The organism is Caballeronia sp. LZ019 (genome assembly GCF_031450825.1).
GTDB lineage: Bacteria > Pseudomonadota > Gammaproteobacteria > Burkholderiales > Burkholderiaceae > Caballeronia.
Map to the genome: position 1 here is coordinate 1 of NZ_JARTVZ010000003.1, position 55621 is coordinate 55621.

The 55621-nt window shown below is 63.0% G+C and carries 57 protein-coding genes and 1 pseudogene (1 of these 58 cut by a window edge); 35 read left to right on the forward strand and 23 right to left on the reverse strand.

Annotated features, from left to right (window positions below; all coding sequences use genetic code 11):
* A partial coding sequence (locus P9255_RS08455) for a glycosyltransferase family 2 protein (protein ID WP_309789358.1) occupies window positions 1-1065 on the forward strand: 1065 nt, incomplete at its 5' end.
* Between the two features lie 49 nt (window positions 1066-1114).
* On the forward strand, window positions 1115-1372 hold the full coding sequence (locus tag P9255_RS08460) for a hypothetical protein (protein WP_309789359.1): 258 nt from the start codon (window positions 1115-1117) through the stop codon (window positions 1370-1372).
* Between the two features lie 28 nt (window positions 1373-1400).
* On the opposite strand, the gene P9255_RS08465 is transcribed toward P9255_RS08460, so the two are convergent.
* The 3 genes from P9255_RS08465 to P9255_RS08475 form a co-directional block, all read right to left on the reverse strand.
* A complete protein-coding gene (locus P9255_RS08465; RefSeq protein ID WP_309767504.1) occupies window positions 1401-1745 on the reverse strand; it encodes a response regulator in 345 nt (114 codons plus the stop codon).
* Between the two features lie 84 nt (window positions 1746-1829).
* Window positions 1830-2624, reverse strand: a complete 795-nt coding sequence (locus P9255_RS08470) for an EAL domain-containing protein (RefSeq protein ID WP_309767502.1) — start codon at window positions 2622-2624, stop codon at window positions 1830-1832.
* Between the two features lie 81 nt (window positions 2625-2705).
* The gene (locus tag P9255_RS08475; protein ID WP_309767501.1) at window positions 2706-3278 is read right to left on the reverse strand and encodes a M48 family metalloprotease; all 573 of its coding nucleotides are present in this window, start codon (window positions 3276-3278) and stop codon (window positions 2706-2708) included.
* Window positions 3279-3739: 461 nt separating this feature from the next.
* On the opposite strand from P9255_RS08475, the gene P9255_RS08480 reads away from it, so the two are divergent.
* Together P9255_RS08480 and P9255_RS08485 are read left to right on the forward strand one after the other, a co-directional pair.
* Window positions 3740-3943 (forward strand): cold-shock protein, encoded by a 204-nt coding sequence (locus P9255_RS08480; RefSeq protein ID WP_008347993.1) that lies wholly within the window; start codon window positions 3740-3742, stop codon window positions 3941-3943.
* Between the two features lie 216 nt (window positions 3944-4159).
* Window positions 4160-4594 carry a hypothetical protein gene (locus tag P9255_RS08485; protein WP_309768227.1) on the forward strand — a complete coding sequence of 145 codons (435 nt, stop codon included), beginning with the start codon at window positions 4160-4162 and terminating at the stop codon, window positions 4592-4594.
* A gap of 186 nt (window positions 4595-4780) precedes the next feature.
* Here P9255_RS08485 and P9255_RS08490 read toward each other — a convergent pair whose 3' ends face one another.
* Complete coding sequence (locus P9255_RS08490; RefSeq protein WP_309767500.1) at window positions 4781-5548, reverse strand: sulfite exporter TauE/SafE family protein; 768 nt, start codon at window positions 5546-5548, stop codon at window positions 4781-4783.
* Window positions 5549-5629: 81 nt separating this feature from the next.
* Between P9255_RS08490 and P9255_RS08495 the strand changes: the two genes are divergently transcribed.
* Window positions 5630-6514 carry a LysR substrate-binding domain-containing protein gene (locus P9255_RS08495; protein ID WP_309767498.1) on the forward strand — a complete coding sequence of 295 codons (885 nt, stop codon included), beginning with the start codon at window positions 5630-5632 and terminating at the stop codon, window positions 6512-6514.
* A gap of 3 nt (window positions 6515-6517) precedes the next feature.
* On the opposite strand, the gene ppk2 is transcribed toward P9255_RS08495, so the two are convergent.
* Together ppk2 and P9255_RS08505 are read right to left on the reverse strand one after the other, a co-directional pair.
* Window positions 6518-7633: a polyphosphate kinase 2 gene (gene ppk2, locus P9255_RS08500; RefSeq protein ID WP_404980296.1), complete on the reverse strand. Its 1116-nt coding sequence runs from the start codon at window positions 7631-7633 to the stop codon at window positions 6518-6520.
* A gap of 24 nt (window positions 7634-7657) precedes the next feature.
* Window positions 7658-7879 carry a YdcH family protein gene (locus P9255_RS08505; RefSeq protein ID WP_309768222.1) on the reverse strand — a complete coding sequence of 74 codons (222 nt, stop codon included), beginning with the start codon at window positions 7877-7879 and terminating at the stop codon, window positions 7658-7660.
* A gap of 855 nt (window positions 7880-8734) precedes the next feature.
* On the opposite strand from P9255_RS08505, the gene P9255_RS08510 reads away from it, so the two are divergent.
* Both P9255_RS08510 and P9255_RS08515 read left to right on the forward strand, forming a co-directional pair.
* The gene (locus tag P9255_RS08510) at window positions 8735-10108 is read left to right on the forward strand and encodes a sigma 54-interacting transcriptional regulator (protein WP_309789360.1); all 1374 of its coding nucleotides are present in this window, start codon (window positions 8735-8737) and stop codon (window positions 10106-10108) included.
* Window positions 10109-10235: 127 nt separating this feature from the next.
* Window positions 10236-11117, forward strand: coding sequence for an oxaloacetate decarboxylase (locus P9255_RS08515; RefSeq protein WP_309767495.1), 882 nt, complete (start codon window positions 10236-10238; stop codon window positions 11115-11117).
* A gap of 9 nt (window positions 11118-11126) precedes the next feature.
* Here P9255_RS08515 and P9255_RS08520 read toward each other — a convergent pair.
* Window positions 11127-11427 (reverse strand): annotated as a pseudogene (locus P9255_RS08520) (DUF4148 domain-containing protein).
* Between the two features lie 225 nt (window positions 11428-11652).
* Here P9255_RS08520 and P9255_RS08525 point away from each other — a divergent pair.
* Window positions 11653-11946: a DUF1330 domain-containing protein gene (locus P9255_RS08525; protein ID WP_309767491.1), complete on the forward strand. Its 294-nt coding sequence runs from the start codon at window positions 11653-11655 to the stop codon at window positions 11944-11946.
* Between the two features lie 47 nt (window positions 11947-11993).
* Here the strand turns inward: P9255_RS08525 and treA are convergent, their stop codons facing one another.
* Window positions 11994-13610 (reverse strand): alpha,alpha-trehalase TreA, encoded by a 1617-nt coding sequence (gene treA / locus P9255_RS08530; protein ID WP_404980297.1) that lies wholly within the window; start codon window positions 13608-13610, stop codon window positions 11994-11996.
* 297 nt (window positions 13611-13907) lie between these two features.
* The gene (locus P9255_RS08535) at window positions 13908-15068 is read right to left on the reverse strand and encodes an aldose epimerase family protein (RefSeq protein ID WP_309789516.1); all 1161 of its coding nucleotides are present in this window, start codon (window positions 15066-15068) and stop codon (window positions 13908-13910) included.
* A gap of 143 nt (window positions 15069-15211) precedes the next feature.
* Here P9255_RS08535 and P9255_RS08540 point away from each other — a divergent pair, with 143 nt between their 5' ends.
* The 5 genes from P9255_RS08540 (at window position 15212) to P9255_RS08560 (ending at window position 19218) form a co-directional block, all read left to right on the forward strand.
* On the forward strand, window positions 15212-15388 hold the full coding sequence (locus tag P9255_RS08540) for a hypothetical protein (protein WP_309767488.1): 177 nt from the start codon (window positions 15212-15214) through the stop codon (window positions 15386-15388).
* Window positions 15389-15495: 107 nt separating this feature from the next.
* Complete coding sequence (locus P9255_RS08545; protein WP_309789361.1) at window positions 15496-18132, forward strand: PAS domain-containing protein; 2637 nt, start codon at window positions 15496-15498, stop codon at window positions 18130-18132.
* A 41-nt stretch (window positions 18133-18173) separates the two neighbouring features.
* A complete protein-coding gene (locus tag P9255_RS08550; RefSeq protein WP_309767485.1) occupies window positions 18174-18383 on the forward strand; it encodes a hypothetical protein in 210 nt (69 codons plus the stop codon).
* A gap of 52 nt (window positions 18384-18435) precedes the next feature.
* A complete protein-coding gene (locus P9255_RS08555) occupies window positions 18436-18693 on the forward strand; it encodes a hypothetical protein (RefSeq protein WP_309767484.1) in 258 nt (85 codons plus the stop codon).
* Between the two features lie 72 nt (window positions 18694-18765).
* The gene (locus P9255_RS08560; protein WP_309767482.1) at window positions 18766-19218 is read left to right on the forward strand and encodes a YaiI/YqxD family protein; all 453 of its coding nucleotides are present in this window, start codon (window positions 18766-18768) and stop codon (window positions 19216-19218) included.
* On the opposite strand, the gene P9255_RS08565 is transcribed toward P9255_RS08560, so the two are convergent.
* Window positions 19215-19526, reverse strand: coding sequence for a hypothetical protein (locus tag P9255_RS08565; RefSeq protein ID WP_309767481.1), 312 nt, complete (start codon window positions 19524-19526; stop codon window positions 19215-19217). The genes P9255_RS08560 and P9255_RS08565 overlap by 4 nt on opposite strands.
* Before the next feature lie 106 nt (window positions 19527-19632).
* On the opposite strand from P9255_RS08565, the gene P9255_RS08570 reads away from it, so the two are divergent.
* The 4 genes from P9255_RS08570 (at window position 19633) to P9255_RS08585 (ending at window position 21155) form a co-directional block, all read left to right on the forward strand.
* Entirely contained in the window at window positions 19633-19896 is a 264-nt protein-coding gene (locus tag P9255_RS08570; RefSeq protein ID WP_309767479.1) for a DUF6566 family protein, read from the forward strand.
* Window positions 19897-19963: 67 nt separating this feature from the next.
* Window positions 19964-20107: a hypothetical protein gene (locus tag P9255_RS08575; RefSeq protein ID WP_309767478.1), complete on the forward strand. Its 144-nt coding sequence runs from the start codon at window positions 19964-19966 to the stop codon at window positions 20105-20107.
* Window positions 20108-20200: 93 nt separating this feature from the next.
* A complete protein-coding gene (locus tag P9255_RS08580) occupies window positions 20201-20509 on the forward strand; it encodes a hypothetical protein (RefSeq protein WP_309767475.1) in 309 nt (102 codons plus the stop codon).
* 61 nt (window positions 20510-20570) lie between these two features.
* Window positions 20571-21155, forward strand: coding sequence for a peroxidase-related enzyme (locus P9255_RS08585; protein WP_309789362.1), 585 nt, complete (start codon window positions 20571-20573; stop codon window positions 21153-21155).
* Here P9255_RS08585 and P9255_RS08590 read toward each other — a convergent pair.
* Together P9255_RS08590 and P9255_RS08595 are read right to left on the reverse strand one after the other, a co-directional pair.
* On the reverse strand, window positions 21152-21967 hold the full coding sequence (locus P9255_RS08590; RefSeq protein WP_309767472.1) for a DUF2071 domain-containing protein: 816 nt from the start codon (window positions 21965-21967) through the stop codon (window positions 21152-21154). The genes P9255_RS08585 and P9255_RS08590 overlap by 4 nt on opposite strands.
* Window positions 21968-22022: 55 nt before the next feature.
* Window positions 22023-22742 (reverse strand): YdcF family protein, encoded by a 720-nt coding sequence (locus tag P9255_RS08595; protein ID WP_309789363.1) that lies wholly within the window; start codon window positions 22740-22742, stop codon window positions 22023-22025.
* Window positions 22743-22857: 115 nt separating this feature from the next.
* Here P9255_RS08595 and P9255_RS08600 point away from each other — a divergent pair, with 115 nt between their 5' ends.
* From P9255_RS08600 to P9255_RS08620, 5 genes are all read left to right on the forward strand, one after another.
* On the forward strand, window positions 22858-23757 hold the full coding sequence (locus P9255_RS08600; protein WP_309767468.1) for a LysR substrate-binding domain-containing protein: 900 nt from the start codon (window positions 22858-22860) through the stop codon (window positions 23755-23757).
* Between the two features lie 93 nt (window positions 23758-23850).
* Window positions 23851-24600, forward strand: coding sequence for an SDR family NAD(P)-dependent oxidoreductase (locus P9255_RS08605; protein ID WP_309767466.1), 750 nt, complete (start codon window positions 23851-23853; stop codon window positions 24598-24600).
* An 85-nt stretch (window positions 24601-24685) separates the two neighbouring features.
* The gene (locus P9255_RS08610) at window positions 24686-26014 is read left to right on the forward strand and encodes an MFS transporter (protein WP_309767465.1); all 1329 of its coding nucleotides are present in this window, start codon (window positions 24686-24688) and stop codon (window positions 26012-26014) included.
* A gap of 29 nt (window positions 26015-26043) precedes the next feature.
* Window positions 26044-26880, forward strand: coding sequence for a transketolase (locus tag P9255_RS08615; RefSeq protein ID WP_309767463.1), 837 nt, complete (start codon window positions 26044-26046; stop codon window positions 26878-26880).
* 45 nt (window positions 26881-26925) lie between these two features.
* On the forward strand, window positions 26926-27924 hold the full coding sequence (locus tag P9255_RS08620; RefSeq protein WP_309767462.1) for a transketolase family protein: 999 nt from the start codon (window positions 26926-26928) through the stop codon (window positions 27922-27924).
* Between the two features lie 12 nt (window positions 27925-27936).
* Here the strand turns inward: P9255_RS08620 and P9255_RS08625 are convergent, their stop codons facing one another.
* The 6 genes from P9255_RS08625 to P9255_RS08650 all read right to left on the reverse strand — a co-directional run bounded on the left by P9255_RS08625 (window position 27937) and on the right by P9255_RS08650 (window position 35667).
* Window positions 27937-28497, reverse strand: a complete 561-nt coding sequence (locus P9255_RS08625; RefSeq protein WP_309767460.1) for a DUF2894 domain-containing protein — start codon at window positions 28495-28497, stop codon at window positions 27937-27939.
* Window positions 28490-29137, reverse strand: coding sequence for an OmpA family protein (locus P9255_RS08630; protein WP_309767459.1), 648 nt, complete (start codon window positions 29135-29137; stop codon window positions 28490-28492). Before P9255_RS08630 ends, P9255_RS08625 begins: the two co-directional genes overlap by 8 nt.
* Window positions 29134-31686, reverse strand: coding sequence for a DUF802 domain-containing protein (locus P9255_RS08635; RefSeq protein ID WP_309789364.1), 2553 nt, complete (start codon window positions 31684-31686; stop codon window positions 29134-29136). Before P9255_RS08635 ends, P9255_RS08630 begins: the two co-directional genes overlap by 4 nt.
* 5 nt (window positions 31687-31691) lie before the next feature.
* Entirely contained in the window at window positions 31692-32387 is a 696-nt protein-coding gene (locus tag P9255_RS08640; protein ID WP_309767457.1) for a DUF3348 domain-containing protein, read from the reverse strand.
* Between the two features lie 585 nt (window positions 32388-32972).
* Complete coding sequence (locus P9255_RS08645) at window positions 32973-33911, reverse strand: Gfo/Idh/MocA family oxidoreductase (RefSeq protein WP_309767455.1); 939 nt, start codon at window positions 33909-33911, stop codon at window positions 32973-32975.
* 22 nt (window positions 33912-33933) lie between these two features.
* On the reverse strand, window positions 33934-35667 hold the full coding sequence (locus tag P9255_RS08650; protein WP_309789365.1) for an IlvD/Edd family dehydratase: 1734 nt from the start codon (window positions 35665-35667) through the stop codon (window positions 33934-33936).
* A gap of 122 nt (window positions 35668-35789) precedes the next feature.
* Between P9255_RS08650 and P9255_RS08655 the strand changes: the two genes are divergently transcribed.
* Entirely contained in the window at window positions 35790-36743 is a 954-nt protein-coding gene (locus P9255_RS08655) for a LysR substrate-binding domain-containing protein (RefSeq protein ID WP_309768216.1), read from the forward strand.
* Here P9255_RS08655 and ampC read toward each other — a convergent pair.
* Window positions 36722-37918: a class C beta-lactamase gene (gene ampC, locus P9255_RS08660; RefSeq protein WP_404980298.1), complete on the reverse strand. Its 1197-nt coding sequence runs from the start codon at window positions 37916-37918 to the stop codon at window positions 36722-36724. The genes P9255_RS08655 and ampC overlap by 22 nt on opposite strands.
* Before the next feature lie 82 nt (window positions 37919-38000).
* Window positions 38001-38756 carry a YoaK family protein gene (locus P9255_RS08665; RefSeq protein ID WP_309767452.1) on the reverse strand — a complete coding sequence of 252 codons (756 nt, stop codon included), beginning with the start codon at window positions 38754-38756 and terminating at the stop codon, window positions 38001-38003.
* A gap of 146 nt (window positions 38757-38902) precedes the next feature.
* Between P9255_RS08665 and P9255_RS08670 the strand changes: the two genes are divergently transcribed.
* From P9255_RS08670 to P9255_RS08690, 5 genes are read left to right on the forward strand one after another with little or no spacing between them, the layout of a single operon-like run.
* Complete coding sequence (locus P9255_RS08670; RefSeq protein WP_309767450.1) at window positions 38903-39370, forward strand: MarR family transcriptional regulator; 468 nt, start codon at window positions 38903-38905, stop codon at window positions 39368-39370.
* On the forward strand, window positions 39367-41484 hold the full coding sequence (locus P9255_RS08675; RefSeq protein WP_309767449.1) for an FUSC family protein: 2118 nt from the start codon (window positions 39367-39369) through the stop codon (window positions 41482-41484). Before P9255_RS08670 ends, P9255_RS08675 begins: the two co-directional genes overlap by 4 nt.
* 34 nt (window positions 41485-41518) lie before the next feature.
* Window positions 41519-41728, forward strand: a complete 210-nt coding sequence (locus P9255_RS08680) for a DUF1656 domain-containing protein (protein ID WP_309767448.1) — start codon at window positions 41519-41521, stop codon at window positions 41726-41728.
* Entirely contained in the window at window positions 41725-42708 is a 984-nt protein-coding gene (locus P9255_RS08685) for an HlyD family secretion protein (protein WP_309767447.1), read from the forward strand. Before P9255_RS08680 ends, P9255_RS08685 begins: the two co-directional genes overlap by 4 nt.
* A gap of 14 nt (window positions 42709-42722) precedes the next feature.
* Window positions 42723-44174, forward strand: coding sequence for an efflux transporter outer membrane subunit (locus P9255_RS08690; RefSeq protein WP_309767446.1), 1452 nt, complete (start codon window positions 42723-42725; stop codon window positions 44172-44174).
* Between the two features lie 5 nt (window positions 44175-44179).
* Here the strand turns inward: P9255_RS08690 and P9255_RS08695 are convergent, their stop codons facing one another.
* Window positions 44180-45037 (reverse strand): NmrA family NAD(P)-binding protein, encoded by an 858-nt coding sequence (locus tag P9255_RS08695; RefSeq protein ID WP_309767445.1) that lies wholly within the window; start codon window positions 45035-45037, stop codon window positions 44180-44182.
* A gap of 92 nt (window positions 45038-45129) precedes the next feature.
* Window positions 45130-46368, reverse strand: a complete 1239-nt coding sequence (locus P9255_RS08700; RefSeq protein ID WP_309789366.1) for a Zn-dependent hydrolase — start codon at window positions 46366-46368, stop codon at window positions 45130-45132.
* Window positions 46369-46702: 334 nt separating this feature from the next.
* On the opposite strand from P9255_RS08700, the gene P9255_RS08705 reads away from it, so the two are divergent.
* From P9255_RS08705 to P9255_RS08725, 5 genes are read left to right on the forward strand one after another with little or no spacing between them, the layout of a single operon-like run.
* Complete coding sequence (locus P9255_RS08705) at window positions 46703-49402, forward strand: type VI secretion system tip protein TssI/VgrG (RefSeq protein WP_309767442.1); 2700 nt, start codon at window positions 46703-46705, stop codon at window positions 49400-49402.
* Between the two features lie 2 nt (window positions 49403-49404).
* Window positions 49405-50100, forward strand: coding sequence for a hypothetical protein (locus P9255_RS08710; protein WP_309789367.1), 696 nt, complete (start codon window positions 49405-49407; stop codon window positions 50098-50100).
* On the forward strand, window positions 49998-50906 hold the full coding sequence (locus P9255_RS08715; RefSeq protein WP_309789517.1) for a hypothetical protein: 909 nt from the start codon (window positions 49998-50000) through the stop codon (window positions 50904-50906). The genes P9255_RS08710 and P9255_RS08715 overlap by 103 nt, the downstream gene beginning before the upstream one ends.
* Before the next feature lie 27 nt (window positions 50907-50933).
* Window positions 50934-51914: a PoNe immunity protein domain-containing protein gene (locus tag P9255_RS08720; RefSeq protein ID WP_309789368.1), complete on the forward strand. Its 981-nt coding sequence runs from the start codon at window positions 50934-50936 to the stop codon at window positions 51912-51914.
* Window positions 51915-51923: 9 nt separating this feature from the next.
* Window positions 51924-52175, forward strand: coding sequence for a PAAR domain-containing protein (locus P9255_RS08725; protein ID WP_309767439.1), 252 nt, complete (start codon window positions 51924-51926; stop codon window positions 52173-52175).
* A 64-nt stretch (window positions 52176-52239) separates the two neighbouring features.
* Here the strand turns inward: P9255_RS08725 and garD are convergent, their stop codons facing one another.
* The gene (garD, locus tag P9255_RS08730; RefSeq protein ID WP_309789369.1) at window positions 52240-53829 is read right to left on the reverse strand and encodes a galactarate dehydratase; all 1590 of its coding nucleotides are present in this window, start codon (window positions 53827-53829) and stop codon (window positions 52240-52242) included.
* A 194-nt stretch (window positions 53830-54023) separates the two neighbouring features.
* On the opposite strand from garD, the gene kdgD reads away from it, so the two are divergent.
* Together kdgD and P9255_RS08740 are read left to right on the forward strand one after the other, a co-directional pair.
* Window positions 54024-54941 carry a 5-dehydro-4-deoxyglucarate dehydratase gene (gene kdgD / locus P9255_RS08735; protein WP_309789370.1) on the forward strand — a complete coding sequence of 306 codons (918 nt, stop codon included), beginning with the start codon at window positions 54024-54026 and terminating at the stop codon, window positions 54939-54941.
* A gap of 114 nt (window positions 54942-55055) precedes the next feature.
* Window positions 55056-55621: the start of an MFS transporter gene (locus tag P9255_RS08740; protein ID WP_309789371.1), read on the forward strand. The gene runs 787 nt beyond the window's last position; 566 of the gene's 1353 nt are visible here — the first part of the coding sequence; the start codon lies at window positions 55056-55058; the stop codon falls past the right edge of the window.

Consider the following 55621-nt stretch of genomic DNA (forward strand, 5'->3'; position numbering starts at 1 on the left):
TTGCATGAGTCTGTGCGCGAAGCGAAACCGCTGCTGACCATCGTGGTGGCTGCCTATAACATCGAGGGATATATCGAGGAAGCACTCACGTCCCTTCTCTCTCAACCTCATATCGATGCGATGAAAATCATCGTTGTCGACGACGGCTCTACCGACGAGACTCACGCGGCGGCGCAGGCCGTGGCCGCACGCGACGGCGGCGTGCATATCGAAGTCATCAGGCAAAAGAACGGCGGCCTGAGTGCGGCCCGCAATACGGGACTCGCGGCAGTGCGTACGCCCTATGTCGGCTTCCTCGACGGCGACGACATCTATCTCGATGGCTTCACGCAAGCGGTCATCCCGCGCCTCGCCGAAGGTCAATACGACATCCTGGAATACAACGTCAAGATCATCGACGACGATGGACGCCATCTCGACGACCTCGAACTCGTGAGCGCGGGCAAGAGCGGTGCTCACCGGATGGATCATCACGCGCTAAGGGACTTTGCCAATACATTCCATACGTTTGCGTGGGCACGGGTCTATCGCACTGAGTTTTTCCGCGAGACGCAATTTCCTGTGGGCAGACATTACGAGGATATGGCGGTCATTCCGTCGATGTATCTGCGCGCGAGCCGCTATTACCGCGTGAGCGAGCCACTGATTGGCTATCGGCGCCGTTTCGGCAGCATCACCCAGAAAGCGACGCTACGCGATATGCGTGACCTGTGCATCAACGGTCAGGAAGCGCTCGCACGCTGCAATGGCGGCGACAGGGACGATTTCTGGCTGACTGTCTTCGACAAGGTATTCGAGCGCGCCTGTCATGTGTGTGCGCGAGTTGACCGGGCGTCGTTCAAGCAAGCGTCGCAAACGCTGTCGCAGATGGCGGAGATGCATCGCAATACGCGGGCGAAACTCACTGGGCGCAGCGGGCGTGAAATCGTCGGGCTAAAGCCATTCGATCTCAACGTGCGCGCAGACCGCTCGGTTCACTTCCTCAAAGGGCTCGTCAAGAAAGTCTTGCGACGCAGTCTCGATCATCGACAGCGGGCGCGCCGGCCGAGCCCCTCGATCGGTTGATCGGCAGAGCGCGCGGGCGCACGCCCCGCGTTCGCAGTAAACTGGATGAATGGAAAAGTGCCCCTACTGCGATAGAATCCGCGACGAATGGGACTGTCACGGACAAACATGCCGTACCGCCATCGCCCGTGCGCTACGAAGACAGCGCATGGGCTTGCCGATGGTGGCGAAAGTCATACGCAATGAGATTCCGGCCGGCGCAAGCACCGGCGAGGTGATCACGCAACTCTCGCGTCAGCGCTTGCGTGCGCGCCGTGCAAACGAAGAACGTCGCGCGCGCAAGGCTGCGGAAGACCAGGACCTTTAGCTTGTTCTCGGCGAAGGTCGCTTAGCGCCTAGCAGGCGTTAAGCACCGCTCTGAACCCGTCGGCGGTGAAGGGCTTGAGGAAAAACCCGTCGAAGTGCTCTTGTACTTCGTTCTGGTGCCGGTCATCGCCGGTGACTGCAACGACGCACGCGAGCTTGCTCGGCCCCGCGGCGCGCAAACGCCGGCACAGATCGCGGCCATCCACATCGGGCAGGTTGAGGTCGAGAAAGATCGTGTCGTAGCTATTGGCCGCAGCCAGAAGCATCGCCTGATGGCCGTCGTAGGCGACGTGCGCGACATGTCCCAGCGATACCGCAAGGTCTCTGAATGCATCGCAAAGTCGGACGTCATCTTCTACAAACAGGACGAGCATGATCGGTCATCCGGAAGCGTTGATTCCCTCTGCAAGCGAGGGCCTTGCTTTCGCCTCCCTCGCCACGCAAAAACCGAGCCACGCTCAGGCGGCGAACGAAGACGCATTCAACGACGGCACCGCCGCAAACGCGGGCTTCGCAAAGAAATAGCCCTGCAGAAGCCGGACGTCGTTAGCGATGAAGAAGTCGCGTTCACCCTTGGTCTCGATGCCCTCGGCGATCACACGTATGCCGAGATCACGGCAGATTGCAAGCACCCCGCACACGATGCGCTGCCGCACCGTATCGGTATCGATGCCCCGCACAAGGTCCATGTCGAGCTTGATGATGTCCGGCTGAAAGTCCGCAAGCAGCGTGAGGCCGGAATAGCCTGCGCCGAAATCGTCGATCGCCGTTTGAAAACCGAAGCGCTTATAGGCACGGAATATATCGACGAGATGCGGGCGGCTGATGATGTCCTCGCCTTCCACCGTCTCGAAGATGATTCGCTCGATCGGAAAGCCATGTTTCTCTGCCGCCTCGAACGTACTGCGAATGCACGCTTCCGGCCGATACACCGCATTGGGCATGAAGTTGATCGAGAGAAAGCCCTGAAGTCCGAGCTGCGCGGCCTGCTGAATGGCCGTCGTACGGCAACGCTGATCGAAGTGATAGCGGTTTGCATCGCTCACCCTGCTCAGCACCGTACCGGCCGGCTCGCCTTGCGGTCCGCGCACCAGTGCTTCGTGGGCGTAGGCCGCGCCCGCTGCGAAATCGACAATCGGCTGGAAAGCGAATGCCAGCGCCAGTTGTGAATCCGGGTCCGTCTTGCACCCCGCACAGCCCGAAGGAACCGAATGAATTGCGACTGTGGCAGCAGCGCTTCGTGCATCGTTCATGGAGTTGATCCTGTATCTTTGTTCGATGCGGCGCTTTGCGCGAAGTCAACATGACCGACCGCGCAAGCGCCCATCAAGCCTTTATCGGCAGGGACTTTCGGCTTCTTTAATCTGCGCGCAATGTTCATGCATTGCGCGAAGGCGCAGTGCGTCGATATGCCCGCTTCGTGCCATTGCTTCGAGCGCCTGCAATGCGGATCGCGCGCCGCAAACCCGGGCGGCTTTCGCATCGGCATCGAGTTCCAGAGCGATTGCGCGACTGAGGGTGCGCGCGTGCCATATGGGCCGCATCAGGGCCACTGCAAGCGCGCAAAGCGCGCCGGGAATCGATATGCGCCACAGATCTGCTTGCGACCAGGCGGCAAACATGATGCATGGCACGGCGACAAGCGCAGTGACGACAAGCACCGTTCTGGCGAAGTCGAGCAAGAGCGCCGGTCGTTGTGTCGCATGTCCGACTTCATGCGCGACCACGAAACACAACTGCGGCTCGGGCAACGCAAGCGTACGCCTGTCCAGCTCAATGCGATGAAACAGCGCTTCATAGCATGGCCCGCTTCCGCTCGCGACGAATCGCACGGCGGGCGGCTCGATGCCTAGCATCGCCGCATAGCGCGCCACGAGACGCGACACCCGTTGCTCCGCCAGTTCCATGTTGACCTGATGAAAAGGCTCCGTCGCTCCGTGAGGCTGCCGCTGCAAGCGTCGGTGGCTGCCATGCGTCGAGTTGCGCGTTCGGTCGGGCGAGTGTGCTCGTCATGCCAGGTCACTAAGGGTGACAGCACCCCTTACCCGAACTCCGCCCACATCGCGCAAGACGGCACCCGTCAGTCATTGTGAGCGCAACCGCGCAGTCCTGCCTGAACGATGCCTGCCCGGCGCCGCGTTAAACCGCTTTGTCGGCCACCGAACAGACACGCTAAAGCGCCATGCCGGAAAATTAAACCGGCACACTGACAGGCGACAGGTAATTTTGCGGTTTTATGACGGCCGTGCGGCAATAAGCTAAGCAAAAACGCTTATTGGACCAAAATACCAAGACATGGTAAAAATCAGTGTCGCTCGAAACAAAGGGCGCATCTTCAACGTTTATTCGTCTCATAGGGTTTGGAAAAATGGCAACAGGTACGGTCAAGTGGTTCAATGATGCAAAGGGTTTCGGTTTCATCACGCCGGACGACGGCGGTGAAGACCTGTTTGCACATTTCTCCGAGATCCAGTCCAAGGGTTTCAAGTCGCTCCAGGAGAACCAGAAGGTGAGCTTCGAAGTCAAGCAAGGCCCGAAGGGCAAGCAGGCTTCGACGATCCAGCCGCTGTAATACGCGCGGTTCAGCTTGCTGAACAACGGCCCTTCGGGGCCGTTTGTTTTTTTGCGCGCGTCATCGAGCATCGCTATAACTCAGTAGAATCGCGAATCGGCCTCGAGCGCCGTCGCTATGCTGGATCAACCTTTTCTTAGTACCTGTGTGAAGCCGCGAAGCAATCGACAAGAATTCCGCGTCTGGACGCGGCCCACCGCGAGCGCATTGCTCGCCATGCTCTGGTGCGTCATGTTCAGCGCGCATGGGCAATCGTTTGCACTCAACGCACACGCGGCTCGCTTCGTCACTGCGGTCGTGATGAACGACTTCCACACGGCCCAGGCCGGCGGCGGCTACGTGTTCTCGTACGAGAAGCACGAAACCGAAGCTACGCTGACGGCCAAGCTCGAACGGTGGTTCTCGGGCGACGCCCCTGACGCACTTCGCATGGAGCCCGCCGAAAAGCAGACGCTTTTCGGTTTCTACTGGGCGGCCAGCATGATGCCCGCGAACTCACCCTGCTTTCAGTCCATCGCGGAGCCCGCGTGCAGCGATGACCTCGCGAAGTGGATGGCGCGCGAGTTCGCAGACGATCCGCGCTTCATTCGCGCGTATGAATCGGCGGCCAAGCCGCTCGGCTTACCGCCGCTGATTCGAACCGCGCGCTGACGAACGGTGTCTGCGTTGGCGGCGTCGCGACTCGCGCCCGATGCAGCGATGCGGCCGCTGTCCCGGCGATGCGTCGTGCCCGATCACCTCGTCGCTCGCATCGCGCATCCACACGATTTTCGCGGCCACGCTTGCCAGCACGGATAGCGCACCGATGGTTTCGAGCAAGGCAGCGATCATGATCATTCATCGATGCGCGAGCATCGGCCCGTAAGTCCGCACGAAGAAGGCGACCGTAATGCCCACGCTCACGAGCAGCGTCCCCGTTCTGATCAGCGCCGGCGATGCGCGTCGGCCCAGTTGCGCGCCGCCGTATCCGCCCGCGATCGCCGCAACGAGCACCGCGATGGTCTCGGGCCAGCGCACCGCATGGGCAACGGCGAAGGTCACGACAGCCACAGAATTGGCCGCGCTGACGAGCAGCGTGCGCGGCGCGTTGAGGCTCTTGAGATCGCGCGGATCGAGCAGGCCCCACACGGCCATCATCATGATGCCGACCGCGCCTCCGAAGTAGCCGCCGTACACGCCGAGCGCCAGCTGAATCGCAAGGACTGCGGGCGCAGAGATACGCCAGCGCTTGCGCAACAGCTCGCCAAGACGCCGGCCGAAGGCCAGCGCGAGACTCGCGCAAAGCAGCAGCCACGGCAGTAAGAACGAGAACGTCGATGACGATGTCGACAGCAACAGCACCGCGCCGATCATTCCGCCGATCAGCGTCGTGACGAGCATCATGCGAATCGGCACTGAACCGACAGGGCCGAGCCCGTCGCGATACGCCCATGCGCTGACCACGCCGCCCGGAAACAGCGCGACCGTTGACGATGCGTTCGCCTGAACCGGCGGCACGCCCGCTGCGATGAGCGCGGGCAGACTGACGAACGATCCGCCGCCTGCGAGCGCATTCATCGCCCCGGCGATGAATCCCGCAAGGATCACTACGATAAGAGGTTCCATGCGGCAAATCGTAGCGAGCGCATTGCGCGCTTACAATCTGGCATTTCCTATGCAAGGCTTCGGCCCGGCCGAAGGCACGCCATGCGTTTCGATCTCACCGACATGCGACTCTTTCTGACCGTGATCGAACGCGGCAGCATCACGGCGGGCGCGCAAGCGATGCATCTCGCGCTGGCGTCCGCAAGCGAGCGGATCGGGGGCATGGAAGCCGCATTGGGGGCGCCGCTTCTAGAACGCAATCGCCGTGGCGTGCACGCGACCGCCGCCGGCGAGAGCTTCGCGCGCCACGCCCGGATGATTCTCGGTCAGGTCGAGCAGATGCGCGGCGAATTGCGCACGTACGCAACGGGCCTCAAAGGGCGCGTCAAGCTCATGTCGAATACGGCGGCATTGGCCGCCTACTTGCCGCCGCGCCTCACGCGCTTCCTTGCGGCTCATCCCGATCTGTCGATCGATCTCGATGAACGGCCCAGCGCCGACATCGTGCAGGCAGTGATGGAAGGCCGGGCGGATCTCGGCATCGTCGCGGATATCACGGACCTCGGGAGCCTCGAGACGCGGCTCGTCACGCAGGATCAGCTGGTCGTGGTCGCGAGCCGCACGCATCGCGTGGCGAATGAAACTGCCGTGGCGTTCGCGGATATCGTCGGCGAAGCGTTTGTCGGCCTCGCGGATGCGGCGCTCGAAATGCATCTTGCCGAGAAGGCGTCGAGGCTCGGCAAGCAACTCAATTACCGCATCCATATGCGCAGCATCGATAACGTCGCGATGCTCGTGGAAGCGGGTATCGGCATCGCGATACTTTCGCGTGCATCGGCGCAATTGCTCGACCGTACGGGGCTCGCTATTGCGCCGTTGTCCGAGCCGTGGGCCGCGCGCCGGCTGCATCTATGCGCGCGCGCCTTCGCCAGCCTCACGCCGCAAGCGAGGCTGCTTGCGCACGAACTCATGGCCGACGACGCCTGAGCCTCAGAACGCCCTTCCGACGATGAGCGGATCGACGGGACCGATCGTCCGGATATCGCGATTCGCATACGGCAAGCGATGCAGCACATAACGCATGGCATTGAGCCGCGCGCGCTTCTTGCAGTCGGAGCGCACGACGGTCCAGGGCGTGTCGGCGGTATCGGTATGGGCGAACATGGCTTCTTTCGCAGCCGTGTAGTCGTCCCACTTGTCGAGCGACGCAAGGTCCACCGGACTCAGCTTCCACTGCTTGAGCGGATGCACTTCGCGTTCCTTGAAACGGCGGCGCTGTTCCGCGCGGCTCACGGAAAACCAGAACTTGACGATGTGCACGCCGCTTTGCGTGAGATGACGCTCGAATGCCGGCACCTGCTGCATGAACGCGTCGTACTCCTGGTTCGTGCAGAAGCCCATCACGCGCTCGACGCCCGCGCGGTTGTACCAGGAACGATCGAAAAGCACGATCTCGCCTGCCGTGGGCAGATGCTCCACATAGCGTTGAAAATACCACTGACCGCGTTCACGCTCGGACGGCTTCTCGAGCGCGACAACGCGCGCGCCACGCGGATTCAGATGCTCCATGAATCGCTTGATGGCGCCGCCCTTGCCCGCCGCATCGCGGCCTTCGAAGAGAATGACGACGCGCTGCCCCGTTTCCTTCACCCACGCCTGCAGCTTGAGCAGTTCCACCTGAAGCCGATACTTCTGCTTCTCGTACGCTTGCCGCGACATGAGATGCTTGTACGGATACCCGCCGTGACGCCATCCGGGCGATAGTTCGTCGTCCTGATGCTGACGGCGCGACCCGCGCGCACCGCTCGGCGATACGCCTTCCAGCAGATGCGCGCGCAACGTGGCTATTTCGTCCGGCGAGAGACCGCCCATCAGCGCCTTCATCGTGTCGAGCCGCGTCTCGGCGCCGGTCGATGCCGCATTCGCGAGCATCTCTTCCATGCTGCTGGAAATGAACTCGTTGGCGGCGCTCACCGCTTCTTCCGTTTCCCGACTTGCAAGTTGCGCGGACGTCTCGACGACGCTCACGCCGCCGTCCGGTTCTTCGCTCGCACCGTGCTGCAACGCCCTGCCCCGGCTTCCCTCGGATGCGCGTGTGGTTCTCACGTTCTCTTTCTCCTTATCGCGGCTTCAGGCGGCTTGCGCGGCTTTTCGCAGCACGACGTACATCTTGTCCTTGAGCAGCAGCTTCTCCTTTTTGAGCGATTCGATCGTGAAGGAATCCGCAGGCGTCACGCCCGCTTCCATGTTCTGGATGTCGTGATCGAGCTGGTTGTGGCGCTCGAACAGTCTGGAGAAGTGCGCGTCTTCGGTCTTCAGACGGGAAATGAGGTCGCGGTATTCGGGAAACATGTTGAATCTCCAATGCGGGATCGCTTTCGGTACTACGTAGTACATCTTACCGACGGAGCGCCGCGCTTTCGTCTGCTTTTTGCGCAATGGCGTGCGTGAAAACGCCGCAGCCGTGTCTCCTGTCGAACGACTACGGCGTTTCGGCAACCTACGCACAAACCCTCCTGCACGCAGGCAAGCTGCTTGCGCACAATGGTTGGCTGGCTCGGGCGTACCGAGCTTTAGTTGGAGGACACCATGAAAATGAATCGCAATGCCGTCGCCGCGCTGACGTTCGGCGTGGCCGCTGTATTCATCGTCGATGCCGCCCATGCCGATAGCCGCGCAGCACAGAAGCTCGGACAGATCGGGGTCATCAATCAGACGCTGCAACCCAAACCGCCGAAGTCATCGCCGGGTGCGGCTTCGAATTCGCCCAGCCCTAACGCGGCGACGTCGGGATACACGGGCAACGCGGCCATCAACGCAAACGGCGCTAACGCCAACGCTGCGAATTCGGCGAATGCCGCAGCGAATGCACGCGCCGGGGCAACACTGCCCAATGGCAGATAAGTTGCGCAAGGGTTAACCCTCGATGAAAGGACATGCCGCAGCAAGGACCGAAAGCGGCCCGGTAAAACGTTCCTGCGGTGCTTCGCCGCGGAGCGCCTTGTCACGGGGCTCCGACGATTACGGCATGGCTGCGCTCTCGTTTTACGAACGTCCGTTTCGCAAAAAGTGCTCTTGCGTTTTCAATCGCAATGCGCAGACCAATGTAAACATTCAAAAGACGCATATCGTTTAAGCGGCTTTTTGCTTCGGCGATTCCAATGGATACTGTGCTTACAAACACACAAATATCTGAGAGAACACGCCATGTACGGGGAACCCAGAACGTTGTACTTCGCCGGGCGTACCGTGTCGGAGGACCTGGCCGAGCGCCTCCACGCACGCGGCTGGAACATCGAGTACGTCAATCCCGCGAAGCCGTGCAGACTGTCGAGGCACGGCAAGGGCGCCGCTGCGGGCATCGTGGATTTGACGAGTGGCGGATGCGCGAAGGACATTGCGGCCCTCACCGCTTTGCTTGCGGGCTATCGCATCGGCTGGGTCGCGACCGTGCATGCCGATCAGGCGGACAATCCCGAGTTGTGCCGGCTGATACGCGATTACTGCTTCGACTATGTCACCGTGCCTTCGTCGCCGGACCGCATCGTCGATGCCGTGGGCCATGCTTACGGCATGGTCTCGTTACACGACGCCGCCAGTAACGATCCGCTCAAGGCCGACGCCACCGAAGGCGGCATGATCGGCGACTGCGAGGCGATGAAGGCGTTGTATCGCTCGATCCGGAAAGTGGCGATGACCGACGCGCCGGTCTTCATCTCCGGCGAGTCGGGCACCGGCAAGGAGCTGACCGCGCAGGCGATTCATGAGCGCTCGGCCCGCCGCTCGCAACCCTTCGTCGCGATCAATTGCGGCGCCATTCCGCCGCATCTGCTGCAGTCCGAACTATTCGGTTACGAGCGCGGCGCATTCACCGGGGCGAACCAGCGCAAGATCGGCCGCGTGCAAGCGGCGGACGGCGGCACGCTGTTTCTCGATGAAATCGGCGACTTGCCGCTGGAAAGCCAGGCAAGCCTGCTGCGCTTCTTGCAGGAACGCAAGATCGAGCGGCTAGGCGGCCAGGGCTCGACGCCCGTCGATGTGCGCATCATTTCCGCGACGCACGTTGACATGCAGACCGCGATGCTCGAAGGACGCTTCCGCGCCGACCTGTACCACCGCCTGTGCGTGCTGCAAATCGACGAACCGCCGTTGCGCGTGCGCGGCAGGGATATCGAATTGCTCGCCCAGCACATGCTCGAACGCTTCCGCAAGGATGCGAGCCGGCGCTTGCGCGGCTTCTCGCCTTGCGCCATTGCAGCGCTTCACAACTACAACTGGCCGGGCAACGTGCGCGAGCTGATCAATCGCGTGCGGCGGGCCATCGTCATGTGCGAGGGACGGCAGATTCTTGCAAGCGACCTCGAGCTGGGCGATTACGTCGAAGCCGCGCCGATGACGCTTGCCCAGGCGCGCGAGGCCGCCGAGCGGCAGGCTATCGAAGTGGCGCTGCTGCGTCATCGCGGACGGCTCGGCGAAGCGGCCGATGAACTGGGCATCTCGCGCGTCACGCTTTATCGCATGCTGACGGCTTATGGTCTGCGCGCGAAAGCGGATCGGCCGCTTCAGGTGTCCGGCGGCTGACGCATCGCACCGGCTTCGCGTTAGCGCCAAGGCTGCACACGCTTTAACATGGCAGGCTATGGCACGCGTGCGTGGCTTACCGGCATCGCGTGCCTCGATCCGCTTCTCTATTTCCGGACATCCAGCCATGACAACATCTTCTTCCCGCCGCCGCGCCGCGTTCCGAGAACTGGTCAATGCACGCCGTGGCCTTCTTTTGCCGGGCGCATTCAACGCCATGAGCGCGCGTGTCGCCGCGGACCTGGGGTTCGAGGCGCTGTACATCACCGGCGCGGGCGTCACGAACATGTCGCTCGGCATGCCGGATCTCGGCTTTATCGGCCTTGCCGAAGTTGCGGAGCACACGACGCGCATCCGCGATGCAGTGGATCTCCCGCTCGTCGTCGATGCGGATACCGGCTTCGGCAACGCACTCAACGTGCGCCATACGATACGCACGCTCGAACGCGCGGGCGCGGACGCGGTCCAGCTCGAAGATCAGGTCATGCCGAAGAAATGCGGCCACTTCGCGGGCAAAGCCGTGATCTCGACGAGCGAGATGGTCGGCAAGATTCGCGCCGCAGTGGACGCGCGCGAAGACGAGAACTTCCAGATCATTGCACGCACCGATGCCTGCGCCGTCGAAGGCTTCGACGCCGCAATCGAACGCGCGAACAGGTTCGTCGAAGCCGGCGCGGATATTCTTTTCATCGAGGCGATCGAAACGCAGGAGCAGATCGCGTCGTTGAACAAGCTGGTGAATGCGCCGCAACTGATCAATATCGTCATTGGCGGAAAGACCCCTGTAACGGGCCGCGATGAACTGGAACGGCTGGGCTTCAGCCTCGTGCTGTATGCGAACGCCGCCTTGCAGAGCGCGGTGCGCGGCATGCAGACGGCGCTCGGTGCGCTCAGGGAACATGGCAGGCTCGACGAAGACCCTGCCATCGTGGCGCCCTTCGCAGAGCGCCAGAGACTCGTTGACAAGCCTTTGTTCGACGAGCTCGATCGCAAATACGCTGCGGACTGAACGATGCGCTTAGCGCGTGTACATCGCGTTCCAGTCGGCTTGCGAGACGCCATGCCCCGATTGCGTCGCGCCAGTTGAACACACCGCCATACGCAGTCGCGCCCTGGCGAGCGGCGAGCTTTGCTTCGGCTTGCTGGATGGCTTGCGGGTAATGCGCCTGATCACCGTCGCCGACGTGATAACCCACGCTCTGCAGTTCCGCGAGTTCTGCACGGACCTGGGCGCGTGTGATCTGGCTGCCTTGCGCGAACGACAGCGCGGGAAGAACGAGAGCGGTTGCGATAACTGCGGCGCGAATCGAAGACTTCATTTTTTAAACTCCAGTGACTTGGGTGCTTGCCTCTTGCGCTGACGCGTCGAAGCAATGAACAAAGTCTAGGCTGATCTTTTTAGCGGGTTAACCCCTAGACACGGAAAGCACTCTTCACTGAAATGCGCGGAATGGCGCACACGGAGCGGAAGGCGATTATTTGTTATGCTCGCCCTCGCATCGGCGCATCGCGCCAGGGCGCTCAACGAACAACAGGAGATTCAGATGGCTAAAGCATATTGGGTCAGCGCATACCGCAAGATTCACAAGCCCGAGCAAGTCGCGGAATATTCGAAGCTCGCGACCGAAGCGATCAAGGAAGCGGGCGGCCGTCCGCTGGCGCGCGGCGTCGCATCGACGGTGCACGGTGCGGGCATCGCTGAGCGCACGGTGCTGATCGAATTCGATTCGCTGGAACAGGCACTCGCTACGTTCAACGGCGAGAAGTATCAGGAAGCGCTGCGCGTACTCGGCGATGCCTGCGAGCGCGACTTCCGCGTGGTCGAAGGGCTGGAATAAGCATCACGCGCGAGGCGGCGCAACGCGTGCCGCCTCGTCGTGCCCGGCTATTGTCCGGGCGCGTACAGGTCCAGCAAACGCAAGGTCACGCCGTTCGTCCATCCGAAGCCATCCTGCAGCGGATATTCCCCGCCCCCGCCGCCGCCCGTCCCCGTTCCTTCCACGATGTACTTCTCCACGAGCTTCTGCTCCGTGGCATAGACGTGATTCACGTCCGTCAGAAAGCGCGTGCCGATCTGCTGCGCAAGATCGCCGCGGCCATAACGGCGAAGCCCCTGCACGGCGATCCAGTGCAGCGGCGCCCAGCCGTTCGGCGCGTCCCACTGTTGCGTGGTGTTATGCGTGGTCGTCGTGAGACCGCCGGGCTTGAGCAGCAAGGCTTCCGCCGTGCGCGCGGTCGCATGCGCGCGATCCGGCCACGCCGCCCCTGCGAACAAGGGATAAAGCATCGCCGCCGAAGGGTTGTTGCGCGGCTGCCCGAGCTTCCAGTCATAGTCGCCGTAATAGCCGTTGCTGTTCCAGAGATACTTGTTGATGCCGATGGCGCGCTTCGCTGCCTTGCCGATGAATTCCGCCACGCAACCGAAGTCGCGCACTTCGCCGCAGCCCCGCGCGATCGTCGTTTCCAGATGGAACATCAGGCTGTTGAGGTTGACGGGCACGATGGATGTGGTGCGAATCGTGGCGAGCGTCTGGTTGTCGCCGAACCATCGCGAACTGAAATCCCAGCCGCTTTCCGCTGCTGCGCGCAGATCGCGATACAGCTCGTTAGCAGGCCGGTCATGGACGGTGGCGGCCGTCGTCACGTCCTGCAGATAAGACTCGTCGCGCGGCGTATCGCGCTCGTCCCAATAGCGGTTGAGCACGGTCCGATCCGGCAGCATCACCACGTTGCGCACCGCGCCTCCCGGCTCGAGCGAATGCGAGCCTTTCATCCAGTAGTGATATTCGCGGCGCATCTGCGGCAAGTATCGTTGATACACGCGGCCGCCTTCCTTGTGCGCGGCAAGCTCCACCATGTACGAAAAGAACGGCGGCTGGGAGCGGCTCACGTAGTAAGAGCGATTGCCGTTCGGTATGTGGCCGATGGTATCGATGAGATAGGCGAAGTTGTCGAGCATGTTGTCGACGAGGTCTTCACGCCCTGCTTCCTGAAGCCCGAGCATCGTGAAGTAGGTGTCCCAGTAGTAGCCCTCGCGGAAGCGCCCGCCCGGCACGACGTAAGGCTTGGGCATCGGAATGAGCGTGCTGTAGGGCGGCACCGTTGACGTATTGCGAGTCAGCGCGGGCCATAGCCAGTTGATGTGATCGCGCAGCGTTTGATTCGGCGGCGGCGTGATGACCTGATCGGTCGGCGGCGTGAAATACTGCGCGACGAACGCCGACAAACTGAAGCCCGGCACCGCGCGCTGCTGAAGATAGAGCCTGTTGATCTGCGCCGGGTCGATCTTCGGCGTCGCATCGACGAAGGTCTTCTGATCGGGATAAATCTGCTGCGTCTGCACCGCGACGAAAAGCTCGCCGTAAAGCTCGCTCGGCGGCGGCGGCACGACATAGCCGTTCTGCGCATCCGCATGGGCGACGCTTGCCGCGCCCAGAAGAACCCACGCACCAAGCAATCGGCGCATGTCCTGCGCCTGACGATACCGCGACAGTACGATCATGTTCACTCCTTCAAAGGGTGACGGCCCGGACTGGTCCCCCTCGTGCCTTCTGTTTTTCATGATGCAAAGCACAGCGAAGCATCGCACGTTCTGCTGGTCGATGGCAATCGTTCCCGTCTTCGTCCGTCCGGCATAAAAGTGCTGTTACGACGCGGTCTTGCGGTGGCGATCTCGGTCTCACGCTATGTCGGCGAGCGGACGAGCGCGGCATGGTCGGAGTTGCAGACGATCGTATCGGCCGTGAGGCTGGCGCTCACGTTCCTGCCATGAACGGCGCTCGCATGAGCGCAGCGCGTCTTAACGCACGCCGAACTTCCACACGGTGATCTCGTGATATTCGTCGCCGGGCCGCAGCTCCGTCGAAGGAAACGACGGACGGTTGGGCGAATCGGGAAAATGCTCGGCTTCGAGCGCGAAGCCGTCGGTCTGTCGATAGGCGTTCCCCGATACACCGATAACGCTGCCATCGAGTCCGTTCGCCGTATAGAACTGCAGGCCCGGCTGCGTCGTATAGACATCGAGTACGCGGCCGCTCGCGGGATCATAGGCGCGCGCGGCGAATGCTGGCTCGCCCTCGCGCTGGCCGGGCTTATCGAGCTTGAAGTTCTGGTCGTAGCCGCGCGCATGGCGCAACTGCGGAAACGACGAGCGCAGCCGCGCGCCGATCGGTGTGAGCGCCCGCAAGTCCAGCGGCGTGCCTTCCACGGATGCGATCTCGCCGGTCGGTATCGAATCGGCATGCGTGGGCGTATAGGTTGACGCCGCAATCATGATGAGCTGATTCTCCACGCTTCCACTGCCCTCGCCCGCCAGGTTGAAATAGCTGTGGTTCGTGAGATTGACGACCGTCGGCTTGTCCGTCTTCGCGCGATAGTCGATGCGCAACTCGTTATCGTCGGTGAGCGCGTAGGTGACATCGACGGTCAGCGTGCCCGGGAAGCCGTTCTCATTGTCCGGGCTGACATAACGCAGTTGCACGCCCGCGACCGTGTTGTTCTGAAACGTCCGCACGACGGTCCAGACTTTCTCATCGAAGCCGTGCGGCCCGCCGTGCAGCGTGTTGGGCGGATCGTTGACCGGCAATTGATAAGTGCGGCCGTCGATCGTGAATCGTCCTTGTGCGATGCGGTTCGCATAACGGCCGATGACGCTGCCGAAATGGATGTTGCCGTTATACCGCTCGTAGTCGGCGACAGAGCTGAAGCCGAGCACGACATCCGCGCGACGCCCGCGCCTGTCGGGCACATCGATACGCGTGACGATACCGCCATAAGTCATGCAGTTCATCGACATGCCGCGCGAATTCGCGAGCGTGTATTGCACGACTGGCTGACCTTGCTGCGTCGCGCCAAACGGAGCCGCAGAGATGGTCGCCGCACGAGTGGACAAAGGAACGACAAAAGCGATTGCGATGGATACGGCCCGTGTTGCAGCCGTGCTTCGAAGAAACGGAGTCATGGTGGAGTAGCAGGACAGGCGAGTTCGACGGCTCATCGAAGCATCGGCTATGCCCAGCGCGTTTTTGCTCCGCAAGCGATCAGGCATGAGGGATGCGCGCACCGCCCTGAGCGACATCGTTTCCAATGACAGAAGGAGTGCAAATGACCCAGCAGACCGATCGTCCGACGCCGCCCGTTCAAACCACGACCGATCCGAATACGGCGGATCGACGCCTTAGCGAAGAGCAAAAACAGAACCTCACCAACGAACCCGATCCGCCGTCCGACGACAAGGCGCATCCGTTGCCCGACCCGAACGCCGTTGGCGAAGACGGCTGAGTCGGACTCATCGGCGCACGGCCGTGCGTGCGCCTTTTCATGCGATGTGGTATCCGTACGCAGAAAGCAACGACGCGCCTCGTCGTTCAACCGTAGCAAGGACGACCATGTACGATCCTGCTCACTTCCTTCCCTCGTTCGTATGGCGCGCGGCGCGCGACGGGATGATCCAGTACGCGAATCCCTGGGCATGCCGTTATCTCGGCCTTGCGTCTGACGAATTGATCGGCAGGCACTGGCGCGAATTCATTCATCACCAGGACGAAGAACTCGTGCGCGACGCCGTTCGTCAGATGCGCAACGACATGCTCCTCAATAACGTCGATGTCCGCCTCTTGCGCGCCGACGGAGAATTCCGCTGGCATACGCTGCACCTCCAGGCGCGGCGCGATGAAGAAGAGCGTATCGCCGATACCGTGGGCGTCGCCATCGACATTCACGAATGCCGCCATGCGTGGGAGCTATACGAAGCGAGCGAGCGGCGTCTTCAGGCCGCGTTCGCGGGCGCGCGCATGGGCGCATGGGAATGGGACATGACGACGCGCGTCGTTCGCATGACCGAACAACTCGCGGCAATGTACTCGTTCCCGCCGGGCACCGAGACCGCGATGCTCTCGGAAATATGGGACCGCGTCGCGCCGGAGTCTCGCGAACTGTTCCAACGCAACCTTGCCGAAGCGCTGCGCGATGGCGGCCCCTTCGAGTTCGACTTCATGCTCGACGGCGGCGCCGTCACTCGCCGATGGCTGCGTATGCGCGGCAACCCCGAGTACGATGCGCGCGGAACGCTCGCGCGCGTCTATGGCGTGAGCTTCGATATCAGCGAGCAGCGCGCCGACGAAGAGCGCCTGAGTTTCAGCGAGCGGCGTTATCGCGCGCTCGTGGAATCGACGGGCGCGCTCGTCTGGTCCGCCGACGCGAACGGCGAGATACATCCTTCGAGCGGCGACTGGCAGAACTTCACGGGCGCACGCTGCGAGCGGCTCGCGCGCTGGGGGTGGCTCGACTTCGTTCATCCTGACGACCGCGAGCAGGCGCGTGAGACATGGCTCCAGGCCGTGCGTCAGGGCGAACCGACCACGCTCACGTTCCGCATGTATCGCAGGGATGGCGCGTATCGCATGGTGCAGGCGCAGGCCGCGCCGCTTCACGACGAGCAGGGCCGTCTGCAGGAATGGTTCGGCACCACCACCGATGTCACGCCGCGATACGAGGCGCAAGCGGCGATAGAAGCACGCAGCCTGCGCCTCACGGTTGCGATGCAGGCCGCGAAAATCCATATCGTTTCGCTGGAACTCGCTACGTGGTCGCTGATGTTCGAGACCGTCGGCAAGCTGCGCACGGAGCCGATCGAAACGGTCACGTATGAAGCGGCGCTCGCCCGCGTCCATCCCGACGATGCACCGACGCTCGACCGTTTCGTACGCCGCCTCGCCGCCGGCGAAGACCCTCACGAACAGTTCGAATTTCGCGTGAAGGACGCACAGGCCGAGCGATGGATGCAAGGCAGCGCGCTGCTTCAGCGTGGCAAGGACGACAAGCCGTTGCGCATCATCGGCAGTCTGATCGACATTACCGAGCGCAAGCACATGGAGCTCATGCTGCGCGAATCGGGACGCCGCAAGGACGAGTTCCTGGCGATGCTCGCGCATGAACTACGCAACCCGCTTGCGCCGCTGCGCACGGCCATCGCGCTGTTGCAAAAGGACGAAAGCGTGTCCGAACGCACGGGCGATCTCGTCGAGCTGATGCGCCGGCAAGTCGAGCACATGACGCGCATCGTCGATGACCTGCTCGAAGTGTCGCGCATCACGCAGGGACGCATCGCGCTCAAGACGGAGCCGGTGCTCGTCGGCACGGCTGTCTATCACGCCGTCGAAGCGGTCGCCGCGATGGTGGAAGCGCGCAGGCAGCACATACAGGTCGATGTCCCCGATGCGACCACCTGGGTCTGCGGCGACGTCACGCGCCTCTCGCAGATACTCGTCAACGTGCTGAACAACGCGACGAAATACACGCCGGAACAAGGACAGATTTCGGTCAGCGTGCAGGCGGAACAGGACTGGGTATCCATCGTGATAGCGGATACCGGCACCGGCATTTCCGCCGATCTGCTGCCCAAGGTGTTCGAGCTTTTCTCGCAAGGCGAACGGACACTGGACCGGTCGAATGGCGGACTCGGCATCGGGTTGTCGCTCGTGAAGAAGCTGGTCGAGATGCACAAAGGGACCATCACCGTGCAGAGTCCGGGGCCGGGACTCGGCACGACGGTGATCGTGCGGCTGCCGCGGCTGCATCACCATGAACGGCACTCGGCGCTTGCGCTATCCGAAGCCGGCGCCCTCGGCACGCAGGCCGCGCTGCGTGTACTCGTTGTTGACGACAATCGCGACGCCGCCGATTCGCTCGCGATGCTCTGCGAATCGGAAGGACATGTCACGCGCGTCGCGTATTCGTCGGAGGAGGCGCTGGCAGCTTCGCAGTTCGAAGCCGATGTCGCCCTGCTCGATATCGGCCTGCCGGACATCGACGGATACGAGCTTGCGCGTCGCTTGCGGCGCAAGGGCGATAGTGCGCCGCTGCTCGTCGCCATCACCGGGTACGGACAAGCGGAGGACCGCTTGCGCGCGCAATCGGCCGGCTTCGATTATCACTTCGTCAAACCCGTCAACGTGGAGAGCCTGCTCAAGCTATTGTCGTCTCTGACTGCCGACCGCCCCGCCGGACGCGCTGCGGAACGATGATTGCTCACGACGTGTCACCGAAACTCATCTTGGAGGCACGCATGGCCGAGCAACACAAACCGGGGCAAAAGGTCGAGACTTCGGGCATCTATCGGGTCGTCAGGGAAGGCGATAGCGGCACGGCGTTCGAAGTGACGTGCGTGGAAGGCGAGCACTTCCCGCCGACGCGTAGCGGCAAGGGCGCGCATTATGAGCTCGTGCATGCCGCGACGCATTCGCACAAGCACCACGAACTCGGCAGCGCGGACTGACGTCACGAGAGGGCGACGCGCGGCGTTGCCCGTCAATCGCAAGGAACAGCACATGAATCCCGAACCATCCGATCCGGTCGAGCGCGCGGACAAGCGGCGCGAAGCGATCGGCGAAGGCGACGTCAAGGAAAAAGCGGACGGCACCATCGAGCAGCGCGAACACGGCAGCATGGACGCGTCGCTCGTACCCAAGGGCAAGGATCATCCGGAGCAAGGCGCTTACACGCCGGAGAACGATCATATCGATCCCGACGTCGACCCTTCCGCGAGCAGCGACCATCCGCGCAGCAAGCCGGATTCGGAAGCGTAGTCATCGAATGTAGAAAGTCGAGCGCGGTGCGCGTGCGCTAAGATGCGCGCTCCGCGTTTTTCGAGCCGCTTCATGCAAATTCTGGTCGATGCCGACGCCTGTCCCGCCGTTGTCAAGGACATTCTCTTTCGCGCAGGCCCGCGCGTTCAGGTCTGCGTGACACTGGTTGCGAATCAGTTTCTTCGCACGCCCCCTTCGCCCTTTATCAAGGCCATACAGGTGCCCGCCGGCTTCGACGTCGCCGATGCGCGCATCGTCGAATTGACGTCGCCGGGCGATCTCATCATCACCGCCGACATACCGTTAGCCGCCGCCGTGCTGGCCAGGTCCGCGCACGCGCTCGATCCGCGCGGAGAGTGGTTCAGCGCGGAGAATATCGAAGAGCGCCTGACGATACGCGCAATGATGGATCAGTTACGCGGTAGCGGCGTCGATACCGGCGGCCCCTCGCCTTATAGTCCCCGCGATGGCAAGAACTTCGCCGCGCAACTGGACCGCTTTCTCGCAAGGCGACGTGCGCCTTAAGGACGCGGCGCCTCGCTTTCCGGTCCCGGCATACGGCGATCAGCGTCCGGGTTGCTCTTGTAGTGATCCGGAAACGCCTTGCCGACGAGTGAGTCGTAATCGCCTGGCGGCGTCTTCACGATCGCATGGAGCATCTTGATGAACGCATTTCCATCGGCAAGATTGTCGACGATGACGCGCGCCGTTCTCAACGAAATCGACTCCGTCAGAGGCGGCGCATTGCCGTCGTCCAGCTTGAATCTGAAGCGATGAATCTCCGCCGTGGACGACTGCGGCGGCGCTTCGTGCGACACGATAGTGGCTTTCATGTTCGTCGTTATAGTGCGTGGCAACTGGCGTTTAGCAAGTACCGAACCACGGCACACCGTCTGCTTCAATGTCCTTCGATCCACGACATCATCGAGCGGAGGCCCCATGCACAACGAAAGATTTTCATTCGACGGATACGATGTGACCGTCACGGCGGAGCAGGTCAGCACCGGCGACTGGACATCGCGTATCGAAGCGTTTCGCGATAACCAGCCCGTTGCGCTGCCCGATGTGGAAACGCTCGGCCCGAACTGGTCCACGTCTGACGAGGCGGTGCGAGCCGGCGTCGAACAGGCGCGGCGATTGATCGACCGCTATTGTCGCGGCCATGACGACCAGCATACGGATCGCGGAATCGGGTCCGCCTGAAGCGTGAAGGCAGGAACGACGTATGCACCGGTGACAGTCCCTACCCCTCTTTGCAAGGAGCAAGCAGATGCCTCAATCCAAGCTCGGCAACAAGAATCCGACGAACCCGAAGAACCCGCATAACGATCAGCAGAAGGGAAAGGCCGAAGGTCAATTGCAGCAGAACCAGCAGAAGCAACCGATGCATCAAGGTGGCCAGCGGCAGCCGTGAGTACGCTGTCACGCGGTGATCGACTCGCGCCGCGCCGTCATCGACACGACGGTGCGGCCGGATCATCGCATCGGCACTTTCAGGAGGCGGAACATGAACGCGCGAACGATCAATCGACTGTTGGGCGTGCTTGCGCTCGGGGTATCCGGCGCCGTGTTCGCGGCGGATGCAGGCACGGCCTCGCAGCATAACGGCAACGCGGGGCAGGGATCGGCAGGCGGCATGCAACCGCGCACGCCGGGCGGCGGCACGGGCGGTTCGGGCGATGGCTTGCGTACGCCGGGACAGGGTTCTTCCGGCGGCATGCAACCTACTACACCCGGTGCGCACGGAGGCACGTCGAATCAGCCAGGCGCGCCTATCAGTTCTTCATCCGTTAGCGGCGGGAATAAAGGGCAATAAGCGCTCCGCGGTGCGGCATACTGCATGATCGAGCGATACTCGACTTCATGACGGAGCCACCATGCCCAACGCCCCCATCAGCCGTTTTCCCGTTCCCGATCCGAAAGCCTGGCCTGACGATATCCGCGCTCGCATTCTCGAAGTGCAGGAGAAAGCCGGCTTCGTGCCGAACGTTTTCCTGACGCTCGCGCATCGGCCGGATGAGTTTCGCGCGTTCTTCGCGTATCACGATGCGTTGATGCTCAAGGAGGGCGGGCTTACCAAAGGCGAGCGCGAGATGATCGTCGTGGCGACGAGCGCGGTGAATCAATGCCTCTATTGTGTCGTCGCGCATGGTGCGATTTTGCGCATCTATGAAAAGAATGCCTTGCTGGCGGATCAAGTGGCAGTGAATTATCGCAAAGCGGATATTACCGGGCGTCAGAAGGCTATGCTCCAGTTCGCTTTGAAGGTTTGCAGTTCGTCGGGTGATATCGGCGACGCTGACTTTGCCATGCTGCGCGAGCACGGGTTCAGCGATGAGGACGCCTGGGATATTGCTGCTATTACCGCGTTCTTTGGGTTGTCCAACCGCATGGCGAATGTCATTTCCATGCGGCCTAATGATGAGTTCTATTCGATGGGGCGTGTGCCGAAGCAAGGCTAGAGCAGGCGCTCAGAAAGAACGCGAAACTTCACACCCGGCACGAGAAAGCAGAACGGCCTTCCCTTCGCGCCGATGCCCTGCAAGAAATCGCCGCCGATGACATCGCCCGACGGTTCCATCGGCCGGACGGAATCAATGTCGATCGGCAAGTCGATGCGCGCATGCGCAATGCGTGAACAGTCGTCCACATGAGCGAGCGCGCCGTCTTGCAAGCCTAGAAATTCGACTGCTCGTCGCCATGAATCGAAGAACGTCTCGAACTGCTCCGGCAACGCGCGACTGACAGTTAGTTGCGCACCGCATGCGAAGTCCGGCGCACTGCCTCGGCCGCTGTCTATACGTGTCATCGATCGACGACCGACCACGCGATGCTCGAAACGCGCAGCAAGATGGGACGGCAAGGCATCGCTCAACATGCGCGTCGCAGCAAGATAGAGCCGGTTGTCGAAGATGTTCTTGACGAACAGCACGGTGGGCGCGGCATCGTTCGCGCCTTCGAACGTGCTCACGTAGAAGCGCCAGTTGCTTTGAAGCGGCGAAGGAAATAGCCGCCGCAAAGGACCGGCCAGGCTCGGGCCAAAATGGGAATGTGCATAGGTGAGGATGGTGAACAGCGTCTTGCCGTCGCGTTCCATGAGCGCGACACCGGGCGGAATGTAGCCGGCAACGTCGGCCGTATCGACGATCCAGGTGCAATACACGACATCGACGACATCGCTCGCCATCGTCATGAAGGGCAAACGCGACAGGACTGCGCGGCGTGCGCGAGCAAACGTGCTGCAGTTGAGGAGGCGATTGAATCCCGCGGCCATTCCGCGATTCGATGGGTGAACATAAGTGTTGCGCTGCAAATGAAACTCCATGAAGTCAGGACCGCGACCATCCGAATGTCTTCAACAAGAACAGCATCGGCCGAAACGAGACCGCCTCCGCATCAGGATTCAACGCAAGCCGCACGCGATACACCGCATACGCGGGCACTTCCCGCCACGCCGAATAGAAATCGATAAGTTGCAACGTGCGCGGATAAGTGCCCGAGATATCCAATGCGCCCGCCCGCGCGAAAGCCAGCTGCGCACGCGCAAGATGGTGGCACTGACTCACGAGCATCACGCTCGACATGCCATGCGCGCGCATGTAGCCAACGGCGTTGCGCGCGGTGGCCAGCGTGTTGTCTCCCTTGTCATCCACGACGATCTGGCTCGCGGGCACACCACGCTCCATCAAATAGCGCTGCATCGCCGCTGCCTCGTCGAGGCCAGGTCCGTCGATGCTTCCGCTTACGAACAGGACCGGACACTTTCCCTCACGATGACACCGCAACGCTGCATCCAGACGCGCCGCAAGGATCGGTTTTGGCGTGGCATCGTCGGTGAGCGCGTTGCCGAATACGACAGCAAGGCCGCGTGGCGATAAGGCATACTGGCGCCCGCCCAGCAAACGAGAAGCGCAGAAAGTATCCACGTCAGGGCGAGCGCACAACAAACTGCGCGCCATCGGGAGCGAAGGCAGTTCAACATCGATGAAATCAAGCAAGGTTTGATAAGGAACGCCATCCTCGTGCGGTGTCGCATCGCCGTCAAGCATTTAGCTTAGGGTTCCATACTATTTGGCAGAAAATGACCTTCACGATGAACTCCTTTCAAGCCCTGCACCGCCATCCGCGATAAACTCCCCCCAGCCGATATCGCGAACAATCAACATGCGCCTGCCACCGCTGAAATCCATCATCGCGTTCGAAAGCGTCGCACGGACCAAGAGCGTCAATCGGGCAGCCGATGAACTCGGCCTCACGCCTTCAGCGGTCAGCCATCAGCTCGCCAACCTCGAAGGCATCGTCGGGCGTCCACTTTTTACGCGGCTCGGGCGCGGTCTCGTCCTGACGCCAACGGGTGCGCAATACCTCGCGGATGTCACCGGTGCGCTCGCCGAACTCAATCGCGCGACAGAGCGCGCATCGAGCGAAACGTCAGTCGAGATTCTGCGCATTCATTCGAGTCCGAGCTTCGGCCTCATGTGGCTGCTGCCGCGCCTCGCCGCGTTCCAGGAAGCCAATGGCGACATCCAGATGAACCTCGCGTGTTCGTACGAGGACGTGTCGTTCACGTCGGGCTTCTACGATGTCGATGTCCGCCACGGCTACGCGCACTGGACCGATGTCGAAGTGAAGACGCTGCGGCATGAGACCATCGCGCCGCTTGCATCGCGTGCGTATCTCGAGCGCTTCCCCGTCGCATCGCCGGAAGATCTGCTCGAGCGCCGGCTGATCTTCTCCGAGTCGCCGCTCGTGCAATGGCAGCAATGGTTCGGCAAATTCGGCGTGGCAGCCAAACGCAAGGCGTTCGACTTTTCATTCGACCGCTCGTACATGTCGCTCGAAGCCGCTGCGCTCGGGCACGGCATCGCACTCGAAAGCAAGATGCTCGCTTCGGTGCATCTCGAACGCGGCTCTCTTGTGCCCGTCTTCGGACGCGAATACGCAGTGGAAGTCGGCGCGCATCATCTGGTTTACCCGAGCCAGAATGCGCAATTACCGCGCGTCGCGAAGTTCCTTGCGTGGATGGACGCGCAAATCGAAGGCCGCGCATCCCGCAACACCTGAAAAAATCTCAGCAATAGTTGAAGCGAACTGCGTTGATCGTCAGGTCGAAGGCGCACACACTGCGTCTACACCAGACAATCAACGGAGACAGTCATGTTGCTAGACAATCGTGTTGTGATCGTGACCGGCGCGGCTTCGGCGCGCGGCATCGGCAAGGCCACGGCAAAGGCGCTCGCCGCGCAGGGCGCACGCGTGGTCATCCTCGATCTGCGCGAGGCCGACGCCCAGGCCGCCGCACGCGATATCGGCGAAGGCCACCTCGGCCTCGCTTGCGACGTCACCGACAAGGCCGCCTGCGTCGCCGCCGCCAGCGCGACCATCGAGAAATACGGCCGCATCGATGCGCTCATCAACAACGCCGGCATCACACAGCCGATCAAGACGCTCGAAATCAGCAGCGATAACTTCGACGCCGTCATCGACGTCAATCTTCGCGGCACGCTGTACATGTCGCAAGCCGTTATCGGTCAGATGAAAAAGCAGCAGAGCGGGAGCATCGTATGCATGTCTTCCGTATCGGCGCAGCGCGGCGGCGGCATCTTCGGCGGACCGCATTACAGTGCGGCGAAAGCGGGCGTGCTCGGTCTCGCCCGTGCGATGGCGCGTGAGTTCGGCGGCGACCATATCCGCGTCAATTCAATCACGCCGGGCCTCATTCAGACCGACATCACCGGCGACAAGCTCACGCCCGACATGCGCACGGACATCATCAAGGGCATTCCGCTCGGCCGTCTCGGCGATGCCGCCGATATTGCCAACGCGTGCCTGTTCCTCACGAGCGACCTGTCGAGCTACCTGACCGGCGTCACGCTCGATGTGAACGGCGGCATGTTGATTCATTGATGTTCCCCGCGCCCGTCACGCGGGCGCTCTACACGCACCCGGATAAACCGGGGCGTAACCCGCCGACATTCGGTAGGAGACAAGCATGAAGAGCAGACTCAACGCGCCGCCCATCGCGGCCGACCTCGCATCGTCGACCGACACCGCGAGCTTCGAAGCGAAGACCTATGCCAAGGTCGGACGCCGCCTCATCCCCTTTCTGATGTTGTGCTATCTCGGCGCCTATCTGGACCGAGTGAACGTCGGCTTCGCAAAACTGCAGATGCTGAACGACCTGCGCTTCTCGGAGACGGTGTACGGCATCGGCGCGGGCATCTTCTTCCTCGGCTACTTTTTGTTCGAAGTACCAAGCAATGTCATTCTTCACCGGGTCGGCGCGCGCAACTGGCTTGCGCGAATCATGCTGACATGGGCGATCATTTCCGCGTGCTTCGTCTTCGTGAAGACGCCAACGATGTTCTACGTCCTGCGCTTTCTGCTCGGTGTCGCGGAAGCAGGCTTCGCGCCGGGCGTGATTCTCTACCTCACCTACTGGTTCCCCGCGGCGCGGCGCGCGAAGGCACTGTCGCTGTTCTTCATGGCGATTCCGCTTGCAGGCATCGTCGGCGGGCCGCTGTCCGGTTACATCATGCATGCGTTCGCCGGCGTGCACGGTCTTGCCGGATGGAAGTGGCTGTTCATTCTCGAAGCGTTGCCTTCGCTCGTGCTCGGTGTCGTCATCCTGTTCTATCTGGACAACGGCATTGCCGGCGCGAAGTGGCTCACCGATGCCGAGAAGGCGCTGCTGACCCGTAACGTCGAGAAGGACAAGTCGCAGACGGTCGAGCACGTGTCGATCCGTGCGTTCATCGCGGACCGCCGCCTGTGGCTGATGGCATCGATCTACTTCTGCGTCGTGCTCGGTCAATACGGCCTCACGTTCTGGCTGCCGACGATCATCCGCCGCGCCGGTGTCGCGGACCCGTTGTGGGTCGGCATCTTCACCGCGATCCCGTATCTCTGCGCCATCATCGCGCTGCCGCTGATCGGTGCGAGCGCCGACAAGCGCCGCGAACGCCGCCTGCATCTGGCCATTCCGATGCTCGTCGCCGCAGCCGGCTTCGCCACCCTGCCGATGCTCGGCGGCGTAGGGGCATCGATCGTCTGTGTAAGCGTGGCCGCCGCCGGCATCCTGGCTTCATCGTCGCAATTCTGGTCCTTGCCGACCGCTGTGCTGGGGGGCATGTCGGCCGCTGCAGGCATCGCCGCCGTGAACTGCTTCGCCAATCTCGCGGGCTTCTTCTCGCCGGCCATCGTCGGCTGGCTCAACGATCTCACCGGCAAGTCCACTGCGGGCCTGATCTTCATCTCGACGGCGGTCGTCGTCGGCGCGGGACTCGTGTTCCTCGTCCCGGCCAAGACCGTGAACCGCTGAACGTCATCATCCAACTCAAGGAGACAAACATGAGCACACCCGTCATCGAGGAGGTCACGCTCGCCGAGCGCGCCTATCGTATCCGCCGCAACGCCCTGCTGATGGGCGAAGTGCAAGGCCAGGGCTACATCGGACAGGCACTCGATATCGCCGACGTACTCGCCGTCGCCTACTTCGGCGCAATGAACTACCAGCCCGAAGACCCCGATTGGGAAGGCCGCGACCGCTTCCTGCTGTCGAACGGTCACTATGCGATCGCGCTGTACGCGGCGCTCTTCGAAGCGGGCATCCTGCCGCAAGAGGAACTCGAAACGTATGGCAGCGACGACAGCCGCCTGCCGATGTCCGGCATGGCGAGCTACACGCCCGGCATGGAGATGTCCGGCGGATCGCTCGGACAGGGGCTCACGATCGCCGTCGGCCGTTGCCTCGGACTCAAGCGCAAGAACTCCAAGTCCTTCGTCTATACGCTTTTCTCCGATGGCGAGCTCGACGAAGGCGCGATCTGGGAAGGGCTGATGTCCGCCGCGCACTGGAAGCTCGACAACCTCATCGCGATGATCGACGTGAACAATCAGCAAGCCGATGGCCCGTCGACGCAGATCATGGCGTTCGAGCCGCTCGTGCCGAAGCTCGAAGCATTCGGCTGGCACGTGCAACGCGTGAACGGCAACGACATCGACGCCGTGAAGCAAGCCTTCGACAACGCGCGCAATCTGAAGGAAGCGAAGCCGCGCATCATCGTGTGCGACACGAAGATGGGCTGCGGCGTGCCGTTCCTCGAAGAGCGCGAGAAGAATCACTTCATCCGCGTCGACGCCCACGAATGGAAGCTCGCGCTCGCAGCACTCGAAGCGGGCAAGTAAATCGCATGTGACCGGAGAAGCCTCCGGTCGACACAGGAGACAAGCATGAGCACTATCGAAAAGAAGCCGCGTTTGAAGACCTCGGCGATGATCGCGTCGATCGCGGGCGAAGGCCAGCTTACGCGTTCCGCGCCGTTCGGCCACGCGCTCGCCGAACTCGCGCGCACGAAGACGAACGTCATCGGCATGACGGCCGATCTCGGCAAGTACACCGACCTGCATATCTTCGCGAAGGAATTTCCGGAGCGTTACTATCAGATGGGCATGGCCGAGCAATTGCTGATGGGCGCGGCTGCCGGCTTCGCGCATGAAGGCGCGCAGCCGTTCGTCACCACGTACGCGGTATTCGCCACGCGCCGTGCGTACGACTTCATCCACCAGACGATCGCGGAAGACGATCTGGACGTGAAGATCGTCGCCGCACTGCCGGGGCTGACGACGGGCTATGGCCCGAGCCACCAGGCGGCGGAAGACCTCGCGTTGATGCGCGCGATGCCCAACATGACGGTGATCGATCCGTGCGATGCGCTCGATATCGAACAGATGGTGCCCGCCATCGCCGCGCACAAGGGCCCAGTCTACGCGCGGCTCTTGCGTGGCAACGTGCCCGCGGTGCTCGACGAATACGACTACACGTTCGAACTCGGCAAGGCCAAGCTCGTGCGCGATGGCGCCGATGTTCTCGTGATCTCGTCGGGCATCATGACAATGCGCGCACTCGAAACCGCGAAGGCGCTCGAAGCCGACAAGGTTGACGTGGCCGTGCTGCACGTGCCGACCATCAAGCCGCTCGACACGGAAACCGTCATCCGCGAAGCGCGCCGTTCCGGACGGCTCGTCGTGGTCGCGGAAAATCATACGGTCATCGGCGGTCTGGGCGAAGCCGTCGCGACGACGTTGTTGAGCGCGGGCGTGACGCCGGCATACAGGCAGATCGCGCTGCCCGATGCGTTCCTCGACGCGGGCGCCCTGCCGACCCTGCACGACCGCTATGGCATCTCAACGAATGTGATGGCGACCACCATCAAGGGCTGGCTTGCATGATGCGCTGAAGCGCTAACGCGCACCGCCGCGCGCGGACTTCTTCGCGCGCGGCGCATCCTTTCCGGCAGGCGCGTTCGCGCCTGTCATCGCTTCCATCCATGAAAGCGTATCGACATACGCGAGAAAGTGCTGGAGATACGCCGGCGATACTTCACGCATCAACGCGAGCGACCGATGCACGAGACTGCTGGAATTGAGCGGCCCCGCGTTTTTCGGGACCTGTTCCAGCGACTCGCGCAATTGCCGCTCCGCGCTGACCTTCGACCATACCGTCCGCAGGTAATCGAGTAGTTCGGCATGCGAAGGATATGACGCCGCATGCAGCGTGAGCGCCTCGATCAGCGAAGCAAGCGGTGTTTGCTCCGCGCGTGGCGCTTCTGCAGCGGAACCAGCGGCCTTGACTTCACGCGCATAGTCCTCGATCAACGCCGACAGCCTCTCGTCGATGATGCGCCGCGCTTCGCCCTCGTGCGCCATCGCGCGCCGCGACATCGCATCGATCAGACCGAAGCGCACGGGATTCACGCGATCGTCGCCGCGTGCGCGCCATAGATCGATGATCGCGCTATCCATGCGACTTCACCACCGCATTGGTCGGACGCGGCACCGGCGATATCTCCACGCGGCGATTCTTCGCGCGGCCTTCGTCGTCCGCATTGGAACTCACCGGCTGCTCGGAGCCGAATGCCGCCGCGAAGACGGACGACGGCGGCACGCCCGCATCGATCAAAGCCCGCGTAACGGTCAACGCGCGCTTGGCCGACAGTTCCCAGTTGTCCGCGAAACGGCGATTGCCTTCGCGCACTTGCTGGTCGTCGGCAAAACCGCTGACCATGAGAATCTCGCCGCGCGAGCCCAGATAGGCGGACAGCGGCCCCGCGAGACTCATTAACAGATCGCGTCCCTGCGGCTGCAGCTGATCCGAATTCAACGCGAACAACACGCTGCCGCTGATGCCGATGCGTCCGTTCACGAGCGTCACGCGTCCCGATGCAAGCGGTCCCGCAAGCGCCTCTTCGAGCGTCTTGCGCCGCTGCGTTTCCTGCTGCTTCTCCTTGACGGCCTGCTCGAGTTTCGTCGATAGCTGCAACTGCACGCCGATGACCGCGACGAGAATCAGCACGAACGCGCCGAGCAACACCGACATCAGATCGGCGAATGCAGCCCAGATGGGCGCAGCGGCTTCGGCGCCGGCGTCGAGTTCGTCGTTCATTCACGCGCTCCGGCCAGTTCGCGTTGCGCCGCGATCTGCTGCAGGTTCTCGATGATCTGCTTCTGCGACAGCATGCTCAGGTCGATGACTTCCCGCGCCTGCGCGACGTAATACGCGAGTTGTTCGTCGCTGCGCGCGAGGCTCTTGTCGAGCGCGGTCTCGATGCGCTGCAGATGCGCGACGAGCGTTTGGTTCGATGCGCCGAACGCATCCACCGCCGCACCGAACGCTTCGCCGAGGCTCGCCACTTCGACCGCGCTGCCGCTGACTCGCGCGGCGATCGCGCCGATCTTCTCGCTCTCCGCTTCGACCTTGTCGCTGAACTGCTTGCCGGTGCGCGTGAGCATGTCCGCCGATGTCGCGACGAGCGCATCGACCGCGACACGCTGCTCGTTCGACGCGTGATTGACGGCATCGAGCAGGGTCTCGACGGTCCCGAGCAGGCGGCTGCGCTCATTGAGCATCGCGGTGTCGCGGACCATCGAATCGGAGAGCTTCTCACGCATTTCGGCGATGACTTCGGCCGCGGCCTTCGGCGCCTCGGAGGCGGCCTGCACCACCCTCTCGATCTCACCGATCATGCCGTTCGTATGCGAACGCGTCTCTTCGGCGATCTCGCGGGCGGTGCGCGCGAGCGTTTCCACGACCTGTTGCTCGCGGCGCTCGGCGAGCGCACCGGACTGCCGCCATTCGTCGCGCAGCGCGGCGGCGATTGCGGCGAGGGCATCCGTCCATGCGGAGAGACGCGCGTCGTTCGTCGATGCGATCTCCGTGCGCAAGCTGGCGTGGGCGTCGTCGACCGAACGCAGCAACGACGCGGCGTGCTGCTCGAAGCGGTCGGCTGCCGCGTCGAGTGCATCGCGATGCTGCTCCGAGAGTCGCTCGCCGGTGCGTTGCTGTTCGGTGAGCGCGCTGCGCCAGGCTTCTGACATGGCCGCCGATGTGCTTTCGAGCCGCGACGAGAAGCCTTCGAGCAGATGCGTCGAGCGCGCTTCGACACTCGCGGCGAAGCGATCGAGTGACGCGCCCGCTTGTGTGATGAGCGTCGCGCTCGCCTGCCCGTGTCTCTCGATCGCTTCGCTCAGCGTGCTCGATACGTCCGTCAATCGCGCGGACACGTCGTTGACGAGCGTCGCGGAACGTTGCCCGAACGCCTGTACGAAGCCGTCCAGCGATGCGCCCGTTCGCGTCACGAGCGCCGCGCTCGCTTCTTCGTGCTTCGCCACCGACGCTCGCAGTTCATCCGACACATGGTCGATGCGCGAAGAAACGCTATCGACGAGACGCGACGAACGTTGCCCGAACGCCTGTACGAAGCCATCGAGCGATGCGCCCGCTTGCGTGACGAGCGCCGTGCTCGCCTCTTCGTGCTTCGCAACGGACGCGCGCAGTTCATGCGAGACATCCTCGAATCGGGCGGACATGCCATCGACCAGCGACGATGAGCGCGCTTCGAATGCCTGCGCAAAGCGCTCCATCGATGCATCCATCTTGCCGACGAGCGATTCATTGGCCGCCTGATGCGCCTCGAGCGAACGATTCCAGATATCCGCCACATTGGCCGCCGACGTTTCGAAGCCGCTCGACAAGCCTTCGAGCTGGCGCTTCACCGCACCCTCGATGTTCGCGTGGAGCGCAGCGGTCTCGCGCGCGATGCCATCCATCGTCGCCTGCATGACGGGTTGCAGCGCGGCGCTCGCGGCACGCGCGCTATCGGCCACGCTCTGCTTCAGCGACAGTTCCACCGACGTCGCAAGCCGCCGGTACGCCGTTTCCGTGTTCGTGTGGAACGCCGTCTGATTCGCGAGTTGCCGCTCGTTCGCGGCCAGGCTTTGCTGTTCGATCGCGGCCATCATCGCGTGCAGGCGATCGACCAGCTTCGGCATGACCTCGGTCTGCCGCTGCAACAGGCGGAACGTCTCTTCGCGCTGATGCGTCTGCGTGAAAGCGCGCAGCGTCGTTGCGATTTTCGCGTCCAGTTGCCGTGCAGCGTGCAGCCGTTCCCGGCGACATAGCGTGGAGAGCAGGCCGAGCATCGCGGAAGTCGCGACGCCCGCGATCGACGTGCCGAACGCAAAGCCCAGCCCCGTGACCGGTGCGGCAAGCGATGCGCGGATCGCCGCGAGATCGGTCGAGCTTTCGAGCGCCGCGCCCGTGCCGCGCAGCGTCGCGACCATGCCGAGCAGCGTGCCGAGCATGCCGAGCAACACGAGCAGACCCGCGAGATACGGCGCGAGCGCCGGCCCCGGCAACGCAACGCGTTCGCCTTCGATGCGCAGGCGCACGGCATGGCGCAATACGGCGGGCACCTGATCGAGCCACACGCCGAGGCTTTTCGGCGCGGTCGCCGATCGATCGATGGCATCGGCGAGCGCGCGGGTCGTCTGCTGATATCGCTGCAATTCCCACGCACCGGCGAGATAGCACGCGCCGATGACGATCGTCACGGCGAACGCCAGCGCGTTCGAGCCGATATAACCGACGGCGATACCGCAGACGGCCAGCAGGCCGGCGAGGAAGACTGCTACATGTAAAAGATATCGGGGCATAGCGTTCAGTGCGCGGCTCGACACGCCGCAAGCAAACCATCGACCGGTTGAAGACGTACATCCAGTTCAGCGAGCAACACGCTCTGCAGGTCCTTCTCGAATGCCGCGAGCCAGGCGGACGAACCGTCCGGCGTCTGCGCGCCGGCGCGGCGCATGCGCTCGAAATGCTTGCCGAGCAGTGCCGGAACCTGGGCGAACAAGGTGCGCTCGCGTGCGCAAAGCGCCTGTTCCATCACGGCATCGACGACGGCAAGACGCGCCGCGCGTTCGGACTGCGTCGCGAGCACCGCGCGCAAACGGCCGCGCAGAGCGCCGATGTCCGACTCCATCGCCTGTTGCAGCGAAAGACAGCGCTGGCGATACACCGCGTAATCGACCGGCACGTCGATCTGCGGCACCGGCGCCCTCGCGCGATGCCGTTGCGGCGCGGCGGTTTTCGCCGGCGCGATGGCGCTCGCAAGCGACGCCCGCACACGTGCGCAGGCGTCTTGCTGAACCGTCATTGCGGACCGCGCGCCGCCGATTGCGGGCGGATCGCCGCTGAGCGCGGTTGACAGCGCGATGGCGTCGGTCCAGCCGAGCCACTGGCTCAGTTTGTCGGAGAGGGACGCGCCGGGTTCGTGTACGTCGAGATCGGCAAAGCGCGCAAGAAGGCGCACGAGCGCCGGGCCGCTGACCGCCGTGCGCTTCGTGGATTGCACGTTTTCACCGGAGGCAAAAACCCGCTAGTTTACACGGCCATGACGCGCCGCCTCATTTTTAGTCGAAAACGTCAAACGTCGTGGAACGTGCGCCGTATGGATCGCTCTTGGGAACACTTGCCCACGATCCGCCGCCTCGCATTGTCCGATGCCGCGCTATCCGCGTGTCCGATTCGCAGGCCGGACCTGCAACCCGGCGCGTTCGGTGCGGCTGACGGCGGCACGAACGCGCAACCGCTTGCGCTGTTCGCCGCGCGCATCGCAGGTCGTGTGTTCCTTGGAGCCGATAGGCCGATGAGATGCGCCACGGGCGCTTGCGCGGGCATCCACACGGCATCCTGGAAGAAGTGGGAAGCGCCAAGTATCGCCGCATGACAGGGCTTCACCGTGCCTGGTCGACGTCATTGCGCCTGCCGCTTCGGACGACGCCGATCGAACAAAGCTCGCGCCCTTCTTTAGGAGTTTACTGGTTAAATTGGTGCGTCCCGGTGCGTAGACTTCACGTGGGTTTCAAGCACCCAACTCAGTGTCCTAGTCACACACTGGTTTTTCGCCCCGCGCCAGCGGGGTTTTTTTTGCGCGCGCTCACCGGCCGAACGCTTCCGTTGCCACATGCTTGCCGAGCAGGAAAGCATCCGCGACGAGCCGTAACGGACGGGTATCGACATCGCTTTCCCGCTGCGCGATCAATTCGTGGAAACGCTCGTACAACGCAGGATATTCGCGCTCCTCGCCGAGCGCGATGTCCTCGCCCTCAATCGACAGGCGCTTGCCGCCTTCGCGAATCGACAGGCGGCCCGCATCGGTATCCACGTCGATGGCCCATTCCTCGACCGGGCCGTGACGCCAGTCGAACATCGCGCGCACCGGTGCGCCGTTCGTATCGATGCAATCGAGTTCGGCGGCGATCGGCGTCGCGGTATCGCGCGGAATGGTCAGCGTTGCCGCACGCAAGGCAATCTCGCGCGGGAGGATGCGCGTCACGATCGACAACGCGTTGATGCCCGGATCGAACACGCCCAGCCCGCCCGGCTCCCAGATCCACTGCTGACCCGGATGCCAGCGGCGCACGTCCTCCTTCCAGCGGACTTCGACCGCGCGCACCTTGCCCGCTTCCTTCGACGCGAGCCACGCGCGCGCCGGCTCCACCGCGCTCGCCGCACGCGAATGCCAGCTCGCGAAGAGCGTGCAGCCGTTGGCTCGCGCGATATCGCGCAACGCTTCGACTTCGCTGACGCTCGCGCCGGGCGGCTTTTCGAGCATCACGTGCTTGCCCGCTTTGAGCGCTGCGCGCGCCTGGGCGAAGCGCACTTGCGGCGGCGCGCAAAGCGACACCGCATCGAGCGACGCTTCCCCGGCGAGCAGCGCGTCGATGTCGGCGTAGTTGCGCACGCCATCGACGGTCGCATTGCGGCTCGCGCACGCGACGAGTTCGAAGCCCGGCTGCGCGGCGATCGCCGGAAGATGCTGATCCCGTGCGATCTTGCCGACGCCCACGACGCCCAGCGTATAACGCGATGTCATACCGATGGTCTCCGCGCCCGGGTCAGTGCGAGTGACGCGGCACTTCCGCGCCACGCTTGCCGACGAGGAAGTCCAGGTCGCAGCCCTCGTCCGCCTGCAGCACGTGATCGACATACAGCCGCTGATAGCCGCCATCGCCCCAGACCTTGGGCGGCACGTGGCCCTCCATGCGGCGCGCCAGTTCTTCGTCGCTGATGTCGAGATGCAGCGTGCCGGCGTCGCAATCGAGTTCGATCCAGTCGCCGTCGCGCACCGCGGCAAGCGGCCCGCCCGCCGCCGCTTCGGGCGCGACGTGCAGCACCACGGTGCCGTAAGCGGTGCCGCTCATGCGTGCATCGGAGATGCGGACCATGTCCTTCACGCCTTCGCGCAGGAGCTTCGGCGGCAAGCCCATGTTGCCGACTTCGGCCATGCCCGGATAACCCTTCGGCCCGCAATTCTTCATCACGAGCACGCAGTCCTTGTTGACGTCGAGCGTTTCGTTGACGATGCGTTCCTTGTAGTGCTCGAGGTTCTCGAACACGACCGCCCGCCCGCGGTGCTTCAGCAACTCCGGGCTCGCCGCCGACGGCTTCAGCACCGCGCCGCGCGGCGCGAGATTGCCGCGCAACACGCGAATGCCGCCATCAGCGATCAGCGGATTGCCGAGTTCGCGGATGACTTCATCGTTCGTATTGGGCGCGGTCTTCACGTTCTCCCACAGCGTCTTGCCGTTGACCGTCAGCGCGTCCGGATGCGGCAGCAGGTTCGCTTCGCCCAGACGCCGCAGCACGGCCGGCAGACCGCCCGCGTAATAGAACTCTTCCATGAGGAAGCGGCCCGACGGCATCAGATCGACGATGGTCGGCGTATCGCGACCGATGCGCGTCCAGTCTTCCAGTTCCAGCGGCACGCCGATGCGTCCCGCAATCGCCTTCAGGTGGATGACGGCGTTGGTCGAGCCGCCGATTGCGGCGTTGGTGCGGATCGCGTTCTCGAAGGCTTCGCGCGTGAGAATCTTCGAGAGCGTCAGTCCTTCGAGCGCCATTTCCACGATGCGAATGCCCGACATGTGCGCGAGCACGTAGCGGCGCGCATCGACGGCGGGAATCGCAGCGTTGTGCGGCAACGACGTGCCGAGCGCTTCGGCCATGCACGCCATCGTCGATGCGGTGCCCATCGTGTTGCACGTGCCCGCCGAGCGCGACATGCCCCCTTCCGCCGACAGGAACTGATGCAGGTCGATCTCGCCCGCCTTCAGCGACTCATGCAGTTGCCACACAGCCGTGCCGGAGCCGATGTTCTTGCCGTCGAGCTTGCCGTTCAGCATCGGGCCGCCCGTCACGACGATGGCCGGCACATCGCAGCTCGCCGCGCCCATCAGAAGCGCGGGCGTGGTCTTGTCGCAGCCGGTGAGCAGCACGACGGCATCGATGGGATTGCCGCGAATGGCTTCTTCCACGTCCATCGCCGCGAGATTGCGCGTGAGCATCGCGGTCGGACGCAGATTCGATTCGCCATTGGAAAACACGGGGAATTCGACAGGAAAGCCGCCGGCCTCATATACGCCGCGCTTCACGTGCTCGGCGATCTTGCGAAAATGCGCGTTGCATGGCGTGAGTTCCGACCAGGTGTTGCAGATGCCGATGACGGGACGGCCATCGAATTCATGATCGGGAATGCCCTGGTTCTTCATCCAGCTTCGATACATGAAGCCGTTCTTGTCGGCGGTGCCGAACCATTGTTGTGAGCGCAGCCTGGGTTTCGATGCCGACATGTATCCGTTCCATTTTCAGAAGTCGATTCGGCGAAGGATAGGAGAGCGCGTGATAATCTGCCAATGAAATGTTCGACCTTCCCCATATACAAATCAGCATTCGTGCAAACCCTTAGATGTTGATGCTGAATTCGAGTCCCTGGTATATCCGCAATCGGCTGAAGACGCGACAGTTGATGCTCGTCGTCGCGCTCGCGGAAGAAGGCAACATTCATCGCGCGGCCACGGTGCTGCACATGACGCAGCCCGCCGCGTCGAAGCTGCTGCGGGAACTGGAAGATGCGCTCGGCGTGACGCTTTTCGAGCGCGAGCCGCGCGGCATGCGTCCCACACGGTACGGCGATGCGATGGTCCGCCATGCGCGTTCCGTGCTCGGCACTCTCGACCAGGCGCAGGAAGAGCTGATCGCATTGAAGTCCGGGCGGCTCGGACACGTGGCCGTCGGCGCGATCACATCGCCCGGCGTGCGGCTCCTGCCCGCCGCGGTCGCCGCCGTGAAGCGCGCCCATGCGGACATTCGCGTGTCCGTCGAGATCGATGCGAGCAACGTGCTGCTCGAACGGCTCGCGCAGGAGAAGCTCGACGTGGTGATCGGCAGGCTTTCCGCGGAGCATGACAAGCTCAGGCTGCGCTACGAGCCGTTGAGCGGGGAGCCGGTGCGCGCGGTCGTGCGCGCCGGGCATCCGTTGCTGCAGAGCGCCGCGCTGACGCTCGCCGACGTCCAGCCGTGCGCGTGGCTCGTGCCGCCTGCGGGCAGCGTGCTTCGGCATCGTTTCGAATTGATGTTCCAGCGTGCGAGTCTCACGCCGCCGTCGAATGTCGTCGAGACAGCGGCGATTCTCTTCATCACGCGCCTCCTGGAGCAAAGCGACATGATCGCCGTGCTCGCCGAGGATGTCGCGCTCTACTATGCGCGTCACGGCGTCACGCAGATGCTGCCGCTGCCGATGGATTGTCAGATGGACGACTTCGGCATCGTCACGCGGGCGGACGGTCTGCTCTCGCCGGCCGCGAGCGTGATGATCGACGCATTGCGAACGACCGCGCTCGACGTCTATCGCGAGGAAAGCCGCTGACGGCTCGCCCCTGCATCGAGCAGGGCGGTGACGATCGCATACGCCGCGGCGACGCGCTCGCTGTTCGGGATGTTCCGGTTGGCCAGCATCACGATTCCGACATGCTCGCCCGGCACGAAGGCAACATACGCACCGAAGCCGTTCGTCGATCCGGTCTTGTTGATCCACACATCGTCGCGAGGCGCTTGCGGCGGCTCCATGCGCTCGACCGGTCGCGCGTCGAGCGCCATCGCCGGGGAGTTACCGTCGAGCAGAACCCGCAATCGTGAAGGATACGGATACTGTTCCCAGATGAGGTCTTGCGTCATCGGTCCGGCCGCGAAGTAGCCGGTGTGGGTCGCAACGATCGCGCGCTGCAGGGTCGCGTCGATGTTCGCGGCGTCGCGCATGTTGGCCCGAACGAATCGCATCATGTCCGTCACCGACGCCTTCACGCCGTACGCTTCCGACGACAGCACGCCCGGGTTCACGCGGACCGGCGCGCCGTCCTTCGCATAACCCTGCGCGTAGTCCTTCATGCGGGCGGCCGGCACCTGAATATAGGTGCTCGTCATGCCGAGCGCGGGAAAGAGCCGCTGCTGCATGAGCGTGTCGAAGTCCTGTCGTATCGCCTTTGCGGTGATGACACCCAGCATGCCGATGCCCGGATTCGCGTACGTCCGGTACGTGCCCGCCGGATAGCGCGGCTTCCACGTTTTGAAATACTGCATCAGTTGCGCGTTGTCGTGAACGGCTTCGGGCACCTGCAAGGGCAGGCCGCCGGGCGTGTGCGTCGCGAGGTCGAGAAGCGTCACGTCGTCGCCGAACGGCGTGCCTTGCAACTCGGAAACGTGTTTGCTGACCGGATCGCTCAGTGAAAGAACGCCCTGCAACTGCGCGTATGAAGCAAGCGTCGCGGTGAACGTCTTGCTGACGGAGCCGAGTTCGAAGAGCGTATCGGCTGTGACGGCCTTGCCCGTTTCCTTCGACGCCACGCCGTAGGTGAACACATGCGTCTTCCCGTGAGCGATGACGCCGACCGCCATGCCCGCGATGTCATCGCGCTTCATGAGCGGCGCGATGGTCGTATCGACGATGTGCTCGATGGAATCGGGAGTCGTGCTCTGACTGAACACCGAGAGCGGGCATGCGGAGAGAACGGCTGCTGCGAAAAAGCGCAGCACAGTGGGCTTCATGACCTGAATCCTTCGATTGAATGATCGACGCGAAGGATTTTATGCGACGAGGAATCACGCTTGCAGAAGCACGACGCAACCTTCACTTGCGCCGCCGCACCGCCGACAGATCATCCACCACCGGTACCGATGAAAACAGCAGCAGGAGCACCGCGAGCGGCGCCGTCGCCATGAAGCCGAGATGCGCGAAGCCCACCGCGCCCGCCAAACCGCCCGCCACGAACATGCCGAGCAGCGAACTCAGCAGCGCGAGCCGGGCATGATTCGCGCGCACATAGCGGGCGTCGCCGCGCGGCACGCCACGGTTCCAGTAGAGACTCTTGCCGAGCTCGATCCCGATATCCGTCACGAGCCCCGTCACATGCGTGGTCCGGATTTCCGCCTTCGATATCTTCGTGATCATTGCGTTCTGCAGGCCCATCACGAAGCACAGCAGCGCGACCGTCGCCGGCACGTCCCACACGCGATGCGTCTCCAGGTTCGCGCCGAGCATCCCGAACAGAAGCAGCAGGCAGGCTTCCAGCAGCAACGGTGTCGCGAACACGCTCTGTGCGGCGCGCTGCCGTCCCCAGTTGATGAGCAGCGCGGACGTCACCGCGCCCGACAGGAAGGCGAGCACCGCGCCGATCGCGGAGAACACGAGCGCGATCTGACCGAGCACGAGGTTATCCGCGACCGACGACACCAGCCCGGACATATGCGACGTGTACTGCCCCACCGCCAGAAAACCGCCCGCGTTAGCCGCCCCGGCCACGAACGCCAGCGCGCAGCCGAGCCGGCGATTGGCGGAATCCGTGCGGGTCGGAGACGTGAGACCCCTGAGGTAACTGATCGGCATGGCTGGCGCTGCGGGTGGTCGAATCGGCAACATAACACGAGATATTTTCGATGCGCGGCGCAGCGCCGAACGCAGGACGAACACACTCGGGAAATCCCCAATCGATAGTACGCTAACGAAGGAAACAGCCGCTATAATCCCGGCCCATGACTCCCATCGATCTCCTGCGCCGTTCCGTCAGCAGTACGCTCGTACTGGCGGCGCGCCGCTGGCGGCGCACGAGCCACGGCGTCCTCGCTTCATACAGCGTATCGGAGGCGTGCGCGGTGCCCCTGCTCGCCGCGAACCGGCTCGGGCAAGCGGTGCGTCAGGTCACGCTCGCCGAGCATATCGGCATCGAAGGGCCATCGCTCGTGCGCCTGCTCGACCAGTTATGCGCGGCGGGCCTCGTGCGGCGCGACGAAGATCCTCAGGACAAGCGCGCCAAGAGCATCTCGCTCACCGACGAAGGCCGCGCCGTCACCGCACACATGGAAGAGCGGCTCGTTTCACTGCGCGAACAGCTTCTGAAGGACGTGAGCCGCGAAGACCTGGAAACGACGCTGCGGGTGCTCAGCGTGTTCAATGCATCGGTCGATGCAACCAGCGGCAAGCCTTATACCCCCGCACCATGAATTTCCCGTCCGCACGCGAATGGCTGTTCTCCACGCGGACCTTCGCAGCCGCGATGATCGCGCTTTACATCGCGCTTGCACTCGAATTGCCGCGTCCTTACTGGGCGATGGCCACCTGCTATATCGTCTCCAATCCGTTCGTCGGCGCGACGCGATCGAAGGCGCTGTATCGCGCGCTCGGCACGGTGATCGGCGCGGCGGGCGCGGTGCTGATCGTGCCGCCTTTCGTCGAATCGCCGTTTCTGTTCAGCGTGCTCGTTGCGTTATGGACGGGCACGCTGCTGCTTCTTTCGATGTTCGACCGCACCGCGCGCAGCTACGTGTTTCTGCTCGCGGGCTATACGCTGCCGCTGATCGCGCTGCCCGCCGTCACGAACCCGACCGCCGTGTTCGATCTCGCGATCGCGCGCACCGAAGAGATCACGCTCGGCATCGTGGTGGCGAGCATAGTCGGCACGGTGTTCTTTCCGAGCCGTCTCGCGCCGACGCTGATCGAGCGCACCGACGCGTGGTTCCGCGACGCCGCCTTCTATGCAAGCGAAACGCTCTCGGGGCGGCTGGCGGGCGCGCCCGTTTCCGCCGCGCGCCAACGGCTTGCGGCCACGGTCAACGGCCTTGAGATGCTGCTGAGCCAGCTGACCTACGATCACACGCGCCCCGATATCGTGCGCCGCGCGCGGGCGCTGCAAGGGCGCATGCAAATCTTTCTGCCGCTCATCTCTTCCCTCGCCGATCCGCTCATCGAACTGATCGCGCGGCGCGGCAGGCATCCGGAAGGCCTCGAAGCGCTGCTCGCCGACGTCGCCAAATGGACGTCGCTGCCCGCCCCGAAAGAACACGATCCCGCCGAATCCGACCGCGAACCGGATGCGTTCCGCGAGCGCATTGCGGCGATGCGGCCATCGGCTGAAGCGCTCGCGAGCGAAGACGGCGCGCTGTTGTCGAGCGCGTTGTGGCGGCTCGGTCAGGTCATCGACGTATGGCGCGACATTCGCACGCTGCGCGCCGCGATCCTGCACGACGAACATCGCTGGCGTCCGCGCTTCCGTCACTGGCGCCTCGGCGGCACCGCGCGTTTCTTCGACCTCGGCATGATGCTTTTTTCGACGGCGGTCGCGGTCGGCGCGATCATCGTCGCGTGCGTGCTGTGGATCGAATCGGGCTGGGCCGATGGCGCGAGCGGCGTGGCGCTCGCCGCCGTGGCGTGCTGCTTCTTCGCCGCGCTCGACGAGCCCGCGCCGCAAGTGTTCAAGTTCTTTCTCGCGACGTGCATCAGCGTCGCGCTGGCCGGGCTGTATGTGTTCGCGGTGCTGCCGCACGTGCACGACTTCGCGATGCTCGTCGTGATCTTCTCGGCGCCGTTCATCATCATCGGCACATTGATCCCGCGCCCGCGCTTCACGCTCATCACCATGCTCGTCGCAGTCAACACGGCGACGTTTCTCAGCATCCAGAGCGCTTACGAAGCCAATATCTTCGTCTTTCTCAACGGCAACCTCGCGGGGCTCGCGGGGCTTCTCTTCGCGTTCGTCTGGACACGCATCACGCGGCCGTTCGGCTCCGAACTCGCGGTTGCGCGCCTCACGCGTTCGGCATGGCGCGATATCGTCGTCAGCGCATCGACGGCGACGATTTCGGATCAGCGCGACCTGTACTCGCGCATGCTCGACCGCCTGATGCAGGTGCTGCCGCGACACGCGAGCACGGACTCGCACCGGCATCCGTCCATTGAGAGCTTCCGGGACTTTCGCGTCGCTCTGAATGCGCTCGATCTGCGCCGCGCGCGCCGCAAGCTCACCGCCGACGTGCAGTCGTCCATCGACGATGTGCTCGCAGGCGTTCACGCGTACTTTCAGTCATGCATCGACCGGCGCGATCGTCTGCCGGTGCCGGCCACGCTCGTGCGAACCATCGATGCCGCGGTCGCGCGCGTGACGGCGCATACCATCGAAGAAGCCGGCAGGCATCGCGAAGCCGCGCTGCCAGGGGAACGCCTCTTGCGCGATACGCTGCACGCGCTCATCGGCGTGCGTCTGTCGCTGCATCCGCCCGCGGCCGGAAGCCAGGCGGACCCGAACGCACACGGCGATGCGCCGCGCGAAGAGCCGGCATGATGCTCACTAAACTCTTGTCACTGAACAGGTTCGCATGATCGGCGAAATCGACATTCTCGGCGTCTTCGTGCCCGCCGTGCTCGTGCTGATGTTCATCGCCTATCTGCTGAATCTGGCGATCCGCACCGTGCTCGCGCGCGCGGGCTTCTATCGCTTCGTGTGGCATCGCTCCGTTTTCGATCTCGGCATCTATGTGCTGGTGCTGGGGTTTGTCGTCGTCGTTTCGCATCGGCTCATCACGTGAAAAAAACCTGGTTCTCCGTCGGGCAGATCCTGCTCACGCTCATCGTCGTCGCCATTGCAGCCGTCGTGCTGTGGAAGCTGGTCGATTACTACATGTTCGCGCCGTGGACACGCGATGGCCACGTCCGCGCCGATGTCATCCAGGTCGCGCCCGACGTGTCGGGCCTCATCACCGATGTGAAGGTAGCCGACAACCAGCAGGTCAAACGCGGGGACGTGCTTTTCGTAATCGATCAGGCGCGCTACACGCTCGCGCTGCGCAACGCCGAAGCGACCGCGCAGCAGCGCCGCGCGACGCTCGATCAGGCGCGTCGCGAAGACGCGCGCAACCGTTCGCTCGGCAATCTCGTCGCGCGTGAAGTGGTGGAAGAAACGCAGGCGCGGGTTCAGCAGGCCACCGCCGCGCTCGCCGATGCGCAAGTCGCCATCGATACCGCGCGTCTCAATCTGCAGCGCACGGAGATCGTGAGTCCCGTCGACGGCTATCTGAACGATCGGGCGCCGCGTGCGGGCGAGTTCGTATCGGCGGGGCGCGCGGTGCTGTCGGTGGTCGATCTGCATTCCTTCCGCGTCGATGGCTATTTCGAAGAAACGAAGCTGCATGGCATCGACATCGGCCAGCCGGTCGACATCAAGGTGATGGGCGAGCCGAACATCCTGCGCGGTCATGTGCAGAGCATCGTCGCGGCGATCGAGGACCGCGATCGTCAGCAAAGCCCGAGTCTCTTGCCGAACGTGAACCCCGCGTTCAGCTGGGTGCGGCTCGCGCAGCGTATTCCGGTGCGCGTCACGCTCGATGAGATTCCCGCCGATTTCCGCATGATCGCGGGCCGCACCGCCACCGTGTCCGTTCGCGGCATCGGTCCGTCGATCGGGCGTCGTGCGCCGGCGGGCAACGTGCCGGCATCGGCGACGGCGCCTCAATCGCCGGTGCCTGCGCATAGGCCGGCCGGCGCAACTGCTTCGGGCGCATCGCAATGAAAAGCGTCGCACGCATGAAGACGCGATGCCTCGGCCTGACGCTGATGGCGTCGATGCTCGCGCTCGGCGGCTGCATGACCGTCGGCCCCGACTACAAGGTGCCCGAAGGCGCGGCCGTCAACGCGCCGTATGCGAACGCGGCGATCGAAGGCGCCGCCGATGCGCCCGTCACGCAAGGCGCCGCGCCCTCGAAATGGTGGCGTCTCTACGACGATCCCGCGCTCGATCAACTCGTCAGCGAAGCGCTCGCATCGAACGCGGACTTGCGTGTGGCTGCGGCGAATCTCGCGCGTTCCCGCGCCGAAGTCGAGTTCGCGAACCGGCAAGGCGGCTTCTCGGGCAAAAGCTCGGCCGCGTTCCAGCGCGCGCAGGAATCGGCGGAGCAGTACTTGCTGATGGAGAAGCTCCCCGTTGTAAACGAAGGCGCGCTGGAATTGAGCGTCTCTTACGAATTCGATCTCTTCGGCAAGCTGAAGCGTGGCATCGAGGCCGCCGTCGCCGACGACGAGGCGGTCGAAGCCGCCGCCGATCTCGCACGCATCACGGTCGTCGCCGATGTCGTGCGCGCGTACGTCGAATCCTGTTCGGCGGCGGAAGAGCTGGCTATCGCACAGAAGTCGCTGGAACTGCAGCGCGAACGCGTGCGGCTGACGACGCGGCTGCGCAATGCGGGGCGCGGCAATCAGTCGGAAGTCACGCGCGGACAGACGCAGTCCGAAACGCTCGCCGCCGATATCCCGCGTTACGTCGCGCGCCGTCGCGTGGCGCAGTATCGGCTGGCGATGCTGCTCGCGCGTGCGCCGTCCGCGCTGCCGCCCGCCGCGCTCGCGTGCAAGAGGCTGCCGAAGCTGCGGCAGCCGATCCCCGTCGGCGATGGCGCCGCGCTGCTCAAACGCCGTCCCGATGTGCGGCAGGCCGAGCGGCAACTGGCGGCGTCGACGGCGCGCATCGGCGTGGCGACGGCGGCGCTGTATCCGTCGGTCAGCTTCGGCGCGTCGGTGGGATCGGTCGGTATCGCGGAAGACCTGCTGGGCGCGACGACGAATCGCTGGGCGTTCGGGCCGCTCATCAACTGGAGCTTCCCGATCAACGGCCAGCGCGCCCGCGTGCAGCAGGCGGAAGCGGCATCGGGCGGCGCGCTCGCGCACTTCGACGGCGTGGTGCTGAACGCGCTGCGCGAAACGCAGAGCAGTCTCGCGACGTATGCATCCGATACGACGCGCGCCGACACCCTGCGCACGGCGTATCGCTCGGCGGTGCAATCGGCGGACGAGACGCATCGGCTGTATTCGGCGGGCCGTGAATCGTTCATTGCCGATCTCGATGCGACTCGCACGCTCACGAGCGTCGCCGCGCAAGTTGCGGCGGCCGAGGGCCAGGTCGCGGTGGATCAGGTGAACCTGTTCCTCGCGCTGGGCGGCGGCTGGGAGCGTGACGAGAACGTAGCCGAAGCTGCAGGAAAGTAATCGCCTCAGGCCACGAGCTTGCGGATCACCGATTCCAGCGATTCATCGCCCTTGATGATTTCGCCGTGCGGCTTCTCGAAGTCGATCCAGCCTTCGTTGAAGCCGTCGAGCATGCGGATGCGCGGCATCGGATGCTTCATGCCTTGCTTGTCGAACAACGCTTGCCAGCTCTCGCGCGGCACGGCGCGTGCGCGCACCGGCTTGCCGAGCGCTGCCGAGAACGCGCGGGCGATATCGTCAGGACTCACGCGTTTCGGGCCTTCGAGTTCGACGATGCGATTGCCCCGCCACGCTTCCGTTAGCAGTCTGGCCGCGACTTTACCGATATCGCTCGTTGCGACCATCGGTATCGCCCGATCGAGCGGCTGCAAAAACGAATGCACGATGCCTTCCTCACGCGCCGATTGCACGTCCCATGCGCTGTTTTCCATGAACCAGCCGGGGCGCAGAAAGGTGACGGGAATCGGCTGACCGGCGAGCGCTTCCTGAAGCATCGTGTGCTGCGTCAGCAGGTTCTCCTGCGCAGCCTGCGCACCGATGGTCGAGAGACACACAATGCTGCGTGGTTGTGCGCGGGCGAGCGCCGCGACGATTGCATCGATGACTTCGCGGGCTTCCGGGAAACCCGGCGCGGGGTCGAACATCGGCGGCAGCAGAATGAAGACGCCTTGTGCGCCTTCGAAGGCTTGCGCGAGCGCGCCGGCATCGGTCATCGCGGCGATGGCGACTTCGCAGCCGCGTGCGGACCAGGCGTCGCCCTTTCTCGCATCGCGCACGACGGCGCGCACGGGTTCTCCCGCTTCGAGCAGTGCATTGGCGAGCGCGCCGCCAACTTGTCCGGTGATTCCTGTGATGGCGTACATCGTTGATTCCTCCGTGTGCAGAAGCCTCGCATGGTAGGACGACGCCTTCTCTGGACCAATGCCGCACGCGTCACTTCATTGATGACGCGCGGTCAGGAATCCCGATGCAGTTCGTGCAGGATGCTTGCCGCCGCCCGCGCCGCCACTTCGCAGCCGAGCACGATATGCGCTTCCTCCGTATCTTCGATGAAGTCGTGGCTGACCCCGCCGATGCTCGGCACGAACAGCATGCACGCCGGGAGATGATGCGCGATGACCTGTGCATCGTGCGATGCGCCGCTCGGCATGCGCTCCCACTGGCCCGGCGCGAGCGCTTCGGCGGCATCGGCGAGATGCGCCTGCAATGCGTCGTTCATCATGACGGGTTGCTCGGGCGGCTCGCTCGTCATGATTTCGACGCGCGCGCCGTTCTCTGCGTTGAACGCGTCGATCAAGCCGGCGAGCGCGCGTTCCATCGCATGGAGTCGGGCGGCGTCGGCATCGCGGAATTGCAGGTACATGTCCGCCCGTCCCGGCACGACGCTGAATGAACCCGGATCGAGTTCGATACGGCCGACGGTCCACACCGTGTCGGCATCGGCCAATTGCCTGAAGGCATCGTCCATGCGCGAAATGAACGCGACGAGCGCTGCGCCCGCGTCGCGGCGGATGTGCATCGGCGTCGTGCCGGCGTGATTGCGCTGGCCGGTGAAGCGCAGCGCGAGTTCGCGTATGCCGACGATGGTCGTCACCACGCCGAGCGACTTGCCGCCCGTCTCCAGCCGCCCGCCTTGCTCGATATGCGGTTCGAGGTAGGCGCGGTGCCGCGTCCTGTCGATACGGACGCGCGGTGCGTCGGCGACGCCGGCTTGCGCGAGCGCATCGGCGAGCAAGACGCCTTCGCGACTGCGCGCGCGACGGATCGCTTCGTCCACGTTGTCGCCGACGAAGCTGCGGCTGCCGAGAAAGCCCGAGAACGTGCCTTCTTCGTCGATCCACGATGCGACATCCACGGCTAGATGCTTCGTCGCTTCGCATTCGGCGAGCGCGCGTGCGATCTCGATGCCGTAGATCACGCCCAGTGCGCCATCGAGCCAGCCGCCTGTCGGTTGGGTGTCGGTGTGCGAGCCGATCAGCAGCGCGGGGCCGGCGTTGCGCGAGCGGCCATACACGGTGCCGACGCCATCGATCGATGCGTCGAGGCCCGCATCGCGCATCCGGTTGACGAGCCAGCGGCGGGCAGTCATGTCGATGGGCGATAGCGACAGGCGGACGACGCCGGGACCGGTGGCGCCGAAGGTGCGCAAATGGCGAAGGTCGGCGAGGAGGCGAGCGGGGTTGATTTTGGGCATGGTGGTGGCGCGTGGTCGAGATGCGTAGCTTACAGGGGCGGCAGCGCAGGGGCTGGGGAGGCCTCAGATGGAAGGCTGTGTCGAACGCAGACGGCGCTCTACTGTGAAGGCGCGCCGCTTCAGTGAAATTTCGTCTTGGAGATCCAGTCGGCGAGCAGTGCTGCGGTATCCTCAACATGCCTTAACTCCAAGGCATCCCTGAACTTGCCTCGCATTGAGCGAGGCATTTTTTTCGATGCAAACGGCTTGCATGCGTGCACTAGAGCATCCCCGAACCCTCGGTTTTCGCTGCGACGCACTTCCCGGAGCGGACCACCTGGGAGTGCCGTGCCTCGTGCCAATCCGCCTGCGCGGAACCGATGCCATCGGCGAGCTATTCGAATACGTCATTACGCTCAAAGCAAGCGCGGACTATCGCGGAAGGACCGCCGACATTGCAAGCCTGGACCTGGACAAGCTGCTCGGCGTCGAAGCAACTGTTTTCGTGCAAGTGCGCGGCAAGTACGAGTTCATTCCCGGCATGCCCGGCAACACTGGCGCAGGCAACGTCGGCGGCTATACGCGTGAGATCAGCGGCATCATCTCGACGGCGCGCATCGCAGGCAGTGATGGCCGCTCGATTGTCTATGAGTTGACGCTACGCCCAGCCTTATACTTAGCCACCCAGAACCTCAATTCACGTGGGTTTTATGGTCTCGATGTCATTGAGATCACGCGCGAAGTCATGCACGACTACCCGGTTGAGGTTGTCTATCGCATCGGCGGGCCAGCGGGTAGCGGCAAAGGCTACTATCCAAAGCGCGACTATCAGCGACAAGCATTTGAAAGCGACTACTCTCTGCTGCGTCGGCTATGGGAGGAGTGGGGCATCATATTTTGGTGGGAGCACTCCGACGGCTTCCATCGGCTCGTGTTAGCTGATGGCTATGGCGGATACAGTGAGCACGGTCCTGCGCACGCCACGCTGACCTACAACCCTTCGAAAGCGCGCATCGACGAGGAATACATCGATACCTTGTCGATCACCAACGTTCTCGCCACCGGCGCGGTGACGTTGCGCGACCACGACTATACCGCACCGTCGTGGGGGCGCAACGGACAGAAATCTTCCGGCATGCAAGGTGAGTATGAGCATCCGCGCGATGTAGAGCACCCTCGGCCCGAAATCTACGATTGGGGCAACTTCGTACAGCCGCAGGAAGCCGGAATAAGCCATGAGCGAAACAACCCGCTTGAAGAAGCGCGTTACCTTGCCAGCGTGCGAATGGACTCCATCCGATGCAGGACGCATCGCGGCAAGGGTCACGGTCATCTGACGGGGCTGCTACCGGGTCACACGTTCAAGCTCAAAGGCTACCCGCAAGCGAAGGCAAACGATGAATATGTCGTCGTCTCCTGCACGCTTGATATTCAGGGTATCGATATTGAGGCGAAGGATTCGCCCCCTTTCCGTTGCGATACAGACTCCGAAATCCAGCCGACGAACGAGTATTACCGGCTCGAACAGAAGACACCGAAGCCGCGCATTCACGGACCTGAATACGCCGTCGTCGTCGGCTACAAGGACGCCGAGCAATGGCTCGACGCAATGGGCCGCGCCCTCGTCCAGTTCCGCTGGGATCGTGAAGGCACGTTCGACGAGAAGCGCTCGGTTTGGCTGCGCGTCGCCCTGCCGTGGCAAGGCAACGCACGCGGCGTGGCGATGCCGCTGCGCATCGGCGATGAGGTCATCGTTTCCTACATCAACGGCGACCCGGACTTAGCAATCATCGTCGGCAGTGTGACGAACCGGAACAACGTACCGGCGTGGGACTTGCCGAAGAACAAGGCGCTGTCAGGCATTCGAACGCGCAGCCTGGGCAACGAGCAGGGAACCAATCATCTCGCGCTCGATGACACGAAAGGCGAGCTGCAGGCGCAGCTCTCAAGCGATCAGGGATCATCCATTCTGAGCCTTGGCTTCATCCGCCGCATCTTCGGCAAAGCAGGCCGACAAGAGGCGCGGGGCCAAGGCTTCGAACTGCGCACCGACATGTGGGGCGTGCTGCGCGCTGCCTTGGGAATGCTCGTCACGACCGAGGCCCGCACCGGGGCAAAAGGTCATGCGAAAGACATGGCCGAGACGGTCGCCCGGCTTGCGCAGGCGCGTCAACAACACAAGGACACGGCGCAGCTCGCGCAGCGGCACGGTGCGCAAGAGACGGCCACGCAGGACGACATCAACGCCGCCATCAAAGAGCAAAACGCGGCAGTCAAAGGCGGCGCGCAGGCATCGGAAGTCGGACCCGAGATGACCCGCCCGGACCTGCTTCTTTCCAGCAGTGCGGGGATTGCATCCACTGCCGCCGATGGTACGCACTTCGCAAGCGTCAACGGCCATGCGGTCACGGCGGGCGGCGATGTCAGCTTTTCGTCCGGTCGCTCTTTGCTCGCGTCCGTGCGTGGCGCGATCTCGATGTTCGCCTACCAGCTCGGCATCAAGCTCGTCGCTGCGCGCGGCAAGGTCGAGATTCAGGCATTGAGCAACGAGGCGTCGCTATCCGCGCTGAAGGACATCACTATCACCAGCACCGACGGAAAGATCGTCATCACGGCGTCCAAGGAGGTGTGGATCGGCGCGGGTGGTTCTTACATCCAGATCAACGGCAGCGGCATCGTGAACGGTTCCCCGGGGCCGATTCTTGAGAAAGGCGCATCGTGGGATGTGCCGGGGGCCGACTCGCAGAAGCGCATGCCGGCGCTCAACGGCGTGGTTGGCGAGACGCCGAACTTTATCGAGTTCAATCACGCCTACGACGACCTTGAGCCGGTCAAGAACGCACCTTACACCGTGCATTTCGCGGACGGCACGACCGTCACAGGAAAGTTCGATGCACAAGGCTTCGCCCGCCTAGAAGGCGTGCCGCCCGGCACGGCCAGGGTCGAATGGGGTGAGGACACCCGCCAGTGGAACGCCGAAAGCAAGAAACCGAATAGCCATCTCAGCGCCGCCTCGGACACTGAATCGGCCATTGCTCTTGTCAGGAACCTGTAGTAGTGGTTGCTCGCACTTCAAACACGACTATCCCCATCATTCAGGTCAAGCCGAATCTCAAAGATGCAGTTCGCATGGCGGTAGCCGAGATCAGGCGGTTTCTGGAGATGTGCTACCCCGCGCAGGCCATCACGCAGACCGAGGCCGACAAAGCCATCGCCGGGCTATGGCTGTCGCGCATCAAAGGCTTTCATGATGACGATGACTTTCTGCATCTGACACGTGACTTCATCGCATACCTGTTGAGTGGCGGCGCGCGATCCCAAATCTCCGACCAGCTCGGTTACTACTTCTCGGGTTTCATGCCGAGCTACGGCGCGTCGTGCATCTTCGTGCAGACAGTCGCCGAAGGCGGGACGTGGGACGATGTTCGCGCCTTCATGCACAGTCAGGCATACGGCAATGCTCGTGAGTATGTGGAGTCCTTCGATTGGGACTCGGGCCGGAAGAAAGCCGACGAAGAGGTTAAAGCGTGGGCGGCTATTGTCAGGCAGCAAGATAGCGCTTGGAAGCCGCAAGCCGCAGCGCGGTCATGTATGCGCAGGCGCAGCCCATGCCGAACACTCCCGTCACGGATTTTCCGGCGAACGATCCGATTTTTCCCAAGCCACCGCCACAGTTGGAGGTGGTTAGAGGCGGAGGCGCAGCGGCTGAAGCGGCGGCAGGTCGCGGACTCGCGACGCTGGCGCTTGAAATAGGCACGATGACGCTGTTAGCCGTCGTACTGATCGCCATACCTGGAAATGCGTTCGAAGAACATTCTGAAGAAGAGGAAATGCGGCGCATACAAGCAAAGTATGCTCCGCAAGGAAAGCTCCCGATACCGGATACTCAGTCTCAGACGCAAGCGCAAACCAATGCGACCAACAACGAATGCAAGGCACAGGCTGAACTGAGGAAGCAGAACGGCGAGGTCTGCGAAAACGATGGCTATACGATCATGGAAGACACCATGAAGTATCGCCGTCTGATCGACCCGCCCAAGGGCAGAGGACTGGATGGGCTATTTGAAAAGGTACCGCCAATGAATCTGCCTCAGCCTTTACCGGATACGGTCGTGAAGCCAAAGCCCGGAACGTTGATGTTCATTCCGAAGGACAAAGCGCCACCGTCGCCCGCTTATGCTTTTACCGCAGCCGCGACGGGAAGTTCAATCGGCGCGACCTACCCCAAGTTCGTGGTGTTCGAAGCCAAGAATATGGAGCAGCGGGTCAACACTGATAACGTCGAAAGCGTCAAGAAGGCGGCGAAGCGAAGGCTAGGTGAGACCTGCGACGGGACCCAGATGAGCGAGCCGTGGACGGAAGAACGAATTCCGCAAGCGCTCAAGCGTGACAGCCGGATGTCACCTGGGGATCAAGCGCGAAAGAGGACGGAAATAGGAATTGAGCGCTATGCACGCTGGATCTTTGTCTGCCTTCCTGGTCCTTTCGGCGGAGAACCATCGAAAGTCTTCGTCTTCATTGACGTTGTAGAGGCGAACCTAGACATCGACCCTAAATAACACGGCATATCACAGTCGAGGCAACCAATGACAATACAAAATACCAGAAGACAAAGATACTTGGACGAGTCCAGTTTTAGCGACAATAGCGAGATCCTGGGTGTTGGAATCACTTTGGCCTTGGAGAACTTGGCAAGGAAAAACCTGATTCCTTCGGCTCGGTCCAGTCTTTGCTGGCAGGCTGCGTCTAACACTCTGCAAATCGTGCTCCTCGATTACACGGCCGGGCGACCTATCTCAGACCTTCGAGCGCAAATGCCCGCGCTCATTGAGCGCTTCGACACCTATCTTGCACAAGAAAAGTCGCCACGTAGCGAAGACCCGCCGCGCAATGTGGCCGATACGCTGGAAATCACGCAGATCGATGCCTATGTCTACGTGCTCTGGCTGCTCGCCCTGTGCAAGTTGCTCAAGCACGAGGAGTTCGCTTCGAAGGTCATGAACTGGGTCGACAAAACCTTCCAGTACAACCGGGGACGTGACAAGCTCTTCGAGAACGTGGTACAGGCGCTAACCGGCAAGCATGTAGGAGGCGCGAACCGGCTGTTTCACGAGAACCCCTACAAGCCACTTGCCGAAGCAACCGATGCATTGCCAGAAGATCGAGCCGCACTCGTTAAGCAGTTCGTCACCAGCTGGTACAAGGGCATGAAAAACACGTACTGGCACGGGGCGCACACAGGTGGCATCTACTTCGGCTACTGGTGCCTCGAAGCCGCCCTCGTGACGATCCTGTTCGACATCGACGACAGCAGCTATCGCGATCACCTGGTCTATCCGAAAGACCTTGTGGACTGGTATCGCGCCAACACTGAGCCGTCGCACAAGAACGCAGCGCCTTTCCGTGCGCCGTTGCGGGCTGAGCCCGGTCAGCCTTGTCCGCGCAGCGGCGAATGGTTCAGCCCATTCCTGAAGAAAACCGTCCATGTGAACAAAGGCGAGCCGATGCCGGGACCGGACAAGGACAAGACCGGAAACAGCGTCATCTGGTATCTGCGCGACGAATAAGGGAACAGCATGTCCATCAAACTGATCCGCTTAGGGGATACGACGGATCACGGCGGGGCCGTCATCACTGCATTGGAAACCATGCGCTATGGTGGTCGCCGGGTCGCGCGCAAGGGGGATGAAGTGGAATGCCCGCTTCATCCCGAGGTGAAGCCGAACGTCATCATCGAGTGTGACGCCAGGATCAGCGATCACGGCGTGCCGGTAGCGCGTGAGGGGCATCACGCACTGTGTGGTTGCCGCCTGATCTCCACCATGTAGCTGCCACCACGCAAAAAAAGCCCCAAACCATCGGGGCTTTTGTCACGGACAACAACCTTGCAGCTCAGGTCACCGGCGCCGGATTGAACAGCACAAGCGCGTTATGCAGCTTCAGCGCTTCGGCCTTCGTCTGCTTCTTCCCGCTCGCGATATCCAGCATCAGCCGGAACAGCTCCCAGCCCACATCGCCGATCGTCGCTTCGCCCGTCGCGATGGTGCCCGCGTTCACATCCATCAAATCGTGCCAGCGGCGCGCCAGATCCGAACGCGTCGCCACCTTGATGACCGGCACTTCCGCCAGGCTATACGGCGTGCCGCGCCCCGTCGTGAACACGTGCAGGTTGATGCCCGCCGCGAGTTGCAGCGTGCCGCAGATGAAATCGCTCGCAGGCGTCGCCGCGTAGATCAGGCCCTTCTGCTTCACCTTCTCGCCCGGCGACAGCACGCCCGATATCGTCGATGAACCGGACTTCACGATCGATCCCATCGCCTTCTCGACGATGTTCGACAGCCCGCCCTTCTTGTTGCCCGGCGTCGTGTTCGCGCTGCGATCCGCGCCGCCGCGCTTCAGATAATCGTCGTACCACTGCATCTCGCGGATGATCGCCGCCGCCACTTCGCCATTCGCGGCCCGCGCCGTGAGCTGCGCGACGCCATCGCGCACTTCGGTCACTTCCGAGAACATGACCGTCGCGCCGGCGCGCACCAGCAGGTCCGTCGCGAAACCCACCGCCGGATTCGCCGTGAGACCCGAGAACGCATCGCTGCCGCCGCACTGCACGCCGACCACCAGATCCGACGCCGGGCAAGTCTCGCGACGGCGATTGTTGAGCCGCTTCAGATGCGTCTCGGCCATGCGCATGATGGAATCGATCATCGACTGGAAGCCGACGTGTCCCTCGTCCTGCAACACGACTGCCGCGCCGTTGTCCTCGCTCTCCATGTCGCCGATATCCGCAATCGCGTCATCGACGGCGGCCGCCGCGATCGGGATCGTGCCCGGCGGCATCAGGCGCTCGGGCTGCAGCTTCTCGCAGCCGAGACTCACCATCATGACTTCGCCGCCGAAGTTCGGATTCAGCGCGATATTGCGCACCGTGCGGATCGGGACCATCGCGTCCGGCGCTTCGATGGCCACGCCGCAACCGTATGTATGGCCGAGGCTCACGACGTCATCGACATTCGGATAACGCGGCAGCAACTCCGCCTTGATGCGGTTGACCGCGTGCTGCACGACATCCGCGACACATTGCACGGTCGTCGTGATCGCCAGGATGTTGCGGGTGCCGACCGTGCCGTCCGCATTCCGATACCCCTCGAACGTGAAGCCTTCGAGCGGCGACGTGTCGGGCGCCTGAATGGTCGCGATCGGCAAGTCGTGCAACTCGGGCGGCGTCGGCATGCGCAGCACGTGTTCGTTGATCCAGCTGCCCTTCGGCAGCGCCTTCAACGCATAGCCGATCACCACGTTATAGCGGATGACCGCCTCGCCTTCCGCGAGATCCTTCAGCGCGACCTTGTGGCCTTGCGGCACGCGCTCCCGCAGCACGAGGCCATCGGAGAAAGTAGCGCCTTCCCCGAGGCCGCCGTCGTTCACGACGATCGCCACGTTGTCCTCGGGATGCACGCGAATATAAAGCGGGGGCTGATTCATTCTGATGATCCTTGGCGCGTTTGAGCCGACTTCTAGAGTTATGTCATCCTACAACATAACGGACGGCCGTTGCTCAGTATTTACCCTTGATTTTACAGCGAAGCTCGCGTTCTGCTTGTCCGTCGCAAAGTCATGTTGTACGATGACCTATAAGCGCTGCATCTGCCGCACGCTCCTCACCGAGACATCAAATCATGACGACACCGCAAGAACTCAAGCAAATCGTTTCCGAAGGCCTGCTTTCGTTCCCCGTGACCGACTTCGACGCGCAAGGCAACTTCCGCGCCGATACCTACGCGGAGCGCCTCGAATGGCTGGCTCCCTACGGCGCGTCGGCGCTCTTCGTGGCGGGCGGCACGGGCGAGTTCTTTTCGCTGACGCAACCTGAATATTCGCAGATCGTCCGCACGGCTACCGAAGTGTGCCGAGGCAAGGTGCCGATTCTTGCCGGTGCGGGCGGCCCGACGCGCACGGCCATCGCCTTCGCGCAGGAAGCCGAGAAGAACGGCGCGCAAGGCATCTTGCTGATGCCGCATTACCTGACCGAAGCATCGCAGGAAGGCATCGCGGCGCACGCCGAGGAAGTCTGCAAGGCCGTGCCGAAGATGGGCGTCATCATCTATAACCGCGCGAATTCCAAGCTCAACGCCGACATGCTCGAGCGACTCGCGGACCGCTGCCCGAACCTGATCGGCTTCAAGGACGGCGTCGGTGAAATCGAGGCGATGGTCACCGTCCGCCGCCGCCTGGGCGACCGCTTCTCGTACCTCGGCGGCCTGCCGACGGCGGAAGTCTATGCCGCCGCCTACAAGGCGCTCGGCGTGCCGGTCTATTCGTCGGCGGTTTTCAACTTCATCCCGAAGACGGCGATGGACTTCTATCGCGCGATCGCCGCGAACGATCACGAGACCACCGGCAAGCTGATCGACGAATTTTTCCTGCCGTACCTCGCGATCCGCAACCGCCGTGCGGGCTATGCGGTGAGCATCGTCAAGGCGGGCGCGAAGCTCGTCGGCCACGACGCAGGTCCGGTGCGCGCGCCGCTGACCGACCTGACCGAAGAAGAGATGGGCCAGCTCGACGCGCTCATCAAGAAGCTCGGCTCGCAATAAGCGCGCTTCGCATCGAGCACCGCAACAGGCGCGCAGACAGTCACGCGCGCCCGCAACGAAAGGGCCGCTCATGCGGCCCTTCGTGCAGGAAGCACTGGAGACGAGGAGAAGTTGATGTCGCTCTACCGCACCGCCAATCCCGCCGACGTCATGAAGCGCACGAAGGTGCGCTACGTCATTCTGTTGCTGATCTTCGCCATTACGACGTTCAACTACGCGGACCGCGCCACCTTGTCGGTGACGGGCGCGGCCATGCGCGCCGAGTTCGGCTTCGACGCTATCCGCATGGGTTATATTTTCTCGGCGTTTAGCTGGGCGTACGTACTATCGCAGGTTCCGGCGGGCTGGCTGCTCGACCGCTTCGGCGCACGCCGCGTGTATGCGGCCAGCATCTTTCTGTGGTCGCTTTTCACGCTGCTGCAAAGTGCGATCGGCTTGCTCGGCAGCGCAGCCGCGGCCGTCACTGCATTGTTCGTCCTGCGCTTCATGATGGGCGCGGCCGAAGCGCCGGCTTTTCCCGCCAACGCGAAGGTCGTGGCAAGCTGGTTCCCGACGAAGGAACGCGGCACGGCATCGGCCATTTTCAATTCGGCGCAATACTTCGCTGCTGTGGTCTTCACGCCATTGATGGCGTGGCTCACGCATGCGTTCGGCTGGCATCATGTGTATATCGTGATGGG

Bases quoted from the DNA above. Each gene is read 5' to 3' on its own strand.
- P9255_RS08600 (WP_309767468.1), top strand. From the start codon at position 22,858: ATGCGCCTGCCACCGCTGAAATCCATCATCGCGTTCGAAAGCGTCGCA.
- P9255_RS08490 (WP_309767500.1), bottom strand. From the start codon at position 5,548: ATGGAACCTCTTATCGTAGTGATCCTTGCGGGATTCATCGCCGGGGCG.
- P9255_RS08695 (WP_309767445.1), bottom strand. From the start codon at position 45,037: ATGTACGCCATCACAGGAATCACCGGACAAGTTGGCGGCGCGCTCGCC.
- P9255_RS08535 (WP_309789516.1), bottom strand. From the start codon at position 15,068: ATGACTCCGTTTCTTCGAAGCACGGCTGCAACACGGGCCGTATCCATC.
- P9255_RS08460 (WP_309789359.1), top strand. From the start codon at position 1,115: ATGGAAAAGTGCCCCTACTGCGATAGAATCCGCGACGAATGGGACTGT.
- P9255_RS08620 (WP_309767462.1), top strand. From the start codon at position 26,926: ATGAGCACTATCGAAAAGAAGCCGCGTTTGAAGACCTCGGCGATGATC.
- kdgD (WP_309789370.1), top strand. From the start codon at position 54,024: ATGACGACACCGCAAGAACTCAAGCAAATCGTTTCCGAAGGCCTGCTT.
- P9255_RS08650 (WP_309789365.1), bottom strand. From the start codon at position 35,667: ATGTCGGCATCGAAACCCAGGCTGCGCTCACAACAATGGTTCGGCACC.
- P9255_RS08605 (WP_309767466.1), top strand. From the start codon at position 23,851: ATGTTGCTAGACAATCGTGTTGTGATCGTGACCGGCGCGGCTTCGGCG.
- P9255_RS08485 (WP_309768227.1), top strand. From the start codon at position 4,160: ATGCTCTGGTGCGTCATGTTCAGCGCGCATGGGCAATCGTTTGCACTC.
- P9255_RS08495 (WP_309767498.1), top strand. From the start codon at position 5,630: ATGCGTTTCGATCTCACCGACATGCGACTCTTTCTGACCGTGATCGAA.
- P9255_RS08480 (WP_008347993.1), top strand. From the start codon at position 3,740: ATGGCAACAGGTACGGTCAAGTGGTTCAATGATGCAAAGGGTTTCGGT.
- P9255_RS08555 (WP_309767484.1), top strand. From the start codon at position 18,436: ATGAATCCCGAACCATCCGATCCGGTCGAGCGCGCGGACAAGCGGCGC.
- P9255_RS08595 (WP_309789363.1), bottom strand. From the start codon at position 22,742: ATGCTTGACGGCGATGCGACACCGCACGAGGATGGCGTTCCTTATCAA.
- P9255_RS08725 (WP_309767439.1), top strand. From the start codon at position 51,924: ATGTCCATCAAACTGATCCGCTTAGGGGATACGACGGATCACGGCGGG.
- P9255_RS08610 (WP_309767465.1), top strand. From the start codon at position 24,686: ATGAAGAGCAGACTCAACGCGCCGCCCATCGCGGCCGACCTCGCATCG.
- P9255_RS08570 (WP_309767479.1), top strand. From the start codon at position 19,633: ATGCACAACGAAAGATTTTCATTCGACGGATACGATGTGACCGTCACG.
- garD (WP_309789369.1), bottom strand. From the start codon at position 53,829: ATGAATCAGCCCCCGCTTTATATTCGCGTGCATCCCGAGGACAACGTG.
- P9255_RS08615 (WP_309767463.1), top strand. From the start codon at position 26,044: ATGAGCACACCCGTCATCGAGGAGGTCACGCTCGCCGAGCGCGCCTAT.
- treA (WP_404980297.1), bottom strand. From the start codon at position 13,610: ATGATCGTACTGTCGCGGTATCGTCAGGCGCAGGACATGCGCCGATTG.
- P9255_RS08575 (WP_309767478.1), top strand. From the start codon at position 19,964: ATGCCTCAATCCAAGCTCGGCAACAAGAATCCGACGAACCCGAAGAAC.
- P9255_RS08690 (WP_309767446.1), top strand. From the start codon at position 42,723: ATGAAGACGCGATGCCTCGGCCTGACGCTGATGGCGTCGATGCTCGCG.
- P9255_RS08655 (WP_309768216.1), top strand. From the start codon at position 35,790: ATGCTGAATTCGAGTCCCTGGTATATCCGCAATCGGCTGAAGACGCGA.
- P9255_RS08670 (WP_309767450.1), top strand. From the start codon at position 38,903: ATGACTCCCATCGATCTCCTGCGCCGTTCCGTCAGCAGTACGCTCGTA.
- P9255_RS08720 (WP_309789368.1), top strand. From the start codon at position 50,934: ATGACAATACAAAATACCAGAAGACAAAGATACTTGGACGAGTCCAGT.
- ampC (WP_404980298.1), bottom strand. From the start codon at position 37,918: ATGAAGCCCACTGTGCTGCGCTTTTTCGCAGCAGCCGTTCTCTCCGCA.
- P9255_RS08475 (WP_309767501.1), bottom strand. From the start codon at position 3,278: ATGGAACTGGCGGAGCAACGGGTGTCGCGTCTCGTGGCGCGCTATGCG.
- P9255_RS08700 (WP_309789366.1), bottom strand. From the start codon at position 46,368: ATGCCCAAAATCAACCCCGCTCGCCTCCTCGCCGACCTTCGCCATTTG.
- P9255_RS08580 (WP_309767475.1), top strand. From the start codon at position 20,201: ATGAACGCGCGAACGATCAATCGACTGTTGGGCGTGCTTGCGCTCGGG.
- P9255_RS08545 (WP_309789361.1), top strand. From the start codon at position 15,496: ATGTACGATCCTGCTCACTTCCTTCCCTCGTTCGTATGGCGCGCGGCG.
- P9255_RS08675 (WP_309767449.1), top strand. From the start codon at position 39,367: ATGAATTTCCCGTCCGCACGCGAATGGCTGTTCTCCACGCGGACCTTC.
- P9255_RS08465 (WP_309767504.1), bottom strand. From the start codon at position 1,745: ATGCTCGTCCTGTTTGTAGAAGATGACGTCCGACTTTGCGATGCATTC.
- P9255_RS08560 (WP_309767482.1), top strand. From the start codon at position 18,766: ATGCAAATTCTGGTCGATGCCGACGCCTGTCCCGCCGTTGTCAAGGAC.
- P9255_RS08645 (WP_309767455.1), bottom strand. From the start codon at position 33,911: ATGACATCGCGTTATACGCTGGGCGTCGTGGGCGTCGGCAAGATCGCA.
- P9255_RS08590 (WP_309767472.1), bottom strand. From the start codon at position 21,967: ATGGCCGCGGGATTCAATCGCCTCCTCAACTGCAGCACGTTTGCTCGC.
- P9255_RS08470 (WP_309767502.1), bottom strand. From the start codon at position 2,624: ATGAACGATGCACGAAGCGCTGCTGCCACAGTCGCAATTCATTCGGTT.
- P9255_RS08585 (WP_309789362.1), top strand. From the start codon at position 20,571: ATGCCCAACGCCCCCATCAGCCGTTTTCCCGTTCCCGATCCGAAAGCC.
- P9255_RS08565 (WP_309767481.1), bottom strand. From the start codon at position 19,526: ATGAAAGCCACTATCGTGTCGCACGAAGCGCCGCCGCAGTCGTCCACG.
- P9255_RS08625 (WP_309767460.1), bottom strand. From the start codon at position 28,497: ATGGATAGCGCGATCATCGATCTATGGCGCGCACGCGGCGACGATCGC.
- P9255_RS08525 (WP_309767491.1), top strand. From the start codon at position 11,653: ATGGCTAAAGCATATTGGGTCAGCGCATACCGCAAGATTCACAAGCCC.
- P9255_RS08510 (WP_309789360.1), top strand. From the start codon at position 8,735: ATGTACGGGGAACCCAGAACGTTGTACTTCGCCGGGCGTACCGTGTCG.
- P9255_RS08665 (WP_309767452.1), bottom strand. From the start codon at position 38,756: ATGCCGATCAGTTACCTCAGGGGTCTCACGTCTCCGACCCGCACGGAT.
- P9255_RS08540 (WP_309767488.1), top strand. From the start codon at position 15,212: ATGACCCAGCAGACCGATCGTCCGACGCCGCCCGTTCAAACCACGACC.
- P9255_RS08550 (WP_309767485.1), top strand. From the start codon at position 18,174: ATGGCCGAGCAACACAAACCGGGGCAAAAGGTCGAGACTTCGGGCATC.
- P9255_RS08515 (WP_309767495.1), top strand. From the start codon at position 10,236: ATGACAACATCTTCTTCCCGCCGCCGCGCCGCGTTCCGAGAACTGGTC.
- P9255_RS08505 (WP_309768222.1), bottom strand. From the start codon at position 7,879: ATGTTTCCCGAATACCGCGACCTCATTTCCCGTCTGAAGACCGAAGAC.
- P9255_RS08680 (WP_309767448.1), top strand. From the start codon at position 41,519: ATGATCGGCGAAATCGACATTCTCGGCGTCTTCGTGCCCGCCGTGCTC.
- P9255_RS08630 (WP_309767459.1), bottom strand. From the start codon at position 29,137: ATGAACGACGAACTCGACGCCGGCGCCGAAGCCGCTGCGCCCATCTGG.
- P9255_RS08635 (WP_309789364.1), bottom strand. From the start codon at position 31,686: ATGCCCCGATATCTTTTACATGTAGCAGTCTTCCTCGCCGGCCTGCTG.